Here is a 57671-nt window from a genome sequence, read left to right as displayed (position 1 = left end):
TACTAGATATTAAATGTTATTAATTAAATCCTTTAAAAGGTTGAATTAAGGTATTTATTTAATAGCAGTGCAGATACCATTTTTAGATTCACTTTCTCCTCGGCAGTGATATACAGCATTGTAAGTGTGTAAATCACAATATTCTTTTTCATCCTCATCATATAGCCAAAGGCGCTTATAAGAATTACTTTGGTTTGGTGCTGCCGCCCAAGAGTTAGGATAAGCATTTTGGTTTGGATCACCCCATTCACCTAATAATGTGCCTATTTCTCGGGTGAATTTTGCATTTTTACCTTTTGGTGCATTGCTTACTTCATTTGCATGGCTTATACGATAATTGCCGTCTAAATTTTTGCACCCTGTAACTATTTCTTCTGCACTTCCTCTATTGGCCCTTGGTTGGCCAATTAGGTTTTTATCCCAGCCACTGAACCATTTGGTAATGGTAAATGGATACTCAATAGTCTTGCCAGTAATTTTATTTTTTCCTTGAATGATAACTGTAAACCCGTTATCAGATTTCATAATAAGGTTCCAAGCCATTTCAGTGTGCATCGCATCTACGGTGTTAAACATGACGGCCACTGTATCAGCATTACTAGAAATAGTCACAAGCCTATCTCCTTTTATTATCTTCCAAATGTAATTTTGGGCAAGCCCATTTTTTGCTAATAGAAGATCAAACTTTGCACCATAAAAAGCTGTTGTCGGGAAGTTTCTGCTTGCATCAACATTAGATTGAGTTAAGAAACCATAGTTTTTATCCCATTCATTTCTTACACTAACTGCTGCTTGTGAGGGAGCAAGCTCAGGTTTCGCATAGCATATACCAGAGTCTTCCAATATGGTATAAATTTTTGACGGGTGAGTGCGGATATTGACATTTGGATATTCATTAGCTTTAGGTTCTCCATACTTTGAAAATAATGTTAAATCAGCAAATATTTTTACTTTATAAGGCCCTAATTGCCCTTTCTGGGTTAATGAGCAAAACGTCTCTTTGTCTGTTGGTGTAAATTCGACTAATTGGTTTGATGAATTTGTGTAATACCAGATCATTTCTACTTTTTCTTTTATGGCAAGATAATCTAGTTCATCACCATCAACATCTGTATATTGCTCATTATTTGGTTGTTTTAGTGGGGCTAGCTTTATGTGGTTTTTAAATGGATAGCTAATGGGTAATATAGCATTGCCCATTTCATTACCATAATAATTCTTATTATCAATTGTTAAACCAAACAGACCAAAATCATCAATATGCACCTCAATTTTGTCAGATAATCGAGGTTTACTTCCTTCAATTATATTGACTGTTTGGGCAGATAAAATGGCATAACTTATTGTTGTAAATTGTAATAGGTATATTGAACACACAATTGTTTTAATATGTTTTTTAGCTACATTCATTATTATTTTTTCCATTATCTCTATTTAAAACAATCATTGTGGCTTTAATTTTAATTAAGATTTTTGGTTTAAATTTTGGATAGGGGATTGCTTAGCATAGGCGCTTTATTTTATATAAACAAATCGTTTGATACGATCAATTCAGGCGCCATTAATAGCATACATCTATTTATAGTAATTTTATTTATTGCTGATATCTTTTATTTTTCGATAGCTAATATGTAAATACCCCATACTGATCATCACCAAAAAAATGGATAAATGTCATTTCTATTATATAACTAACAATCATAGACGAACACATTATGGTCAAAAAAATTTAGTGTAGAGTTTAAACAACAAGCGGAAGATTATGCTTTATCTAATGCGAAATTCTAAAAAAAAGCAAATGTGTACTTCATCAACAATCCAAGTCAGTGAAGTACCAATATATGAAACAACATTTGTCATCGTATCTGATACCGCCGGTCTGTTGTCAGTTGAAAGTGAGTGTATCAGGTTACTATGCTTGGCTAAAACGTGAGACTAAATCAACGGGGGATGTTTGATAATATCAAAGCGCTTTATTGGCAACATAAAGCCCGCTTAGGTGCACCAAGTTTAGTACATGATATCAGAGACAAAGGCTACGATGTATCAAAAAGAACCGTCAGTCGAATATTACAAAAATTAGGATTACGAAGTAAAGTAGCACGCAAATTTAAACTTCGGGTAGCACCTAAGCTATTTTATAACATGCTGCCCAATACCTTAAATAGACAGTTTAATCCTGAGCGCCCTAATCAAGTTTTGGTCACTAATATCACTTATATCAAAACACATGAAGGCTGGTTATACCTTTGTGTGATTATTGATTTATTCGGTCGAAAAGTGATTAGACAGCAAACAAGTTCGCATATTGATAGGAATTTAGTTTGTAACACACTGAAACATGCTTTATTTCGTCGTCAATTTCCTAAAGGTGTATCACTTCATATTGATCGAGGAAGTTAATATTGCCGTACGGATTTTAAGCGGTTAGTGTTACGGCATAGACTTAGCCAAAGTATGAACCGAACTAGCAATTGTTGGGATAATGCTGTTGCTGAAATTTTTTTCATACGTTAATTGCACAAATCATGGCAATGTGATTGAATAATTTTGTTGTAGTTGCTGTGACCAAGTTTTACGTGCTTGAGTTAGCGCTAGCGCTTTTTTATGATTTATTTTTGAAGCTGTGATTTTAAACTCAGCTCAGCAAACATCTGTTTGAGCTTACGATTTTCAGCCTCTAGCTCTTTTAGACGTTTGAAGTTTCCAACCACCCTATTTTCCTCCATCGATAAAAAGTTGAATTACCCATACCTTATTTACGACAAAGCTCCTTAACAGGAATACCTGCCTCTGCTTCTTTTAAAATAGGTAAGATTTGATTTTCAGCCATTTTTTCATAGTTAAATCCTCTTTAATTTTTATCATAGAGAATTTACTACTTTTTGCTGTACTATTTTATGAGATGGTTACAGATCAATGCGATTTGCAATAATCGTTCATTCATTTCTATTAGTAGATAGTAGATTATTATTCAATTAATAATAAAAATTTTGTTATTAGAAATGAGTGAAATTGTGTATAAAAACACAAGCCACAGCACAATTATTTGTGTTGTAGCTTGTGTTTTAAATACAAGCTAATATAAGAAATGAACAGGTAAATATTGAATCAAAATACCAGATATTGAATGTTATTAATTAAATCCTTTAGAGGGTTGAATTAAAGTTTTTATTTAATAGCAGTGCAGATACCATTTTTAGACTCACCTTCTCCTCGGCAGTGATATACAGCATTGTAAGTGTGTAAATCACAATATTCTTTTTCATCCTCATCATATAGCCAAAGGCGCTTATAAGAATTACTTTGGTTTGGTGCTGCCGCCCAAGAGTTAGGATAAGCATTTTGGTTTGGATCACCCCATTCGCCTAATAATGTGCCTATTTCTCGGGTGAATTTTGCATTTTTACCTTTTGGTGCATTGCTTACTTCATTTGCATGGCTTATACGATAATTGCCGTCTAAATTTTTGCACCCTGAAACTATATCTTCTGCACTTCCTCTATTGGCCCTTGGTTGGCCAATTAGGTTTTTATCCCAGCCACTAAACCATTTGGTAATAGTAAATGAATACTCAATAGTCTTGCCAGTAATTTTATTTTTTCCTTGAATGATAACTGTATACCCGTTATCAGATTTCATAATATGATCCCAAGCCATTTTAGTGTTCTTCGCTTCTTCGGTATTGAACATAACTGCCACTGTATCAGCATTACTAGAAATAGTCACAAGTCTATCTCCTTTTATTATCTTCCAAATGTAATTTTGGGCAAGTCCATTCTTTGCTAATAGAAGATCAAACTTTGCACCATAAAAAGCTGTTGTTGGGAAGTTTCTGCTTGCATCAATATTAGATTGAGTTAAGAAACCATTCTTTTCATCCCATTGATTAGCAGCACTCCCTTTTGCATCATCAGGTTGTAGCTCTGGTTTTGCGTAACAGAACCCAGCATCGGGACTTATCGTATAGGTTTTAGATGGATGTTGGGTCACCTTATTATTGGGATATTGCTTAGTAGATGGATTTCCATATTTTGACGTTAATATTAAATCCCCTAATATTTTTATTTTATACGGACCCAGTTTTCCCTCTTCTGCTAATGAGCAGAGTGTGTCAGATTTTGCAGGAGTAAATTCTACCATTTGGTTTTTAGTATCAGTATAATACCATATCATTTGTGGAGGGGATTGTGTTGTAAGGTATCCTAATTCATCACCATCAACATCAACATATTGTTGTGTATCAGGTTGTTTTATTGGAGCTATTTTAATTTGACTTTTTAATGGATAAGCTGATGATATTGGAAGTTGTGTTACCTCGTTTCCATAGTAATTTTTATTGTCAACAGCTAATCCAAATAGCTCCAAATCTTCTATATTTTTTTCTAATTGTGGCGATAATGATGGTGGAGTCCCTTCAATACTTTTAACTGTTTGAGCTACTAATTGAGCACAAATCTCTGCGCTAAAAAAGAAAGGACTCAGCCCAGATATAATCTTATTAAAGTCCCTTTTAGTTATTCTTTTTTTCATGCTATTTACTACTTATTATTTGTTCTGTGTTTAAAATTATCATTTATATATTTGCATTAAATTTCTATGTAAAGTTTGTTTTTCATAGAATGAATATCATCTAATTTTATAGTGTAAACAAATTAATAACAATAAAATAATTGCTATTACCTATTTGATAATTAGTTAAGATCTTTCGAGAGATTTTTATATTTATTTATAAAAATAGAGAGCTAATTGAATATTTAAGCAATTAAGACTATAGACGTGAGATGATAAAAGAACACAAAATTAGCTATTTTATTTAGATTTGTAGCGTTGTAAGGTGCTTGTGCGATTTTGTTCTTCTATCCATGCTAGTTTATCGGCATAATTTTTTTCCGCACCACGCATTGTTGGATGGTAATATTTTGTATCGGCCATTTCAGGGGGAAAATAGTTTTCTCCGGCGGCAAAGGCATTGGGCTCATTATGAGCATAGCGATATTGCGCACCATAACCTAAATTTTTCATCAAACTGGTTGGCGCATTGCGTAGGTGTTCAGGGACATCATAATCTGGTTTGGATGTTGCATCCTTCATCGCTTGGTTAAAAGCAAGATAAACGGCATTACTCTTAGGTGCACAAGCAAGATAAACAATGGCTTGAGCGATAGCCCGCTCACCTTCTGCTGGCCCAACTCGAGTAAAGCAGTCCCAAGCAGCTAAAGCTACTTGCATGGCTCTTGGATCAGCATTACCAACATCTTCTGATGCAATGGCTAATAATCGACGTGCTACGTATAATGGATCACCACCAGCCGAAATTATCCTTGCATACCAATAAAGAGCGGCATCAGGGGCTGAGCCTCTAATTGATTTATGAACAGCTGATATAAGATCATAAAAACGGTCACCTTGGTTATCAAATCTTGCACTTCGCTCACCAATGACCTCTTTTAGTAATTCAGGTGTTAATGCTTTGCCATCCGACATATTAACAAGCAATTCAAGAGTGTTAAGCGCTCGTCTAGCATCACCACCAACGAATTCGGCAATTTGTTTTTTTGCTTCTTCTAGTAGAGTAATATTTCGGTTGCCATAACCACAATCGGGATCTTCCATCGCTTGTTGCAAAATTTGCTCAATATCATCATTGCTCAATGATTTAAGTAAATAGACCCTAGCACGAGATAATAATGCTGAATTTAATTCAAAAGATGGGTTTTCCGTCGTTGCACCAATAAATGTGACGGTGCCGTCTTCAACATACGGTAAAAAAGCATCTTGTTGGCTTTTATTAAAACGATGGACTTCGTCAACAAATAAGATCGTTCTTACCCCTGATTGTTGATTAATTTTGGCACATTCAATTGCTTCTCGAATATCTTTGATACCAGAAGTTACCGCCGAAATACGCTCAACTTTGGCATTAGCATGGTGAGCAATAATTTCAGCAAGCGTGGTTTTACCTGTACCTGGTGGTCCCCATAAAATCATTGAATGTAAATTACCCGCTTCAATGGCTTTTGAAAGTGGTTTTTCTTTTCCTAATAGATGTGTTTGCCCAATGTATTGTGATAAGATCTGCGGGCGCATTCTTGCTGCTAGAGGCTTAAATTCATCAGTTGTAAATTCAAAAGACATACTAGGCATGATACACTGTATCCATTCTTTGCGATATTAAACGTATTATATACTTGTTAATCAATAAGTGAAAAATAAAATAGCTTTCCGCATAAATCGAAAAAAGCTAATATTCTTACTTAAATTTAGTTTGTTAACAGTTTTTTTAGAATACAATTATTTTCTAGGACGCAGACATAAGGATTTATCATGAAAAAATTTTTATTATTAATTGGGTTATTGGTTAGTATGTCGTCAGCATGGGCAAACGATAAAGAAGTTTTGCAACAACGCCTAGATAAAATTGATGGCTTTTATGCTCAGTTTTCACAGGATGTAAAAACTGTCGATAATCAACCTGTTCAACAAGGAAAAGGCGATTTATGGGTGACAAGGCCTTATTATTTTAATTGGACAATGAATGAGCCTGATGTAACATCAATTATCTCAGATGGTGAAAGTCTTTGGGTTTATACGCCAGCTGTTGAGCAAGTGAGTGTCATGAATTTGAAAAAAGCCGTTGATAATCGTTTAATGTTACTTATTTCTGATAGCCATAATCCGATTTGGAATGCTTATAATGTAACGCGTAGGCAGAATTCATTTACACTTAAGCCAACAGATGGTTCTAATCAAGACTTTGTCATTTCGGTTTTACCAACTGGCATGATCTCAAATTTTACGATAATTGAAGAAGATGGTCAGCGTAGTTTTTATGACTTGTCTCACCAAGTGTTAGGTAAAGTTGATTTAAATAAATTTAAATTTATCCCACCAACAGGGGTTACTATTGATGATCAACGTTAGCCTATTATGACATCACGGAATATGTCAATCCGTAATATATTAGCGTTATTTTTTATATAAAATAACGCTAATAAGATCATAAAAATTTTTCCTATCGGTTTATATCAGAATTTAGTCAAATATAATGTTTTATTTCTTTCTATAAAATTTTCACTCCTTTTGTTTTAACCTATTAATTTTTTTTAAAATAAAATTGTGCACAATAATTTTTCTTATCTAAGTTAATAAAATAATTTTGATGTTGATCACATTTATCCAATAAACCCTTTAAAGCTAAATTTTTAGCTCTGCATACTCAATTACAGTGGTTCACTTTTTATAGGATAAATTATGACAAACGCATTTTATAACAAACCAACTTATTGGTTTGCTTCATGTTACAGTTTTATGTATTACGCTGCAGGTAGTTTCGTCTTTTCATTTTATGCCATATGGCTAAGTAAGGAGATTGGTTTAACGGCAAAACAGACAGGCATTATTTATTCATTTAATTACTTTATCTCATTAATTATTATGATTGTGTATGGTGTTTATCAGGATAAATTAGTTCTGAAAAAACATCTTATCTGGTTTCAAAGTATCATTATTACCTGTGCTGCTCCTGCATTAATTTATGTTTATGAACCTCTATTACGGCATAGTTTTTATATTGGCGTTATTTTTGGTAGTTTCTTTTTGGGGTTTGGTTGGGTTGCTGGAATGGGATTAATTGACTCCTATTGTGAAAAAATCAGCCGAGCATTTGGATTTGAATTTGGTCAATGTCGCACTTGGGGGTGTATTGCTTATGCTGTAGGTACTTTTATTGCTGGTATTTTGATTAGCATAAATCCTCATTTGAATTTCTGGGCTGCATCAGTCGTAGGAATCTGTTTTATGATTCTAAATTTTAATTTTAAACCAGATTTAAACAAATCATCTGAAGCAATTTTTCAGAAAAAGGACAAATTAAGTTTTAACGAAATTATGTCTGTCTTTGCGCTGAAAAAATTCTGGATATTTGTTGTTTATGTGCTTGGTACCTATAGTCTTTATAATATTTATGATCAGCAATTGTTTCCTGTTTATTTTACTCAGCAATTTGAAGATGTAAATGATGGCTATCGCTTATATGGTATCTTAAACTCGTTTCAAGTTTTTCTAGAAGCTGCTGTGATGTTTTGCGTGCCATTCGTTGTAAATCGTGTTGGGGCAAAAAATGCTTTGATTTTTGCTGCATTTATTTCAGCTTCGCGCATCTTCCTTACAGGGCATGTTAGTAGCATTGCCATTATTTCAATCATTAAACTTATGCACTGTTTAGAGATTTCTACCATTTTAGTTTCCGTATTTAAATATATTGATATTAATTTTAATGCTCGTCTTTCAGCAACCGTCTTTTTAATCGGTTATCAGGTTGCAGGCTCTGTTGGTGTTATTTTGTTTTCTACTCTTGTCGGTGATTTTTATGATACCAATGGTGCATCAACAACATTTAATCATCTTGGGTTAGTCGTTTTAGGATTTATGATTTTTGCTATTTTCTTTTTATGCGGTGATAAAAAAGCAAAATACATAAATAAAAAAATTAGTTAAATATAAATAGTTTTAACAAATTGCATTTTATAAACATTAGTAAGGATTGATAATGAACATATATAATTCAGTAACACAATTTCACTTTGAACAGACTAGAACTATTTCGCCAGAAAATATGACAGGAGAAAAAGGTAAATCTTGCATGAAAGCAAGCATTTTAGGTCCAAGCCGTAAAGGACAGGGATGCATTTCAATTCCTGCTGGTAAAACAGTCACTATTGCCGAAATTTCAGGGCCTGCAGAAATTCGTCATATGTGGTTTACCTTAACTGATAGAACACATTGCGGTAGTTTTGTGTTACGTGATGTTGTTATTCGCATTTACTGGGATGATGAATCAGTGCCATCAGTCGAAAGCCCGATTGGTGATTTCTTTTGTAATGGTTTTGGAGCAAGATGTGATATTAATTCAATGCCAATCGTAGTTAATCCTACGGGGGGATTTAATAGTTATTTTAGAATGCCATTTAATAAAAAAGCAAGAATTGAAATTCAAAATGAACATGAAGCTGATTTGCAGCATTTCTTCTTTACTATTAATTATGCCTTAATGCCAAAACCATTTGAGGCTCCACTTTATTTTCATGCTCAATGGCGTAGGCAACGAGTAACTAATTATGCCGAAGATTATGTGCTATTAGATAATATCAAAGGGCATGGTTATTATGTCGGTACTTACTTAGCTCTAACCGCTTTGGAACGTTACTGGTGGGGAGAAGGAGAGTTTAAGTTTTACCTTGATGATGATAGCGAATATCCAACTCAACATTCAACAGGATCTGAAGACTATTTTGGTGGTGCATGGGCATTCCATAATCGTGATAAGCAAGGTCGCCCATCAGCTAAATGCTTTCAAACGTTATTTATGGGTTATCCATATCAAACCAATCGTGATGCAACGCGTGACTTTTTTCAAACAGGCGACGCTAATCCTGTACACGGTTTTGGTGATGATGCTCTACCAATGCATGGGCTATATCGTTGGCATTTACCTGATCCTATTGCATTTCACAAAAATATTAAACTTGCATTTCAACAAATAGGTAACGATGATATAAGATTGTATGAACGTTGTGACGATATTGCTAGTGTTGCGTATTGGTACCAAAATCCTTCGGCTAATTGCAATCCAATATTTCCTAACAAGCAACAACGAACTCCTCGTTGATATATAAAGGGAATAGTGCTATGGCGAGTAATAAATTAAAAATCAATGATATTGCTCGTTTGGCTGGCGTGTCGGCAACGACCGTCAGCCATATTTTTAATAAACGAGATAAAAAATATCGCATTTCAACACAAACACGGCAACGCGTTCTATCCATCGCAGAACAGTACAGTGATCAAGCTCATATTCGCCAATATCTGGTTAAAGCAAATAGTACTGATACCATAGGCGTGATAGTTCCAGACATGTCCAATTCTTTTTTTTCCATGTTTTTGCACTATTTAGAATCTTCATTTAGACAAAAAAACATACAATTATTAATAACTTGTAGTCATTATAATAAAGAAATAGAAATTAAAGTGGCACAAAACTTAATTGAACGAAAAGTTGATGCTATGATCGTTGTTACTTCATTAAATAGTGATGAGTTTTATGTTGATATTAATCAAAATACGCCAGTATTGTTTTTCGATCGTTATATTAAAGATACTTCATTGCCGTTTATCACGAGTGAATCATTACACTCTGTTGCAGAGTTAATTTATCCATATGCTAAACAATTAGATGAATTTTATTTCATTGGGTGTGATACACAATTAACTTCAATCGAAGCCAGATTGCAAGGCTTTAAAAAAGGTCTTCAACAGGTTGGATTAAACGTCAACTCACAATGGTTATTGAGTGATGACTATTGTCCTAATAAAGGATATGAATTACTCAAACAGCTTCACAAAAAATTAGGGCGACTGCCAAAGGCTATTTTTACTCCTTCATGTAATATATTACAAGAAGTGCTTAGCTATTTAGTGGAAGTAGAAGTTAAACCACAACAAATCTATTTGTGTTCTTATGATTATAATATTTATCTGAATTACTCTTACTATCCAATTGATACTATTGCTCAAGATTTTCAAAGCATGGCTTACACTTGTGTCGATGTAATTGATGCTCTACTTAAATTCAAAGAATTAAAAAACAAAGCTTTTTTTATCAAACCACAAATTATACGCCACCGTTAGGGCTATGCTCATATTATTAACGGTTGGCGTTTTTCATAATGCGCGCTTTATCAACTTGCCATTGACGTTCTTTAATATCAGTACGTTTGTCGTATTCTTTCTTACCTTTAGCAACACCAATTTTCACTTTTGCCCAAGCGTTCTTCCAATAAAGCGAAAGTGCAACAACAGTATAACCTTGGCGATTAATTTGACCGAATAATGAATTTAATTCGCGTTCATTTAATAACAATTTACGTGTGCGCATTGGTTCGCAGACAACATGTGTTGACGCAACATTAAGTGGTGTGATAGTTGCACCAAAGAGCCATGCTTCACCATCTTTAAGTAAAACATAACTGTCACTAATGTTGGCTTTTCCTGCGCGTAGGGATTTTACTTCCCAACCTTGTAGGGATAATCCCGCCTCAATTTCCTCTTCAATAAAGTACTCATGGCGTGCACGTTTATTTAATGCAATGGTTGCCGAACCTGGCTTATGTGATTTTTTCTTAGTCATAATGTGCGTTATTATAAAGTTACATGATATAATATGCCACTAATTTTAACTTTTTATTTTATTATTATGGCACATGTTTTTCACGAAGTTATCGAGCCTTATTCTGTAGAGCAAATGTTTTGCTTAGTGAATGATATTACTCGGTACCCTGAATTTGTTCCTGATTGTATCGCAACTGGTATTATTAGCAAACAAAATAATACGTACACAGCGTTTATTGAAGTTGAAAAGTTAGGCTTTAAAAAATCTTTCACTACAGTAAATCAGATTAATCAACCACATTCTATTGAGATAAAATTGTTTGAAGGACCATTTAAACACCTATCGGGAAGGTGGCAATTTAGTTCACTCGGCGAGAGCAAAAGTAAAATTAGTTTTAGTTTAGACTTTGAGTTTAAGAATAAGTTATTAGATATTGCTTTTTCTCCGGTGTTTAAAGAAGTGATGACAAGTATGGTTAATGCGTTTTCAAAACGAGCAAGGCAGATTTATAAATGATAAATATTCAAGTGGTTTATGCGTTACCAAATAACCCGACGGTAATTAATTGCGATGTAGATGAGAAAACTAATGTCTTGCAAGCAATTACAAAATCCAATATCTTATCGTTATGTCAGATTAAACTAGATGAACATCTAATTGGCATCTATGGAAAACGTTGTGATCTCAATGAATTGGTTAAAAATGGCGACCGTATTGAAATATATCGACCTTTAATCAATGACCCTAAAGAAATAAGACGAAGAAAAGCAGCACAAAAAAATAATGACTAAAGGCAAAGGAAACCAAATGCATAATCTGCTCATTGAAAAGATTGAAACTTTATGCAAAAAGCGTGGTATTAAACTGACTACGCAACGTCGAACAGTTTTAGATATTATGTTAGCGGCAAATAAAGCGATGAGTGCCTATGATCTTTTAGATCTACTCAAAGTCAGTGAACCTCAGGCTAAACCACCCACAATTTATCGTGCGCTTGAATTTTTACTAGAGCAAGGTTTCATCCATAAAGTCGAGTCTTCTAATAGTTATATTATTTGCCCACACTTTCAAAACCCACAGCATATTTCAATTTTATTTATTTGCGATAAATGCCAACAGATCATCGAAAAACATTCACAAAATATTGAATATCAATTCAAAAAATTAGCACAGCAATCTGATTTTTTAATCAAACATAGTGTGCTTGAAATACATGGGTTTTGTCAACAGTGTCAATCTTGATCATTACTCTTTGGTTAATTAACATTATCTGCGATACTGTTGGGCAAATTGCATTTAAATATGCAGCGATTAATTCCAAAGATACGCAAGGTCTGCGTTATTGGCAAAAACTTTTTGGTAATTATTGGTTATGGCTAGGTTTTGCTGCTTACTTTATTGGCTGTATTTTTTGGCTAGCTTTTTTAAGCTCTGTGCCATTATCTCAAGGAATATTACTGGGATCATTTAATATGATTACTGTTATGCTAGCTGGTCGGATTTTATTTAAGGAACATCTGACAAGCTTTCGTCTTATTGGTATCCTTTTTATTACGATAGGCGTAGTTTTGGTTGGACTTACGTAATGAAAAAATTTTATATTATTGGGTTTATCTTACTATTGTTTTTTGATACGTTTGGTCAAACAAGCTTTAAGTTAACCGCATTATCGGCTATGCCTCTTGAAATGAGTATTGATTGGTTTATCCGTATTTTTACTCATGGGTGGGTTTATTTGGTAATTATTGGGTATACTGGAGCATTTGTCACATGGATGATGTTATTAAAAAAAGCACCTGTAGGTCCTGCTTTTGCCGTTTCTCATTTACAGTTAGTTACGGTAATGTTGGTTTCGGCTATTGCGTTTGATGAGCCAATTGCATTTATACGTATGCTTGGTGGGATATTCATTATTATTGGCATTATTTTTTTAGCTCTGGCAGAACAAAAATTAAATCATAATACTTAAAATTTTTTATACTGAAGCGTAGTGCTTCCTTAAGCTTTTTGACAATAGATAATATAGTAATTGATTAGGCTTAATTAAGCATATTTAGTGGGAGATACAATATAATTAATAGATATATTGTGTCTCCCAATCTGATATCAGATTATACTCATAGGGAGGTAAGTTTAGTTGCGTTCGCGTTCCATCACAATTAAATAGGCTTCCCTTTTCCAAAATAAAAATAAGCGACGCATATCTTTTTCCATCGTCACTACACGCCAGCCATCTTTAGCATTTTTATTTAAAAATTCGGAAAATCTAACCTCGTCAGCATTCGCTGAACCTAAAAGTAATGAAGACAATGCGCCTTCTTGGAAAACAACTACCTTATATTCTTTCATAACAATTCACACCTTAATATTATTATAATAATACGATTTTTAATGATAAGTAACATTAAAGATCCTCGGCATTATATATTATGTAAATTTGGTTTCCTAGCACATAATTAATCTTCCATAAAAATATATGATTAGTATGCTTTTGTTCAGTTTGTTGTTTACGACTTTCGATTTATGGTTAAAAGTTTAATTTGATAGTAATGTGCACAGTACAACTCTCTTGTTATGTAGTTCTATATGGCATATTAATTTATAATGAAGTATTAAAAATACCCTCAAATTAAAACATGAGATTGCATTAATGAGAAAGACAATTAAAACTAAATCATAATGAATGAACTAAATTTGTTTATCCAAATTTTTAAGCATTTCGATAATTGGTCGATTAGCATCAGGGAATTCATCAGCATTTAAATCTTGCTGATCTACCCAACGGCTTGGTTGCCCTTCTTTTGCAAAAGGAACACCATCCCATTCTTCTACTAAATAAGCATAGATAGTAATATCGCGATCATCATAACTGTGTTCGACTGTTTTTAAGAATTGGGCTTGGCGGATATGAATGTCAACCTCTTCAGCAATTTCACGTTGTAGGGTTTGATAGGGTATTTCTCCTGCTTCTATTTTCCCTCCTGGAAACTCCCAAAACCCCGCTAGATGGGAATCTTCACCGCGTTGGGTAATAAAGATTTGACAATTTTGTGAACGAATAATACCTACAGCAATTTCAGTATGTTTTTTCATAATTGTGTTTATCTATGAGTTAGGTTAGGGAAAGCTTAGCCTTTCCCTTTCTGTTCTTGTCGATCTTAATCGACGATTTAAGCATCAATTTTGCTCAATCACACTAAATTAGTATCTTATTTAACAGATCCATGACAGTGTTTATATTTTTTACCTGAACCACAAGGACATGGATCATTGCGCCCAACTTTAGCTTGTGTACGCATTATCGGTTGAGCTACTGCTTGGCTTTCATTTTCACCACTCATGCTCACTACTGACTCGTGATTAGCTTGTTGCTTAGCCATTAGTTTTTCCATTTCGGCTAGGCGTTGGCGTTCTGCTTCATCAACTTCATCTTGTGAACGAATTTGCACACGGCTCAAAATACCAATAACATCATATTTTAACGATTCTAACATGCTAGCAAACATATTAAATGATTCGCGTTTATATTCTTGTTTTGGATCTTTTTGTGCGTAACCACGTAAATGAATACCTTGACGTAAATAATCCATAGCAGCTAAGTGTTCTTTCCAAAGCGTATCAAGTGTTTGTAGCATGACACTTTTTTCAAAGTGCCTAAATGCTTCAGCTCCAGCAGTATTTTCCTTTTCTAAATATCTTTCTTGTGCCATTTGTAAGATACGCTCGCGCAATGTTTCCTCATGTAGGTTCTGCTCTTCATCTAACCATTTGGTGATGGGTAAATCCAAATCAAAGTCTGTTTTTAGCGCGGCTTCAAGTCCAGGGATATTCCACATTTCTTCAATTGATTGTGGTTGTATGTATTGGTCGATGAGTGTATTAAATACATCACCTCGGATTGAATCAATGGTATCTTTCATGTCGGCATTATCAAGTAAACCGTTTCGTTCACGATAAATTACTTTACGTTGTTCGTTAGCAACATCATCATATTCAAGAAGTTGTTTACGAATATCAAAGTTGCGACTTTCAACTTTCTTTTGTGCATTGGCAATGGCTTTAGTTACCCATGGATGTTCAATGGCCTCTCCCTCTTTCATGCCAAGTTTACGCATCATGTTCCCCACACGTTCAGAGGCGAAGATTCGCATCAATGGATCTTCAAGTGATAGATAAAAACGTGAAGCACCGGGGTCACCTTGACGACCAGCACGACCACGTAACTGGTTGTCGATACGACGCGATTCATGACGCTCTGTACCTAAAATATAAAGCCCACCTAATGCAATCACTTCTTCGTGTTTTGTTTGCCAAACTTGTTTCGCTTTTTCGATATCTTCTTGTGTTGGATTTTCAATTTTAGCTATATCACTTTGCCAATTTCCACCCAGCATAATATCAGTACCGCGCCCAGCCATGTTAGTTGCAATGGTAACGGCACCTTTACTCCCAGCATTAGCAATGATTTCAGCTTCTTGAGCATGGAATTTAGCATTTAGCACATTGTGTTTAATGCCGGCTTTTTTAAATGCTTGTGAAACTAGTTCTGACTTTTCGATTGATGCTGTCCCAACTAAAACGGGTTGACCGCGTTTTACACATTCTTGTACATCAGTAACAATCGCGTTAATCTTTTCCTTTTCAGTCATATAGACAAGGTCAGATTGATCTTTTCGTTGCATTGGGCGATTTGTTGGAATAACAATCGTATCCAATCCATAAATTTGATTAAATTCAAATGCTTCAGTATCAGCAGTACCTGTCATCCCCGCTAATTTTTCGTATAAACGGAAATAGTTTTGGAACGTAATTGAAGCCAGTGTCTGATTCTCATTTTGGATTTTAACATGCTCTTTTGCTTCAACCGCTTGGTGTAAACCATCAGACCAACGACGACCATCCATGGTTCGACCAGTATGTTCGTCCACGATAACTATTTCGTTATCTTTAACAATATAGTCAACGTCGCGATGAAATAAGTGATGAGCACGCAGGGCTGCATTAACGTGATGCATTAGAACAATATTACTTGGCGCATAAAGCGATTCATCACCTTTCATGATGCCTTGTTTAATCAATAGTTCTTCAACTTTAACTAATCCACGCTCGGTTAAATTAACTTGGCGTGATTTTTCATCAATGGAAAAATCTCCATCCCCTTGAAACTGTTCAGAGTCTTCTTTTTCTTGGCGAGTTAAATAAGGAATGATTTTATCAATACTAATATATCTTTCAGAATTCTCTTCGGCTTGACCTGAAATAATCAATGGCGTTCTTGCTTCATCAATTAAAATTGAGTCGACTTCATCGACTAAGGCGTAATGTAATGGACGTTGTACTCGAGCATCTTTGCTAAATACCATATTATCTCGTAGATAATCAAAACCATATTCATTGTTAGTACCATAAGTGATATCAGCATTGTAGGCTTCACGTTTTATGTGTGGCGGCATATTAGGTAAATTAATACCAACAGTTAATCCTAAAAATTCGAATAATGGACGATTATTTTCTGCATCACGCTGTGCTAAGTAATCATTAACTGTAACAACGTGTACACCTTTACCTGTTAGTGCATTTAAATAGGCAGGTAATGTTGCCGTTAAGGTTTTTCCTTCACCTGTGCGCATTTCGGCAATGCAGCGTTCATTTAATACCATACCACCAATTAACTGCACATCAAAATGACGCATACCAAATACACGCTTACTTGCTTCGCGTACCACCGCGAAAGCCTCTTCCAAAATATCATCTAATTGGATACCAGCAGCAACCTTTTGTTTAAATTCTGTGGTTTTAGCTTTTAATTCTTCATCAGACAATGCTTCCATGGCTGGTTCAAGTGCATTAATTTTTTCAACTCGGTTACGCATGGTTTTTAAAACGCGATCATTGCGACTACCAAATACTTTTGTTAATAATTTTAATAACATAACTTTTCTCTTATTTTTTCAATACGGATTTAAGGAATTAACCTTATATAAAAATTAGTTTTATTTGAGTGATAAGCTCATTAAACGGTAGCTTTAGGTCCAGCTCGTATGCCGTTATAAGGGGATAGTCGAATAACTTTACTTGGTGAAAGTTCAATACTATTGGGTATAACAAAAAACGCTGCGATGCATCGTTTTTGTAAATGTGATAGCGTTTGTGATTTTTTTCGCTCTACTTCTAGGTGATCTTGTACAATAGATGCAATTGCAATAATCCCAATTTGCGAAACAGAAGCTTCCGAGGGAAGCGCTTCATGTTGACATAAACTGAACCCAGCAGCCACTACACCTAACAATAAGTGAGATAACGCGGTTTTAATAATCAAGCTTTTGCTGAGTTTTTGCCAATAATACATCATTGTCATAATGATGATATATTAGCATTTTTAGCAAAAATGAAAAACAATTATTATTTTTTATAGATATTGTGTCATAAGGATTTTGTATAATACAGATCCCCGCTATTAATTCAATGATAATTAAACCATAACGGGAATCGTATTAGGTAGGTTATTCTACCATTAATTGTCCCATCATACCGAGCGTTTCATGTTCAACAATATGGCAATGATACATACGTAATCCAGACATATTTTGTTGAATTTTTATGGTGAGCTTTTCATGTGGACGTAAATTAATAGTGTCTTTTAATGCGACATATTCAGGTGGATTTTTTTCACCATTCAATTCGTGTGAAACAACGATAAACTGTGCGCCATGTATATGAAAATTGTGATCCATATGAGAGTTATTGAAAATTGTCCACTCTTCAACCTCATGAATTTTGCTTTTCAAATCGATCCTTTGCATATCATGGCGTTTACCATTAATTAAGAATAGCATGCCACCACGCGGTTCCTTCATGTCCATCACTTCGGTATATTCAATAGATTTATAGGTCGTGGCGTGCCCTAGTTTTGGCAATTCTCGTAATGTTGACGGGATAGTCATTGATTTTGACTGTGTCAATACCAATTCTCCAAGTATGATATCTTGTTCTGGTGATACATTGCCCATTTTTCCGCGATCGTAACCGATAGATTGTAAATACACTGTACCAGATTGTTTTGGCAAAATAACAAGTTCTGCACGTTCAGCTGGCGACAATAGCAGCGGTTTATTGAGTAAAACAGGAGCTGACATCAATCCACCATCGGTACCAACCAAATAAACATCACAGCCAGGAATAGATAAATTAAGATAACGACCAGAACACGCATTCCAAACTCGTACCCTTGTTGCCGTATTTATGGTGATTTTGGGACGATAGGCACCATTTATTAATACAAATTGTCCTTCTCGACCATTCATCCAATCAACCATTGAATTATCAGCAATTTCGCCTTTATCAGTTAATTTTAAATCTGAAAAAAACCAGTGTTGTTCGGGCAAGAATGCAAGCGGATCGTTTTTGCTGCGTACAATAAATATGCCAGCTAATCCTCGCGCAACTTGTTCTGCTACGGTTTCATGACCGTGTGGATGATACCAATAGGTACCAGCATTCCCTTCTGGGATAGTAAACTCATAAGTTCGGCTACTTCCAGCAGGAATTTGATCTTGTGGATTACCATCTTGATTAGATGGGATCAGCAAACCATGCCAATGTACGGTTGTCGCTTGTGGTAAGTTATTTTTAACAGTAATTTTAACATTATCCCCCTCAAAAGCTTCAATCACTGGACCGGGGATATGACTATTATATGCCCAAAATTCTGTTGTAATATCTTGTGTTAACTTTAACTTAACGGGTTTAGCCTCTAAGATTGCTTCAAAAATACCTTGTTTATTACTGGTATTTTCTAAATGAGTTAATTCTGGTAAATTTAGACCTTGTGGCAAAGCTGAGGTCGGTAATAATTTTTGTGAAACTTTGTTACCCATATTCATCTTCATATTCATGTCTCCCATTTCACCTGTTTTACACTGATCAGAGTTGGCTTCACAAGCCATACCTGACATAGTTGAATTATCCATTTTGGCAAAAGCTTTTGTAACTGCTACCCCACTTAAAGCCGCTGTAATATTGAACAAAAAATTTCGACGTTTCATAATATTCCTATAATCATTTTTTTATGATAAACAATCACTATTTAGTGATTAGCGATAAAAACGAATAACAAAAAATTTTTACTGCAAAGATAGATATGTCGACTAATTTTTTATTGAAAATACAAATTAATTAAACAATTCTTAGTAGTTTTAATTCAGAAATAAACTTTTTATATTTTTGAGCAAAGTTAAATGTAAGGTATAGTTCACAATGTGATAAAAACTGAAGATTAAAAGTGGTACAAGCTGAATCATGAGATGATTTTTGTAATAAAGAATGGCAATCATTATGCTCATTCATGCCTAACTTAGCAATTATGCGGTGTGAAATATCATTAACAGTAACTAATAAGCCGATTGTGATTATCAAATATCTAGCAGAATCAGCAAATAAAAAGAAAATAATTGCTGATGCAATAATAAGGTAATTTTGTTTATTGATGATTCTTAATGACATATGCAAATCTCACTATTCATCTAACAATTACTTAGGCTATTGTACTGAAAAAAGAAGCAAAGTTATACAAAATTTATACACTTTAAGTGAGACTATTTTATCGTCACTAAATGAAGCACTGTTGCTTCATTTAGACTAATGAGTAATAACGTTAACCAATGTTGAATTATGACAACTAATCATTAATATCATGTTGCATTTAATCATACAAAATAATTTACATAATAATAAGCTGTTCTGCTATTATATTTGTATAACTTAAATTGACGAATCATAAAGATATGAAAATTCTCTTTGGTGTTCAAGGAACAGGAAATGGTCATGTCAGTCGCTGTAGAACATTAGCTAACGCACTGAAAAAAGCTGGTGCGAATGTTGATTATATTTTCAGTGGCCGCGATCCTAAAGACTATTTCGACATGCAAGCTTTTGGTGATTATAAAACCTATCGTGGTGTCACGTTTGCAACCCTTAATGGTAAAATTAATTTTCGCAAAACCGTGCAACGGATTCGAGCTTTCAGACTCATTAAAGATGTCCGTGAGCTTGATTTATCAAAATATGATTGCATAATTAGCGATTTTGAGCCAGTAAGTGCTTGGGCTGCACATCATCAACATCGTGAATGTTTAGGTATAAGCAATCAAGCAGTTTGCCAATATCTTAAACCAAAAGAATATGGACTAGTCGCAAATGTGATTATGAAATATTACGCTCCCGTCACTAAACCAATTGGCCTACATTGGTTTCATTTTGGGCATAAGCTAATTCCCCCTATGATTGACACTTTTGAAACTGCGCCAACCGAGGATGGCAACATCATCGTCTATTTGCCATTTGAAGCATTAGATGAAATTACGGTATTGTTAAAACAGTTTAAGGAGCACCAGTTTATCTGTTTTCATCCAGATATAAAACAAACATCACAACAAAGTAATATTAATTTTCAACCGCTTGGGCGTGATAATTTTACACAAGCTTTAGTGCGTTGCTCTGGAATTATTTCAAATACAGGATTTGCATTGATTTCTGAAGCATTGACGCTTGGTAAAAAGATTCTAACTAAACCTGTATCAGGTCAATTTGAACAAATTTATAATGCTCAATGTTTGCGTTCTCTTGATATGGCAACAGTTATGGAAAATTTAAGCTGTATCAAACTCAAATACTGGCTTAATTTACCTTCGCCAAAACCAATCATCTACCCTGATGTGGCTACAGCACTGGCTAGTTGGATTGTTTCAGGGCAAAAAGAGTCGTTACTTTCTTTAAGTGAACGGCTTTGGAGCCAAACTATCTTTCCTGAAAATGTGAATCAGCGAATAAAATCTTTAGGGTATGTGTAAAGGAGCGAATATGATATTAAGTATGATTGTAGCCATGGCGGATAATCATGTAATTGGCTTAAATAATCAAATGCCTTGGCATTTACCCGCAGACTTGGCATGGTTTAAAAAAAATACACTTAATAAACCTGTTATTATGGGGCGAAAGACATTTGAGTCTATTGGTCGTCCGTTACCAGGACGTCATAATATTATTATTTCAAGGCAAGCAACCATAGAATCTAACATGGTTCCAAATGTAAGTTGGGTACCATCAATTGATGCCGCGATATTGTTAGCTCAAACACAGCATATTGATGAAGCGTTTATTATTGGTGGTGGTAATATTTATAAGCAGACGTTACCTTTAGTAAATCGACTTTATTTAACACATATAAAGGCAAAACTACAGGGCGATACTTATTTTCCTGATTATACGCCTGAGCAATGGCAAGTTATTTATCAAGAAGCACATCAAGCCGATGATAAAAATAGCTATCCATATCAGTTTGAAATTTTAGAAAGAAAATAATAAGTCCTAACCTATTGCCACTAAATAAAAAGTGGCAATTTAACATGTCAATTAACCTTGAAAACGTTTGGCTTCAATAACATCAGGTAGTTGTTTTATTTTATTGAGTACTCGATTTAACGAATCCTGATCAAAAATTTCCATATCAACATCGATAGTCGCTAATTGCTGCTTCATATCCGAGCGACTAATTAGACCAAGAACATTAACCTTTTCATTGGCCAAAATTGTAGTAATATCTCGCAATAAACCACTGCGATCGTTAGCAACAATTTGTACCACCATGGTATAGCTTGAGTAAGTATTGTTGTTCCAAACAGCATGAGTAATACGTTCGGGAGCATGATTTTTTAGTTCTTGCAATTGTTCACAATCAGCTCGATGAATCGAGATACCCCGCCCTTGAGTAACAAATCCCGCAATGGGATCGCCAGGAATTGGGCGACAACAATTTGCAATGGTGCACATTAAATTACCCACACCTTCAATAATAATTTCACTGCCTTTTTTATTACTAGCTTTATTAGTATTTTTTGTTTGTGCATTAAATTTTTGGGCAATCTGTTTTAATGCTGCTTCGTCTTCTTCTTTCGCTGTTGGTTTGTTAAATTGTGCATTGATGAAATTGACTAATTGATTTATTTTTACATCACCACTACCAATACCTGCTAATACCTCTTCAAAAGAGTGAGCATTATATTTATTGATTAAGATTTTTTCGACACTTTTTAAACTAATATTTAGCGGTTCAAGTTCATTTGCTAGTATTTGTTCACCAGCAACAATATTTTTATCACGATCTTGTTTTTTAAACCATGCTTGAATTTTGGCTCTTGCTCGGCTACTGTTAACAAATCCTGTATTAGAATTTAGCCAATCACGGCTTGGGTTAGGTTGTTTTTGAGTGATGACTTCAACTTGATCGCCCATTTTTAAATTATAGGTAAAAGGCACAATTCGACCACCAACTTTGGCACCGATACAACGATGACCAACATCACTATGTATATGATAAGCAAAATCAAGTGGTGTGGATCGTGCTGGCAAGTCGACAACATCGCCTTTCGGTGTAAAAACATAAACGCGATCATCAAAAATCTGACTACGAACGGCTTCTTGAATTTCACCACGTTCAGACATTTCTTGTTGCCATGTTAATAATTTTCTTAACCAAGAAATTCGCTGGTCATAAGCTGTCATTTTGTCGGTACTACCTTCTTTATACTTCCAATGAGCAGCAACGCCTAGTTCTGCATCGTTGTGCATTTGTTCAGTACGGATTTGAATTTCAATGGCTCTATCTTGTGGACCATAAACGACAGTATGAATTGATTGATAACCATTTGGTTTGGGATTAGCAACATAATCATCAAATTCTTTAGCGATATGTTTGTAATGGCTGTGGACGATGCCTAAGGCGTTATAGCAATCTTCAATTCGATCGCAAATAATACGGACAGCTCGGATATCATATAGATCTTCGAATTCAAGATGTTTACGTTCCATTTTCCGCCATATACTATAAATATGTTTAGGACGACCATAAACCTCTGCGCGAATATGATCTTTGTTCATCAATTTTTGTAGATGTTTAACAAATTGATGGATATATAATTCACGATCTAATCGCTTTTCTTGCAATTTTTTAGCAATAAGCCGATACTCGTCTGGGAATAAATAGCGGAAACAGAAATCTTCTAACTCCCATTTTAATTGACCTATTCCTAAGCGATTGGCTAATGGTGCATAAATATTAAAACACTCTTTAGCTACCAAAACTTGTTCTTCTTGGGGAGATTTGATTAAATTACGTAAATAGGTAATACGCTCAGCCAATTTGATGACTACACTTCGGAAATCATTGACCATCGCCAATAACATGCGACGAATACTATCAATTTGTTCTGTTGTGGCACTACCGTTGCGGATTGCACGCAATTGACGAATTTCTTTCATTTTAACAATGTTAGAGATGATGTGAGAAATTTCACGATCAAAATCTTCAGGGATATCCTCACGGCGAATAATTTTGGCATCAACAAAAGGAAGCAATAAAGCAGCACATAAACTATTGATGTCCATATTTAGAGTCGATAGGATCTCAACCATTTCGATAGCATTTTGGAAACAGAAAAATTGCTCAGAGGCTCCAGCGCTGTTTTCAAAACAAAAATCCCAAACTTCTCTAAACTTTTTATAAGATGCTGGGTTAGCTAATAATAGTTCTTGTTTTGCCCATTGCTCAACTTCAAATTGAGCAAGAGAATAATGTTCTTCTCGATGTTGGTGCGCACCTCTGATAGTTACCATAAATTATGTTCCTGATTTTATTAACAACAACATTGATTCAATATGTTTGGTTTGTGGAAACATATCTAAAATAGCAACTTGAGCAATTTTGTATCCTGCATCTATAAGTTGTTTGCTATCGCGAGCTAGAGTAGCAGGGTTACATGATATATAAACAATTTTTGATGGAGCTAATTTTGCAATTTCTATTACTGCATTTAATGCCCCAGCTCTTGCTGGATCTAATAATACCTTGTTAAATTGTGATTGGCTCCATATCGAAAATTGTTGAGTATCGTCTAAATTGCTAGCTAAAAAATTGGTTTCAGCACAAATCTTATTACTATTTAATATAGTGTTAAATTTTGCTTTTTCAACCAGTGCATCAATACCTTCAATCCCTGTTACTGTTTTACTTAATGTTGCTATAGGTAATGAAAAATTACCCATACCACAAAAGAGATCTAAGACTTGGTCAGTTGGTTGTAATGTTAACCAATCAAGCGCTTGATTGATCATTTTTTGATTTATTTTACAATTTACTTGGATAAAATCTAGAGGGCTAAAAGTTAATTTTAAATGATTAATTAAATAAAAATGCTCTGTATTACCTGTAATATGTACTAAATCTTTACCATGAAAATAAAGTGAAAGGTTGTGATTTTCTGCGAACTCTTTCAATAAGTTAGCATCATAATCAAGTAAAGGCATAGTATGCCTTAAAACAATAATAATACCACTGTCGACTGAAATTAATTCAATATGACCAAGTGCTTTTTTCTGTTTAAAATTGCTAAATATACTTTGCAATGGTGTTAGCAGCGTATCTAATTCATTAACTAATATGGGACAACGTTTAATATTAATTATTTTGTTTGACTCAGCTTGGCGAAATCCAATAACTAATTCGCCTTTAACTATATTAATTGAAAGCCTTGCTCGCCGCCGATAATGGTAAGGCTGATCGGCAATAATTATGGGGGAATTTTGAGTAATATTTGCTAAAGATTGTCCCGTTTCTTTTTGTAGCAGGTTAATTAATGCACTATATTTTGCTTGTTGTTGCAAATGAGGTGCAATATGTTGCAATTCACAACCACCACATTGCTGATAATATTGACATTGTGGTTTAACGCGATTTTGGCTTTGGTTATGATATCTAATGACTTTGGCTTTAGCATAATTTTTTTTGTCTTCAGTTAGTTCAATATCAACGGTTTCATCAGGCAAAGCTGATTTAACAAAAACTGTTTTACCTTTATAACTAGCAACCCCTTGCCCAAAAGCATCTAAGGATGCAATTGTTACTGTCAATTTTTGTTTAATAAGTTTTTTTTTCTGCTGGGTATAAAAATTAGCCATAGACTTTTTTTTAATTTATATTAAGCGTTTGAGTAATTCTGTTTTGACATGCTTTGGCACTAAATTTGTGATATTACCACCATGATAGGCGACATCTTTTACGATTGTTGATGAAATAAACCCCATCGCAATTGATGGCATTAAAAAAATGGTGTCTAAATTGGATTTTAACGCACGATTCATTTCAGCAAGTTGCCTTTCGTATTCAAAATCGTGTGTTGTTCGGACTCCACGAACAATGACTGTAGCATTATGAGTTTGAGCAAAATTTGCCATTAAATTATCAAATCCTATCACTTCGACATTAAGCAAGTGCTCGACCGAAGTTGATGCTAAATTTACCCGTTCTTCTAGGGTAAACAGTGTTTGTTTATTAGGATTTTCAGCAATAGCAACGATTAATCGAGGAAATAGTAGCGAGGCTCGTGTCACAAGGTCAATATGACCATTGGTGATAGGGTCAAAAGTGCCCGGAAAAATAGCTGTTAAGGCTTTGCTTGTCATATTTTATATTTATCCATTGGGTATGATAACCGTATCATACCCAATTTTGATTAGGATTGTTAGTTTAAACGTACAAATTCTTTTATTCAATTTACATATACGAGGAATACTTACAGAAAAAAGCTAGTTTCTATCAATATATGTCCGTAAATGAGTCAAATGATTTAATTTATAACAAATTAAGTCGTTAGGTGATCATGAATTTGTTAAGTCTGTAAAAGCCTACTTGGTTGTGACCATTCAATATGACGAGAACTATCGGGCAAAAACAGTGCTTCTAGTGCTACACCTGCAAAATTCCCATATTTACCATTGTATCAGTTTGGCTTATTCTGAAAAAACAACCTGTATATATTTGTAATGAAGGTTGAGTTGTTATTACATTCATTATTACTTTTTGAGCAGGCGAAATAAGTTGAGTTGCAATAGTCTGTGTTTTATCTAATAAGTAAATATGCTCATAACCACCAGTTATTTACTGCTCAAGGCTTTCATATAGTTTGCCTAATAAAAGTTCGGGTTGTTACAAATCCATATCGTATTTAATGGCTTTCACCAAATAATTATTGTAAATTAAGTTAGCACCACAAACTGTGATTAAGGATATTCTAACTTATTTCTCCATCAAGATTAAAATAAGCGTAATTAGTTAAATTAACTGATGTGGTTTTTGTTGAGATTGCGTGGAACGCAATAATAACTTTGTTATAATCGGCAAGTATATAAGTGACTTTTACACTCAGCTAGCCAGCCACCCTACTCTTTATCAGGAGAAATTAATCAAAATGTCACCTGTTGCTCAAGTTGGGCTTAAATTTGCTATAGTTTTTTGTCAAAACATAATTTTCCACCATATAACAGATTGGCACATTGATTAGTGCTAAGTAGATAATGTTTATTGTTAATATCAATTGTAACACCTAAATAGGCATCTTATTGTTGGTATTGTTCTAGTGATTGGTATTCAAGTAAGGCTTCGCAATTTTGCCCGTTAACAGGTAATATATAAGAGAGCCATATCACCTCCTTAGTTTAGAAATTTGATATGCATTGCTTGCCTATTTAAAAGTGTAATAATTTGTTTTATAAGAATATCGCACTACTCCATTCACTTTATTTACAGTCGTAAAAACCTTCTTTAATACCAATTTGTTAGCTTAATTATCGCTAACAACCGCTCTAACCGCATTGACTTTATCTTTTAGCACTAAGACCACAGCATATCCGCCAAAGCTACCACCAACCATCCGTACACTATCACCGATTACGCCGTCAATTATTTCAAATAAGGTAATCAATATCGAGGACTATTATTTCAATAATCATCACGCATTAAGTTGTGGCTATTGCTCATAAGTATTGATAATAATTTATAATTACCGCTAGCTAAAGCTTGCGTCACTTTTAGCATGAGTTCGTTTTCAGTGATTACATGATGAGACCATTTGAGTACAATGGGAGCAAGCAAGTTTTAAATATTTTGTGATTCGGTTAATGAAGCATCTCTTAGCTATTTTACTTTAAGGGCTTTGACTGCTACCTCACATAGTTTACATAATGCATGTTGACTTTGTTCAAGTGCAGATATTAATTGAATTATTATGCCACAATTGGTTTTCGGCATCTTGACCAATTAATGCTAACTTGGTGCCATCTAAGGTACAAAAAACAAGTTGAATAATAACTAGGATTTTGTTCTTGAGTAAATGTTTCTTGTTGCATTGACCAAGGGCGTTTCACTCTATGTGGTGAAACGCGCACCTATTGGTTGATTAATAAATTATAGAGACTGAGGATGATCAATCGGATTAAAATTAGCTATTTTTACTTCTATTTTACTTTTGTTTATTTTATCGATGTCATACAATTTAATCAGGATAGCCTTGAGGGTTATTTGATTGCCAATTCCACGAATCTTTTACCATGTCATCTAGTGTTAATTTGGTTTTCCAACCTAATTTATGTTCTGCTTTTTTGACATCAGCCCAAAATGCGGGTAAATCGCCAGATCGCCTTGGCGCAAAGTGCCAGTTAAGCGCTTTTCCTGATACTTTTTCAAAAGCTTTGATCACTTGTAATACGCTATAACCAATACCAGAACCCAAATTATAAATATGAACACCAGCTTTGTTGTGATCGGCTTTTAGTGCAGCAATATGTCCATCAGCTAAATCAACGACATGTATAAAATCACGAATACAAGTCCCATCTGTTGTTGGGTAATCATTACCAAAAACGGATAATGATTCTCGCTTACCTACAGCAACCTGAGTAATATATGGCATAAGATTATTAGGAATGCCAAGAGGATCTTCCCCCATCAACCCACTTGAATGGGCTCCAACAGGATTAAAGTACCGTAGTATAGTCAGTGACCAATCAGATTCGGCAACAGCTAAATCCATGATACATTGTTCTACCATTAATTTACTTTTGCCATATGGGCTGGTTGGTAGCCCTTGTGGCAAGGTTTCGACATAAGGTACAGGGGCTAGTTCTCCATAAACGGTGGCCGACGAGCTAAACACTAGCTGCTTAACACCTGCCTCTCGCATTGCTTTCATTAGAGTGATACTGCCGTAAACGTTATTTTCATAATATTCGAGAGGTTTGTGTACTGATTCACCAACTGCTTTTAGCCCAGCAAAATGAATCACTGCTTTGATATCATGTTCTGTAAAGATCTTAGCTAATAATTTTTCATCACACACGTCACCTTGATAAAAATCGACCGATTGACCTGTAATTTTTTGTATTCTATCTAATACTGATACTTTACTGTTAAACAAATTATCAATAATAATTGGTGTATAACCAGATTTAATAAGTTGGACACACGTATGGCTTCCTATATATCCGCATCCGCCAGTAACTAATATTTTCATAATATACCTTAATCTAATGTAATTATTACAGAAAGTATCTGCTTGAGTTCAGATTGTTCGCTGTTTTTTTTGATTCCATAGATCCCATCAACCACGATCTGATAGTGTGAAAGAAGATATTCGCGTAAAACTAAATGCGATCAAACCAAGAACTAGGTATGCTCCTTCAAATCCTATTTTAACATACATAAAACCTATATAAACATAATAGATATTTGTTTTGCAAAACAAATTTCAATTAAGTAAACTGTTGCTGATAATCGAATAGGGGAGTGTTTAGTAATATATTTAAATGCACCAATAAGTAATAAAGGGGGTTCCGAACATATGTAATGTTTTTAATATAATGACTTCAACAGTGATGCTAACAAATACCGAGTTTGTAATACGAATAGATATAATATTACTAGAAACTAGTAATTTATTTTCTGCCTATTTTTATCGCAATCAATGGAACAAAAAGTATTAAAGTTGCATTTAATAATACACCTAGCGTTGTGACATAACTGAATGCTTTGCGACCTGCTTGCTAGAAAAAAATGAGGTAAAAAGAAGATGTTTTGTTAACCCTGACTTGCACAAAATTAAGCTAAGTTGAGGCCCAAAAGGGCAAATAATGGAATGAACGAGAAAATATAGCCTGTATTTCATCCAGTCCATTCATTTTGAGACTGTTTATAATTCTGTGTCAGTTTAATGCACAAAGAGATCACCTTATCAAGGCGATTAGGAAAAATATTATCAACGGTGACAATGCTAAATTCCAATTTTGGATTGGAATTGTTCCTTTTTTCTCCGCATTTTACAACCCCAAATACAACAACTTGAGCAAGCTATTTTCATTTGGAAAACTGTTTTTGGTCTTTGATAATTTGCGAAATTGCCGATGAATAAACTCAATAACATTCGTGGTATAAATCACCTTACGAATAGGCTCAGGATAGCAGAAATAAGTCGATAAATTATTCCATTTACGACGCCACGACTGGATGATTATTGGATATTTATCGCCCCATTTTTGCTCAAATTCATCTAAGGCATCAATTGTCGCATCACGAGACACCACCTTGTAAAACAGGTTTCAAATCACTCATAAAGGCTTTGTGATGTTTAAAGGCAATACACTTAATTAAATGACAAATTTGATGAATAATGCAAAGCTGAATCGCTGCTTGTGGGTAAATGGTATTCATTGTTTCAGAAAAACCAACCCAGCCATCAACACAAACGATTAAGATGTCATTTAACCCTCTGTTTTGCAAATCGGTCAAAATAGATAACCCAAAATGCGTCACTTCGTTTTCAGATAAATAGAAACCTAATACCTCCTTTTTCCCTGCTAAATTAAGGGCGAGTACGGTATAAACAGCCTGGCTATGATAAACCCCATTTTCTTTTACTTTATAATGGATTGCATCCATCCAAATAAACGGATAAATCGACTCTCGTGGCCGTTGCTGCCATCAACGCAATTCGGGAATGATTTTATCTATAATGGTGGTTAAGGTTGCAGGGGAGACACGAAAAGCATAAATCTCTTCAATATGCTAGCTAATCACCCCCAGCGCATACATACTCAGAATTTTTTGTTCAATTTCATCGCTTAATGTTGTCTGATTTTTTTTGATAAGTTGAGGTTCAAATAAACCATTCCTATCTCTTGGTGCATCAAGTTCGAAACTGCCCGATGTGTTTTTTTATTGTATTTGAACTTTAACCGTTGCGTCGATTAGGGGGAATATCATTGGCTAAATGAAAATCTAACTCAGTAGATAACGCCGCTTCGGTGAGCTGTTTAATTAAAGGCGTTAAAATGCCCTCTTTACCCGTTAACGGTTGGTCATTTTGTAATAACATTAATGCTTTTTCAAAATCAAATTCTTGGGACAGGTGTCATTTCCTTTTTGCTACATAGTTTACTGAAATGACACAGAATATTGAACACTCTCTATTATTTCCTTTTTAGTAGTCCACCTAAGATATTAGAAGTTTTTGATTTAGACTTTGAATTATCTTTAGAATGATGATTTTCTAATTTATCTCGAAGTTTTTCTAAACGATCTTGTAATTTGTCACTAAATACATCATTGATTAATTTAGCAATATCAATTTGATAACGAAGCTTAGCAAATTCACCATAAATACGTAGTGGTATTGTTAACTTTTGTAGCTTTGCAATTACCTCATTTTTAGTATTCCAGCCACCTAACATTTTTAAGTTCAAATTAATATCTAAATCACGGTTTAAGAGCCCGACTCTTCCTGAACCTTCAATGATCTCAAGTGTTGCTGAATTCGCTGTTAATGTTGAAAACTCCAAGTTACCTTGCTTCAAATAGGCATTAGCTGAAATTGTTTGAAATTCGGTGTATTTTTTCTGATTTTCAGGTGTTGTATCATTTTTTGAATAGCGAGCTACCGCATTTTGGATAATACTTTCAATATTTAAATTATTGAGCTTTGCATTTGTTACAACAATGGCCACATTGCCTTGTAAGTTTGCTAACAATTTAGAACCTGATAAGGTGTTACTTTGTAAATCCCCGCTAGCATTAAATAAACCATCTAGATCATGTGCCGTATCTATTTGCTTAAAAAATGTATTTAAATCAACATCAGTTATTTTGGTATTTAGTTTTATTAATGTGTTTTTTTGTTTGCCATTTGCAACACCTGTTGCCAATATATGACCTTTAGCAAAATCTAAACTCATATTTCTGAATATAGCAATACCGTCATTATTAGTTATATCAACATTAATATTGTTAAACGTCATTTTATTGGCGTTAAGTTGCTTGATAGTTAACTTAGCCTTAGCATTGAAAGCATTTAAAAAATTTAATTCATTATTGCTCTTTGTAACATTTGACACCACAGGAGGGGTTTGTTGACTATTAGCCTTTCCGTTTGTTTTTTCACCAATTTTCAGTAATGAAGAGAGATCAATTTTATCAGAATTTAACTGCAAATTTATTTCTGGTTTACTTGTTAAATCTGCATTGATAACACCAATGAAATTATTACCATTAACTGAGAAAGATAAATTTTGGCTTTTTAAAATCTGAGGATTATGTTGGTAATTAAAAACGCCACTTATGTTTCCTTTTAATTCTTTTGCTGAATTAGCGATGCCTTTATAAGTAAAATTTAACTTATTTAAATCGATGATTGCTTGTCTTGGAAATTCATTTAAATCGACATTAGCATGTATTAGGTATGACATATCTTGTTGATTTTTATCTACGTTACCGTTTAAATCAATAGCGATATTTTTATCTTTAACTTGTTCTACAATAAGATTAGTATTTCTAAAGTTAATAAGATCATCTTTATATTGTAATACCACTGTACTGTCAGTAACTTCAAATTTATTTAAGCTAAACTGCCAACTAGATGTATTTTTTTTATCTTTAGAATCCGTTGACTCATTAGTGGTCGTATCCATAGGTGTTTTTTTAGCACCATTTTTTGCAATATTACCTTTACTTTCATCAGTGACGTCGATGATTGCTGATTTTATAAATACATTTTTGATAGATAATTTTTTTGAGAAAAGAGGCAATAGTTCAACATCAAGTCGCATATTATCCGCAGTTAATATAGGTTTTTTTACATCGACATCAGATAATTTTACCGAATCTGTTAATATACTCACTTGTGGCCATATATGCCAACGCAAATCGCCATCAATAGTTAATTCATAACCGGTTTTATCTTTTACTGTATCAGAAATAAATCCACGAAAGTTGTTAGGATCTACAAAAACAATAAGTGAAATAATACCGATAGTAATAGCTAAAATTAAGGCAAATAAAAAAACCAATATTTTTTTTACCATATTAATGTTCCTTTGTTAATATTATAAGTTGTTTAGTCTTTATCAATACGACTGGCGACAGCGCCATGTTGGTCTTTATATTTTGCATCTTGCCTTCGATTGTATGGTCTTGCAGCCGCTCCAGTTAATGTTTCAAAACTAAGCGCTCCGATTGTCATTCCAGGTCTAAGTGCTAATGGAATTTTCCCTGAGTTATAGAATTCCAAAACAATTTGCCCTTGCCAACCAGGATCAATTCGATGTGCTGTAACGTGAACCATCAGCCCTAGCCTAGCAAGCGATGAACGCCCATCTAACCAGCCAACCAGATCATCGGGAATAGTGACTGATTCTAAGGTTACGGCTAATGCTAATTCTCCTGGATGCAAATAGAAAGCATCGCTTTCAGCTAATACAATTTCCTCGCTCATCACTCGTTCCAATACCGCAGCAACTTCTTCTTTAGGACCACTTAAATCGATATAAGGTGTGGTATGCTCTCGGAAAGTTCGAAACTGGTTACCTAATCTAATATCAACAGTTGCACCATTAATACAACTTGCTGCTGGTTGTGGTGTGATTTTTAATTTACCGTTTTGTAAATATGCTTCGATATCTCGGTCGCATAATCTCATAAGTAATCCTTAATTCAGCTTGTATTTCTTTATTCTAACAGGAACTTTGAATGTCGTCGATGTTAGTTGTTTAAGGTTTTAGCAACCATGCGCGGCCATAGTGATTATAGTATCCCGCTAATTTGCCAGGTTGATCACCTACCCCTAGATAAAGGTCAAAATGCTGCCCTTTAATTGCACCACCTACATCAAGAGCAACCATTAAACGATTTTCTCGCCTACCACGATATTGCCCATCGCTATCAAGCAGAGGCACGTCAACCAGTACTACAGAACCCATTGGTATTAATGATTTATCAGAGGCGATAGAAGCATTGGCAATTAAGGGAACATTAGCGGCCCCTTTTACTTCGGTATTATATTTGGGTTCAAAAAAAACGAATGAATGGTTTTGAACCAATAATTCTTTAATTTTTTCCTCATTTTTATTCTTAGCCCAATCTTTGATAGCCTGTATCGACATTCTTTCTTTTTCGATTTCACCTTGTTCTACTAGCAATCGGCCAATACTTGAATAACCATGTCCATTTTTACCACCATAACTAAAGAAAACTAAAGGTAAATCATCTTCAAAATCAACATAGGCACTACCTTGCACTTCCATAATGAAATTATCTATCAAAGAATTACTGTATGCTATTTCAAGACCTTTATTGGCAAGAATACCATTATAAATTTGCTCTCGATTTGGTAATTGTTTTTCTTCACTAACGGGCATTTTATAAATAGGATATTTAAAATCTGTAGTTAGCTCATGTCTTGCTTTAATGATTGGAGTATAATAACCTGTCATATGGACATTTCCATACCCATCTTGCCCCGACATTTCATAACTTTTAAGCCCAACTTTGCTAAATTCGTCAGTTCCTAAGGAACGATTAATCCAATCATCTATCGCTTTATAGATATGTTCATTTTTAAGATACAAAGAGGGCGATGACGACTTGATTTTGGCAATTTGAATCATGTAGTCTGAAATATTTACTGGAATAGCTAATTGTGGATAGCTTACGTTAAACGGAAAAAAGAGGTTGCCATCTTTATATTGTTGACCTTGTTTGACAGGTTTATTTACATTGCTTTGGCTACTAGTTAGAAGAGATAAAATAAATAAAGAGCATAAAGTACATAAAACATAAAAACGATAATAGCGACGTTTCTTTTCTTTCATCTTGATAGATTATTATAATAAGTTAAGTATCATTGTTAGTTATGCTACACAATTCTATTATAAGAAACTACCAATAATTATGGTGTAGTCATAAAAAGTTTTCATAAAAATTCAACTTGCGATTTTATTCTATAGACTTTATAGTCCTATATTCTTTATTAAATTAAGAAATTGAGCAAATAAAAGGAAAATAGCGATGAGCGCTTCCTCAAAGCATGATCTAAAACGGAACCTTTCTAACCGCCATATTCAATTAATTGCAATTAGTGGTGCTATAGGTACCGGCTTATTTATGGGCTCAGGAAAGACAATTAGCCTTGCAGGGCCGTCTATTATTTTTGTCTATATGGTTATTGGATTTGTTCTATTTTTTGTTATGCGAGCGATGGGAGAAATTCTGCTTTCTAATTTAAAGTATAAATCTTTTAGTGATTTCTCTAACGACCTTTTAGGGCCTTGGGCAGGATTTTTCACTGGTTGGACTTATTGGTTTTGTTGGGTAGTTACAGGAATTGCAGATGTTATTGCAATTGCTGGTTATGCTCAATATTGGTTTCCCGAACTGCAATCTTGGATACCAATGTTATTAACAGTTACCTTACTATTAACCTTAAACCTATTAACAGTAAAAATGTTTGGTGAGACAGAATTCTGGTTTTCAATGATCAAAATTATTGCTATTTTAGCCTTGATTGGTATTGGAATAGTGCTTATTTTAACCTCTTTCCATTCTGAACAAACTAATAGCATAGCTACATTTTCAAATTTATGGGAATATGGTGGATTTTTCCCAAATGGAATTATGGGTTTTTTTGCTGGTTTTCAAATTGCAATCTTTGCTTTTGTAGGGATCGAGTTAGTGGGTACAACAGCAGCAGAAACAGTTGACCCAAACAAGAATTTGCCACGAGCTATTAACTCTGTACCTGTCCGAATCATATTTTTCTATGTTTTTGCTTTAATCATCATTATGAGCGTTACACCATGGACGTTAATTTCTCCAAATAAAAGTCCATTTGTTGAATTATTTACATTAATTGGTTTACCAGCAGCTGCAAGTATCATTAATTTTGTCGTATTAACATCAGCAGCATCTTCCGCTAATAGCGGTATTTACTCTACAAGCAGAATGCTATTTGGGCTAGCTAAAAAACAAGATGCTCCTGAGCCTTTTGGTAAATTATCAACTCGCTCGGTACCCGCTAATGGTTTACTGTTTTCATGTGCTTGCTTATTTGGTGGCGTAGTTTTGATTTATTTAGTACCTAATGTCATGGAAGCTTTTACTATAGTAACCACCATTTCAGCTATTTTATTTATGTTTATTTGGTCAATGATTCTTATTTCTTATATTGCTTATCGTCGTAAAAAAATAAAATTGCATGAACAATCTAAATTTAAAATGCCTGGTGGTATTTTTATGAGTGGTGTTTGTTTAGCTTTTTTTGTTTTTATGATTGTATTGCTTACTTTTGAAGCCGATACTCGCCAAGCACTAGTGGCCACTCCGATTTGGTTTATTATTTTAGCTGTGAGTTATTACATTCGCTCTTTAAAACGCAGATAAATCTAAAAATAAAAAGGCGAGTGATCCTGCCTTTTTATTTTTGTAATTATTGATCTTTATTTTTTACCGGCCAAATAATACTAGCAATAATACCCAAAGTTAAGATGCCTAAAATGACATAAAGACTTGTGGTTGGATCTATATCTATACCACACCCAAATAAATGATTACTTGCATTTAAAGCTAGTTTCCCTGCAATAAAAAAAAGTAAGCAAATCACCGCCTTACTAAGATGGACTAAATACTGTTGCATGGCTTGTAAAATAAAGTACATCGTTCTAAGACCTAAAATAGCGAAGATCATGGCGCTATAGACAATTAATGGTTCTTGGCTCACGGCAATTACTGCAGGAACTGAATCAAAAGCAAACATAACGTCACTTAATTCAATTACAACAATACATAAAAATAGTGGTGTAGCATAAAAAAGACTTTTAGGTATTTTATCAACTAAGTTATTGTTTTCAGCTTTTGCAAGCTCTATATCAAGCTGTTTTTGTGACAATAAAAAACTGTGGCCGACAATTTTTGGGTAAGTTGGAAAAATACGTTTGGCAATACGAAAAGCAAAGTGATTTGAATAATCTTTAATATTTTCGGCATTATCTTGATTTTTCAACATCATTATTCCCGTGCAAGCAACCAATATTGAAAACACCAACTCCATCCAAGGACCTAAATACAACAAACCTGTGCCAATTACGACAAATATGGCGCGAAATATAATAGCACCAATAACCCCCCAATAAAGTAAGCGATGGCGATAGTTATTTGGTACAGCAAACCATGAAAAAATAGCCATAATGACAAACAGATTATCGACCGATAAGGCTTTTTCAAGAACATAACCTGTAATAAATAAGCTGGCTATAGTGCTGCCATGGTGAATGTATAAAAATAGTGCAAATCCTAATGCAACCGCTATCCAAAATAGCGACCAAATAATAGCATTTTTTAAGCTGATTGGTTTATCGTTATGGTGAGCGTATAAATCAATAATAATTGCAGTCACGGCTAGCCCAACAAATACTAATATTGTTTCTATTGGAAAACCTAATGAATTTTGAATCATAGTTATATTACCTAGTATTAAAAGCTATATGAAGTTAACTTTTCTTTTGGCTATGTTAAATTATTCGATAGCACATAATTATAAAAGTGGTTGAGTATATATTGCTAGCTAAATCAAAAAAAGTTATATTTGCAAGTCACATTTAACTGTTTTAATTTAATAACATTTTGAGCAAGCATTCATGGCAAAATTCAGGGTAATAATTTTCTTTCTTCTTCCTTTTTTTTCAGGACTATTACATGCGCAACCAGTAGAGCCTTATATATCATCTTTACCTAAAGGAAGCGATTTGTCTATTCTGGTTCAATCTGTAGGAAGAAGCCCTAAGACATTAGCAAAATATAAAAGCGATCAATTCAAACACCCAGCCAGCACTCAAAAAGTGATAACCGCATTAGCTGCTGAGTTGGAATTAGGTCGAAATTTCCGATTTACAACACGCCTGCAAACTAATGGCGTTATTAGTAATAAACAATTAAATGGTGATCTTATTATTCAACTTAGCGGAGATCCCACTTTTACGCGAGCCAAATTAAAAACAATGATTGCTGAAATGCGCCAAAAAGGTATTGAAAAAATAGCAGGAAATATAATTTTAGATACTTCGATATTTACAAGCCATGACAAAGCTGCGGGGTGGTCATGGAATAATTTAACGGCTTGCTATAATGCCCCACCATCTGCAGCAATTATTGATGATAATTGTTTTTATGCAACTGTGACACCAAATAAAGTAGGTGAAAAAGCCTCAATATCTAAACCTACTAATATTCCAGTTACTGTAACAGCTGATGTAAAAACCATTGCAAAAAACAGTAAAGATCCCAATGATAGGTATTGTGAGTTGGATGTTAGCTATTTAGACAAAAATCGTTATCATTTATCAGGATGTATTGCTGCAAGCTCAGATAAAACACCATTAAAATTTGCAGTAATTGATGGGGTTGAATATTTTTCATCTATTTTAAAAAATGAACTTAAGCAACAAAAGATAACTTATACAGGATCGCTACTTCAACGCAAAGAAAAGAATAATGCTCAATTGACCTTACTCGCCTCTAGCCAATCAGCACCACTTTCAGAACTATTAACTGTCATGCTTAAAAAGTCAAATAATCTATATGCAGATGCTATTTTTAGAACCTTAGGCGCACATTACTATAATGTACAAGGCACATGGCGTAATGGTGGCGATGCAGTTAGACAAATTTTACGCAAAAAAGCAGGTATAAATTTAGAAAATTTAGTGATTGCTGATGGTTCGGGTTTGTCTAGGTTAAACTTGGTAAGCGCTGATAAATTAATGGAAATTTTACAATATATTTCAGCTAATGATTCTCAGCTAAAAATTATTGAAATGTTACCTATTGCAGGTATTGATGGTACATTAAAAAACCGTAAAAGCTTTAATCAGACACCGTTTAAAGAGACAATACGTGCTAAAACTGGTTATATTCAAGGTTGCTATAATTTAGCTGGATTTATCCAAAAACCTGATGGTAAATATGTAGCTTTCGTACAATTATTATCTGGTTATCAAGCGGATAATAAAAACGAATCAAAAAATAGTGCAATTATGCGTTTTGAATCAGAATTTTACAAAAAATTTATTAATTAAGCAGTGATAAGGACATTATAAGTTTAATGTCCTTATTTACTAATAAAAATGTATAAAATTAAATATTATCCCCTAAAAATCCACCGCTTTGATGTTTCCACAGCTGTGCATATAACCCATTTTTTATGAGTAATTCTTGGTGTGTGCCTTGCTCAATAATTTTACCTTGATCAAGTACAACTAACCTATCCATTGCAGCAATGGTTGATAAACGGTGGGCAATAGCAATAACGGTCTTACCTTCCATTAACGTATATAAGCTTTCCTGAATTGCTTGCTCAATTTCGGAATCCAGTGCGCTTGTTGCTTCATCTAACAATAAAATAGGCGCATTTTTAAGAATGACCCGAGCAATTGCAATGCGTTGTCTTTGACCACCAGATAATTTTATACCTCGTTCACCTACAAATGCGTCATATCCTGTTTTACCTTTTGCATCAACTAATGTTTGAATAAAGTTATCTGCATGAGCTTTTTGTGCGGCTTTTATCATTTCTTCTTCTGAAGCATTATTGTTACCATAAAGTAAGTTTTCTCTTACTGAGCGATGTAACAACGAGGTATCTTGTGTTACCATGCCAATTTGAGCGCGCAGGCTTTCTTGAGTAACAGTGGTAATATCCTGACCGTCAATAACAATTTCACCACTTTGTAAATCATAAAAACGGAGTAATAAATTAATAAGCGTTGACTTTCCTGCTCCTGATCGGCCAACTAAACCAATTTTTTCGCCTGGTTTTATCGTTAGGTCTAAATTCTCAATTACTGAGCTACGTTTTTTCTCATCATAACTAAAATAAATATGTTTAAACTCAATTTTACCTTGAGTTACATTAAGCTTAGGCGCATTTGGTTGATCAATCACTGCTTTAGCGACAGAAAACGTATTAATGCCATCTTTTACTACACCAATATTTTCAAATAGCGCTGCTATTTCCCACATAATCCAGTGTGAAAAACCATTTAATCGAAGTGCTACTGCTGTTGCTGTGGCAATTGCGCCAATACCAATTAATTGATTTGTCCATAGCCACAAGGCAACACCTGTTGTGCTTAGCACTAAGGAAATGGACAATAAATGATTTACTATTTCAAAACTACTGACTAGCCGCATTTGTTTATTAACAGTAACTAAAAACTCATTCATCGATTCTTGAGCGTATTTTGCCTCATTACCTGCATGAGAAAATAGTTTTACTGTTATAATGTTGGTATAAGCATCGGTGACTCGCCCAGTCATTGTCGAACGAGCGTCCGCTTGTGCACTTGCTACTTTACTTAAACGAGGAATAAAATAATACATAGCAATGCCATAAATTAGACACCAGATCATAAATGGCACTAATAACAAAAGATCTAATTGCCCGATGATTGTAGCCATAGTAATAAACGAAATAAGAACATAGATAAAAATATCTGCCACTAAAAAACAAGTATCACGAACTGCGAGTGCCGTTTGCATGACTTTTGCCGATATTCTTCCAGCAAATTCATCTTGAAAAAAACGCATACTTTGATTAAGCACTAACCGATGCAGGTTCCACCGCAATCGCATTGGAAAATTTCCAGCTAGGCACTGATGTTTAATAATCGTTTGTAGCCCAATAATAATGGTACTTCCTATAATGATTAGGGCTAACAGCGCTAATGTTGTTTTTTCTTGTTGCCAAAATTTGCTAGGTTCAACAACTGAAAGCCAATCAATAACTTTACCAAGGGCAGCATATAAAAAAGCTTCAAAAGCACCGCCTAATGCGCTAAAAATAATTAATAGCAACAGAAATAAGCGAGTCCCTTTCGCTGATTGCCATATGAAACTAAAAAAGTTTCTAGCCATAGGTTGAGGTTCATCTTTTGGATAAGATGACACCAATTTTTCAAAAAATTGATACATATTAGACCTGATTCATCATAGCGTTTTTTATTAATACTACTATTAATAATATAAAAAAATAGAGGTAGTGCAAATAGGCATATGTTGCCTTTGAATCTCAATTTATCTGGAATTTCCAATTAATATCATTTAGCTATCTGATTGCTATTAATGGGTTTATCAATATAGAAGAAATCAATGAGGGAACAAAATATCTAATATTCCCTCTAACTTCCAATTATATATTGAAAGTTAATATATAGCTATTAAAGGTATTAAAATATGTCTTTAATAAGAAGAACAACACGGCCTACAATATGATATTTATGAAAATCTGACTTGGGAACTTCAATGGTTGGATTCTGGCTATTATTACAAATTAATAACCAACCATTAAGTGTTAAACGAACCTTTCTTAAAAAGGTAATATCTTCGTATTCAATTAGATAAATTGCACCATCAACAATACCTGTTATTTCAGTGTTAAGAATTAGTCCATTATTGTTTTCGATTTCTGGTGACATTAAATCGCCTTTGGCCCAGTATATAATTAATTTTTTAGCATCTAAGCCACGGTGCTTAGCCCAGCCCTCAATGATAGGATAATTCATCAATGGAGGGGTTTCTCTTACAAAACGTTCTTTTTGTGCTTCCTCTTTTGTTGGTAGTTGTTTATTATAAACAGGAATGCGATAAATATTTTCGCTATAGATATCTTCATCGCTATTTTTAGAATCTACAAACTCTAGTTTATGACCAGTAGCAAGCCAATTAAAAGAAACATTACATTTTTCAGCGATGACTTCCAAACGTGTCAGTGAAGGGTAAGTTTTGCCAGATAAGTAGTCTCGAATTACCGTTTCGGACATATCGCATTTTTTAGCGAAGGCTGAAACAGATAAACCTTGCATAGAGCTGAGCAATCTATCTTTAAAAGTTTTAACATTATTATTTTTAATTGTATTCATCTTTAATCCATTATATCTATCACTAGTTTATTAATTATAGTGCATTTTTTTATAGTTTTGTATATACCTATTATTTGGAATAACCGATTAAATTAATTTTATTTTTTTCACTTTTTCGTTTTTTTAAAATTTATATTTTTGTATTTCTCGTTTTTTAATGTATTGGTAAAAACAGTTGAAGAAAATAATTATTCTTTGTTTTTTGTTTGTTTATTTGTTTTTTTCTGCGAAAAAAGTATTTTTTATGATTATTTATACTTTTTTTATTTAAAATTGACATTAATCAAAATTTAATAGTAGCAATCAAAATCATTAACTAATTGTTTTTTAAAAATTTAAATCAAAACTCACATAATAACCAAACAAGCCAATAACAAATAAAAACGATTGACTAAAGCGAAAAAAAATGGATAATAAGCAGGGTAAGGATTTTTCATTGTTTTCTTTCCTTATATTCCTTATATTTCATGTTGGCCTGTATAGTTTTATACAGGTCTTTTTTTATTCTTGAACTATTTATGAAATCCCTTCATAAAAAGAGTATAATGATCACTCCATAAAATATGTTCTAAAGTCTACCCTAAATAGAGCGTTATATTTATTAAGAGGATTTGATTATGTCTTTTAGTATTCCACACCTTTTAGTGTTTCTTGCTGTCGTTATTTTATTATTTGGCACTAAAAAGTTGCGTAATTTAGGTTCTGATCTTGGTTCAGCATTAAAAGGCTTCAAGAAAGCAATGAATGATGATGATATTGAAACCCAAAATGATGATAAGTTAGATAACAAATAGTTTTGCTTCTAGGTATGAATATTCAATTTGATGTAGCAATTGTAGGGGGCGGATTAGTTGGTTTAGCAACTGCTTGCGCACTTAGCCAATACGCGCTAAAAATAGCGATTATAGATACTAAAATTCACCAGCACCAATCTTTCTCACAGAATGAAATAGGCATTAGAGCCTCAGCTATTAATGGCGCAAGTCAACATTACTTTTCGCAAATAGGTATATGGAATGATTTGTGTGCAAGTAAACGTGTACAAGAGTTTACTGAAATAGGTGTATGGGAAAAAAATGGCCAAGCTCATTTATCTGCTCATGCCAAAGATTATGGGTATTCTAATCTTGGCTATATAATCGAAAATAATATTATCTCTCATCACCTTTACCAATATGCTTTAAATTGTAGCAATATTAATATTTATAATTGCGAGGCAATTGATTGTGCATTTAATGATGATTTTGCTTTTTTGACACTTGCTAATAAAGCTATCTTACAAACTAAATTACTAATTGGTGCAGATGGCGCTCATTCTTGGGTACGTCGATGCAAAAATATTCCTGTTTTTGAACGTGATTATCTGCATCATGCTGTTATTACAACGGTTGAAACCGAGTACCCTCACCAATCTTGTGCAAGGCAGATTTTTTATCCAAATGGTATTGTGGCTTTTCTGCCCCTGTGGCAGGCCAACAAAAGTTGTTTGGTTTGGTCAACAAAACCAGATAATGCGACTAGTTTAGCTTCTCTATCTGAATCAGAGTTTTCTGATAAGTTATTTCGGTTAACTGGCGATAAAGTCGGTCAATGTCAGTTAATTAACCCTCGTATGGTATTTCCATTAAAAGCCCGCATTGCAAAACAATTTATTCAACATCGGCTTGTCTTAATTGGTGATGCGGCTCATACCATTCATCCTTTAGCTGGGCAAGGTGTAAATTTAGGGTTTCAAGATTCTGCATTATTAGTCTCAACAATTAAAACATTAATCGATGAACAAAAAGATATTGGTTTAGTTTGCAATTTAAAACCATTTCAGTTTACTCGCCGTAAAGATACTTTAGTGATGTTAGCAGCAATGCAAACAATTCAAGATATGTTTAATGGTGATAACTTGCTTAAAAAGATGATAAGAACAGTAGGAATGAATACTATTGATTGTTGTTCTCCAATAAAAAAACAAATTATCAAATATGCTATGCGTATTTAATCGCTATCTTTTAATAATTCTTGTGGTTTTGCTACAAGAATTAATCATATTATTTTAAAACAGCTTGATAACATCTTAATATAAAATAGGATATAGGAACAGATGAAATCTAATAAGACGCACATTATGCAGATGTTAACTAAATATAATCCAATCTACATCACCAGCGATTAGCTCATACTTGAGCTAAATAAACTATTGTACATTAAGCGATGATAATTAGTTACGATATTGTTGTTCAAATATAGTCATTTTTATATCCTTATCTAAAATTACGATTTGCTTTTATGTATATCTTGTTTTTTATTTAATGCTTAGATTTTTCAATAATTTTTCTAACTGTCATTTCATCAAATATTTTTGGTAAATAGCCACACAGGCCTCCGTTCTGGAAAGCAAATTAGCCATGTTTTTTATTATTCGCAACATCGATGTTATGTAACAAGTCATTTTTATGATTAACCGCTATAGACTTCTGGATATCTTTTACAAAGTATTAAACATAACACCCATTGAATATAAAACACTAAAATAAGCCACATGATTTTTATATGAATTAAGTATTAACCCTCGGGAGGTAACACAGATAATAAACCATTTACTTTTGTTAATAACTTTAAGATTTTTGATGAGTTTTAATATAAAAAAGCCAACTAGTAATGCCTAATATTGCCAAGGAAGTGCTTGCAATAATTATCGCTTTCCATCCGTAATGGCTAAACAAATAAGTCGATCCAGCAGAGCCTAGCATTCCACCAATAAAATAACATACCATATAACCCGTGTTCATTCGGCTACGTGCTTCTGGTCTGATTTGATAAATAGCATTCATATTAGAAACATGGGTAACTTGTACGGCAAAATCTAATAAAACCACACCTAGAATTAAAGCAGTAATTGAATATTGAGCGAATGAAAGTGGTAGCCAAGATAATAGTAATAAGCTTAATCCAATGGTTGTTGCAATATAACCTTTGCCTTTGTCTGACAGTTTTCCAACTATTGGCGATCCCATCGCGCCTGCAGCTCCCGCTAATCCAAATAAACCAATCATAAAATCAGAATAGTGATATGGTGTATTAGTTAACAAAAAGGCAAGTGGTGTCCATAATAATGAAAATAGTGAAAATGAGATAATAGCTAATAATGAACGAATTCTTAATATCGGTTCTTGTTTATATAATGAACCAATTGAGCATAAAAGCTGAAAATAATTAATATTAATGGTATTACTATATTTTGGTAGTGAAATCGAAAGTAGTAGTGTCACAATAATCATAACACCTGTTGCAATCCAATATACGCCATGCCAATCCGCAATTGAGGATATAGCGCCAGCAAAAGTTCTTCCCAATAAAATACCTAGTAACATACCGCTCATTAAAGTACCAACAACTTTACCCCGATGATCTGGACTTGAGAGCGTTGCCGCAAAGGGTATTAAAACTTGAGCAACCGTTGAAAATAAGCCTGTCATTGCGGTACCGATGATAAGCATCCATATATTTTGAGATAATGCGCTTACCATAAGTCCACAAGTGGATAATATCATTAAAATAATAATTAACCGCTTACGCTCTACCTTATCACCAAGAGGTGTAATAAATAGCAAGCCTATGGCATAACTAAATTGTGCAGCCATAATGATTGCTCCAGCATGTTCTACTTTTATATGTAGATTATTTGTAATTGAATGTAATAGCGGTTGAGCGTAATAATTGCTAGCAATTGTAATACCAATAGCAAATGCCATTAAAAAGACTAAGTAGCCAGATAAGCCTTGATGTTGTTTGTTTTGCATAATTAAATAGAATTAAAAATAATCAGTGATTATATCCTAAAAATAGCATGAGTATTGATAAACAAACGTTAACAAGACGTTTGTTTTAATAAGTTATAAACAGGTGTTGCAAGCCCTATTTTTGCATTGTCGGATTTTAGGTTATACCAATAACCGCAAGGTTGTTCCCAACATTTTGTATGTTTAGTAATTACACAATAAATTGGAACAATATCTAAGTGAAAGTGGCTAAATGTATGGCGAAATGCAATAAGTTGCTTGGGTTTTGTGGTTTCAATACCTTGTTTTTTTAACCAGTCAGTTAATGCTTGTTGGCTTGCAAACTGAGGCAAACAGTATAATCCTCCCCATATGCCAGACGGAGGTCTTTTTTCAAGCCAAATCGTATTATTATATTCTAGCATTAAAAAATAGGCTGTCTTTGCAGTAATGGTGCTTTTAATTTTTTTGGTTGGGTATTGTTGCCAACTTTCTGTCTTATAAGCTAAGCAATTACCATGTAAAGGACATAAAGTACACTTAGGTTTACTGCGAGTACAAACCGTTGCACCTATATCCATCATGGCTTGATTAAACTTTGCAACATCTTGCTTAGGTGTCACTCGCTCGCTTAATTCCCAGAGCTTATTTTCAATCTTTTTAATACCTGGCCAGCCTTCAACAGCAAAATATCGAGTGAGCACACGTTTTACATTACCATCTAAAATGGGGTAATGCTGGTTTTGCGAAAGAGATAAAATAGCGCCAGCAGTTGAACGCCCCACACCTGACAGCGCCACCACATCATCAAATTGTGTTGGAAATGAGCCATTAAATTTTTCCGCAATTGTTTGTGCTGCCTTATGTAAATTGCGCGCTCTTGCATAGTAACCAAGCCCAGTCCAAAGATGTAATACATCATCAAGTGGTGCTTGTGCTAGGTCTGTTATCTTAGGAAATTGCTTAATAAATCGGTTAAAGTAAGGAATCACCGTTGCAACTTGTGTTTGTTGCAACATCACTTCTGATAACCAAACATGATAGGCGCTTTTTTCGAGTTGCCATGGTAATGATTTTCTACCATACTTCTCATACCAGTTAAGCACCGCTTGTGAAAAGTGTTGCATTGTCATAATGATTACATTATAGAAACAATAGAATCACTTGGATAGCATCCGAGCACTTTGGTATATAGTGTCATTGAAGCTAGCTCTTTAAGCGCTGTTTGCATTTCATAAGAATGAATGTTGCCATGTAAATCAATATAAAACATTTCTTCCCATGGTGTACCATGAATTGGACGAGATTCAAGCTTAGTCATGATGATATTATGATTGCGTAATACTAATAACGCATCAACTAAAGCACCAGCTTGTTGGCCTGTTTTCATTAAAATAGTGGTTTTAGCAGGAATTTGATCTGAAACAGCAATTGGTTGTCTTGCAAGCACGATAAAACGCGTTATGTTCTCTTTTTGATTAGCAAAGTTATGTTCAAGAACTTGTAATCCATATAATTCGCCACCATCCTTATTCCCCATTGCGGCAACATTCGGCTTATTCAATTTAGCAACGGTTTCCATTGCTGATGAAGTACTATCACAATATACAATCTTCCAATGAGGGTGACTTTCTAAGAAATTACTACATTGCTGGAAGGGTTGTGGGTGGCTATAAATAGTGTCGATTTGCTCTAATTGCGAATTCGGCATGGCAAGCACACAATGATCAATAGGTAATGAAAGTTCGCCAATAATATGCAAGTTGGTTTTTTGTAATAAGTCATAAACTTCGTTAATTGAACCAGAGCTAGAATTTTCTATCGGCAAAATTCCATAGTCGACTTCGCCCTTTTCAACCTTCTCAAATACATCTTTGAATGAAGTGCAACTAGATTCGATCATCTGATCTAAGTGAGTACTTGCATAACGGCGTGTTGCTGAATGTGAATAAGACCCCTTAGGTCCTAAAAAAGCAACTTTGGCTGTGGCGATAATATCGTCATTCAGTTTTTCTTGTAAAATTTTTTGTTGTAATAGGACTGAGTCTTCAATAATTAATTGATATAAACGTTTAATAAACACATCATCAAGATGATAGTTTTTCCCTTGATTAATTAATGAAATAATAAGTGAACGCTCACGCTCTATATCGCGAACAGGAATATTTGCTCCAATTTTTGTGTGAATAACTTGTGTTGAAAGATTACGCCGTTTAGCAATAAGCTCTAACAACATCTTATCAAGTTCATTAATTTTATCGCGTAAAGGTAACAAAGGATTTGTAGTCATTTTTATAATGATATTAAAAAAAAGATAGGTTGTATTATAACAAGCAAAAAAATAAAGGCACTATCGAAGTGCCTTTTTATTGCATCGAAAAAATAAATCAAATTTCTTCTAATACAGTATCTTTTATACTGCTTGTCGCTCGGCGTGCTTCACCTCTATGTTGCAGTTTATTAAGCTGTTTTTCAAGCTTTTCAATAAGGTCATTAATCGCTGCATACATATCAATATGTTTAGCTGAAGCCACTAATGGTGTGCCTTTTGTGATAATGGTTGCATCAACGACAAAGCCGTCTGGCTCTTTGCATAAAATAAAATGAGGATTTATTAATTGTGCTCGCCATTTGTCCAATTTAGTATATTTTTCTTCTAAATAACTACGCATAGCAGGAGTAATATCCATTTGTTTACTGGTAATATTTAACGCCATAATTAATCTCCTTGTTTTTTCAGACGATGGTTAATGCCGTTATTGATTTGAGCCATTTTCATGATTATACAGTGCCAAATTATATTTGGCTCGTCAATATAATCTTTATTATTAATCCTATTTTGTGATTGTTGTCTAAAAAATTCAATTTTACATTTTATGCTAATTTACTATTAATAGCAGTTAATCACATGTTTGTTTTTTTATTATTTTTATAATGGAAAACAATTTTATTAATATCTAATCGTATCAGTAATCACCTATATTCTGCACCTTAATGCCATTTTAGTATATACTTATTTTATGCATTTTTTAGTTATGATTGATTAATATTTTAATGAGGATGATGTGAATTATTTAGATAATGTAAAAATTGTTTTAGTCGAAACATCGCATACAGGCAACATGGGTTCTGTGGCAAGAGCAATGAAAACAATGGGATTAACTAGCCTTTGTTTAGTCAACCCAACCATCAAACCTGATTCTCAATCGATTTCGTTAGCGGCAGGAGCTAGTGATATTATTAAAAATGCACAACTCTTTGCGTCGCTTGAACAAGCAATTGCCGATTGTACTTTAGTGATTGGCACTAGCGCACGTTCTCGTAGTTTACAATGGCCTCATTTAACGCCGAAAGAGTGTAGTGATAAAATTATTCAAGAAACAACCAATACTCGTTCTAAAGTTGCTTTAGTGTTTGGGCGTGAGCGAGTTGGTTTAACCAATGAAGAATTGCAAAAGTGCCATTACCATGTTGGCATTCCTGCTAATCCTGATTATAGTTCTCTAAATTTAGCAATGTCAGTACAAGTTTTGTGCTACGAAATTCGCATGTCAATGCTAAATCTTGACGATCAGCGTTCTGAATTAAAAGGCAACGGCAATATAAACTCAGAGTTTCCGGTAGATGCTGATATAGAGCGTTTTTACCAGCATTTAGAACAAACTTTATTACAGACAGGTTTTATCAATGCCAATCATCCAGGGCAAATTATGGGACGTTTGCGTCGATTATTTACTCGAGCGCGTATTGAACAACAAGAGTTAAATATTTTACGCGGCATTTTAACGTCGATAGATAAAAAGTTGTGATAACTGATAAAAAACACCCACTAATATGTGGGTGTTTTTTAAGAACGGCTGATTGTAATAACAAAAAATTAACCGATTAATTTTTTTTGCGCCAAGTAGTACCATTTGCACCATCTTCAAGAACAATGTTCATCGCATTTAATTTGTCTCGGGCTTCATCTGCTTGCACCCAATTCTTGCTCGCTCTTGCATCGTTGCGTTGTTTAATTAATGCTTCAATTAATGCACTATCAGCATCCTCTTGATTGTCACCTTGTAAAAACTTTACAGGATCTTGTTCCAATAGCCCCAGCACTGATGATAAATAACGTAATTCAGCAGCTAATTCATTAGCGAGTAGCATATTATTATCTGCTTTAGCTTTATTGATTTCGCGAGCAAGGTCAAAAAGAGTTGAATAAGCTTCAGGTGTATTAAAATCATCATTCATTGCGTCACAAAATTGGCGGTAATAGTTACTATCAGGTGTTGTGCGCGAATGAGCAGGATCGGTGTCTCGTAATGCAGTATATAGCCGCTCTAGTGCTACTCTTGCTTGTTTTAGATTTTCTTCACTATAGTTTAATTGGCTTCGATAGTGACCAGATAGTAAAAAATAACGTACTGTTTCGGCATCATAATGCGCTAATACATCACGAATAGTGAAAAAGTTATTGAGTGATTTTGACATTTTTTCTTGGTCTATCATGACCATGCCTGAATGCATCCAATAATTGACGTATTGCCCATCGTGTGCGCAAGTTGATTGGGCAATTTCATTTTCATGATGTGGGAACATTAAATCAGAACCACCACCATGAATATCAAAGTAATTGCCTAATTGGTAACTGTTCATCGCAGAACATTCAATATGCCAACCAGGACGACCTTTTCCCCATGGAGAATCCCAACTTGGTTCGTTAGGTTTTGACATCTTCCATAATACAAAATCCATTGGATTACGTTTAACCTCCACCACATCAACTCGCGCTCCTGCTTGAAGCTGTTCTAAATTTTGGCGAGATAAAATACCATAATTTGGATCACTGTCTACCGAAAACATAACATCACCATTATCGGCAATATAAGCATGATTTTTTAAAATTAACTCTTCAACTAATTGAATGATTTGTGGCATGTGATACGTCGCACGAGGCTCAAAATCAGGGCGTTTTATATTAAGTGCATCAAAATCTGCATACATTTCTTGTAGCATTCGATTAGTAAGTTGATCACAGGTTTCGCCGTTTTCGAGCGCACGTTTAATAATCTTGTCATCAACATCAGTAATATTGCGCACATAAGTTAAATCATAACCTAAAAAACGTAAATATCGAGTGATCACATCAAATGCCACAAACGTGCGTCCATGACCAATATGACAAAGATCATAAATAGTGACGCCACAGACATAGAGCCCGACTTTATTTGGAGTAATTGGTTGAAAGGTTTCCTTTTCTCTAGTTAATGTGTTGAATATTTTTAACATTATAATCTACAAGTTAAATTTAATGGATTTTGTTAAATAATATAACAAAAATCGAGATATGGCGAAATTACTTATTATGAACTTTGTAAGGAAAAATAGACAAATTTAAAATAGTAAGCAATTTTTGCCCTTAAATAAATCATTAATTAGTTACACTGAGCATGTTCATTTATTGAAAAATACGCTAAAGGATTAATGAATCTATTTCCATAACCTGAAAAATATTATGGTAAATCGGTTTTTTATGTGATTAGAAGACTTATTTGAATCGTGTAAGCAAACATGCACATTTAAGTTATTCATCATCCATTTAATTCAAATATACTTTAAAAGATTTTATTTAATAAAAATGACAATTAAAATGAAGACTGATTAATGATAGCCTAAATTAGGTGATAAAAAATAATCCTTACGCGCATTATTTAGTTATTATTTCAAACAAAGGCTAAAATAGTTAATCTATAAAAGTGGAATTAAGAACGGCTGTTGTTTCTATTTAGAAACGTTAAATTTCTTTTCAAGTTATTCAGTATTAGAATAAGAGGGAGAAAGCGTCTAATAGTGTAAATTATAGGGTTATCTAAATTGGCGGTTTCCCGCCAATTTAGCATAAAAACAACTATTGTTTTAAATGGCGATAAATAAAAATAACCACAATCGCCCCAAGCACTGAAATTAACAAACTAGGGAAGTTAAATCCTGTCACACTACCCCAACCAAAGAAGGTGCTAATATATCCACCTACTAAGGCACCCGCAATGCCTAATAAAATCGTTTTTATCACCCCTACACTTCCTAAAGGCATAAAAAACTTCGCAATCCAGCCGGCAATTAATCCTAGAATTATCCAACTTATAATACCCATGATAATTTCCTTTTGTTATTGAACTTAGTTTTAGTTTACTCAGATTAAATAAAAAATCTAACAGGTGTTAATATTTAATGTAATAGCTTTAATCAATTAATTAAAAGTAAAAAACAATATTCAAAATAGATTAATAACTAATGTCAAGCAATTTAACAATAGATGATTAACCTAAAAAATTACCTATATATGAGTGCAGTAGATAAAATATTATTAATTCATTAATAATTTATCTTTATATAATTCGTTATAATTAAAATTTATGAATAAGTAAAAAGGAGATTAAATCTCCCTTTTAATATTACTGTTCAAAAATTGTTTTATGCAAAATTTTAATAATTGATTCTGCATCACTGCTTTTTGCCAAAAGGCAAAGATTATGGGTGCTTGCTCCATAACAGCAAAGTCTAATAATGAAATCATCTAGTACACCAAAAACTTCTTTGGCTATACCCTGTGTTGAAGTTAAATTATTTCCAATAATAGCAATTAAAGCCAAGTCTTCTTCAACTGTTACATGGCAAACGGTTGACAGTTCATCAAATAGTTCTTTCGTTAACAAACTGCTACCGTTGGTATTAGTACCAGTGGTATCAATAGTTAATGCGATACTGACTTCAGATGTTGTCACTAAATCAACCGAAATATTATGTTTAGCTAATATTGTAAACACATTTGCTAGAAAGCCTTGTGCATGAAGCATATTTAGGCTAGTTAGCGTCAGCAAAGTTTGTTTGCGACGTAACGCCAATGCTCTAAATACAGGTAATTTAGATGTAATGCTATTAGTGTTGTAAACAATAGTTCCTCCTTCTTGAGGTGCTTTACTTGAACCAACAAAAACAGGGATATTACTCCGCACAGCTGGGACTAGTGTTGCTGGGTGTAGTACCTTCGCGCCAAACGTTGCCATTTCGGTTGCTTCAGCAAAAGATATTTCATCAATGCGTTTAGCCGCTGGGGTAATGCGCGGATCGTTAGTATAAATTCCTGCAACATCAGTCCAAATGTCAATTTGAGTGGCATTCAATGCTTCACCTAATAACGCTGCTGTATAATCACTTCCTCCACGGCCTAAAGTGGTCGTTTTGCCAGAACTTTCACTACCGATAAACCCTTGCGTTACAATGACGCTACGATTGTTTAGTGATTTTAAATGGGCACAGCAAAGCTGTTTAATATCTTCAATTTTTGGGGTGGCTTTACCAAATTTATCATCGGTGCGCATAACTTTACGTACATCAAACCACATAGCATTTGTTTGCTTTTCTTTTAATATTTCGACAAACAGTTTTGATGACATAATTTCGCCATGACTTACAAGCTCATCTGTTAATGCCGGTGAAGTTGCTAAACTAGCTGCCTCAGACAAAGAAGCTATGTTAGCAATGATTTGGTCGATTTCGCTTCGTAGTTTAGGGTTTTCTGGCAATTGTTCTAAGATGCCGTATTGGATTGATTGAATTTTAGCAATATGTTGAGTGCGCACCTCAGCGTCACGTCCTTCAGCTAATGCAACTAGTAAATTTGTCACGCCAGCAGAAGCCGATAATACAACAACTTTTACGTTGGGATTAGCGATTACAATATTGGCACTATTTACCATTGCTGAATAATCGGCAACACTAGTACCGCCAAATTTAGCAATTACAAATGATGTTTCCATGAATTCCTCATATTAAAAATTTTTATTTTTAACAGAGTTAGAGCGGGAATGTCCTATTTACAATTAAAAAGCACAAACCGTGAAGCGCTCCACCTGTTAAGGTGACAACCCAAGGGATTCAGCCCTTGCAGTCGATTTGATTGCTTCTGGATTGGCAATCAAACCTCGGCATTACATCCCCTCAATCATTTATTCGTGGCTCCAGTTCCTAAAATGATTTACCTGAGTAATGCACCTCTTCGTTTTTGCAACTTCTGTTACGAAATCAGCGTTGTATAGCATTAACGATTTTATTAATTGTGTCAATAGGTTAAACTTTAAAATTTATTCGACCTGAATATAACGAAATTAAAAGCGCTATAATTCTCGCTCAAATAGTTCAATAATGGTTTGGTACAATTTTTTTACAGCATATTCTTTGGTTGGTGTACTAAAAATTGTATCATCGCCAGCAATTGAGCCCAAAATCCCCTCTGATTTACCGATAGAATCTAACAAACGAGCAATTAGTTGAGCAGCGCCTGGACTGGTTTTTATGACCACCATTGAACTATTGAAATCAATATCGAGGACTAAATTTTTTAATGGACTACTAGTTGTTGGTACACTTATTTCTGCAGGCAAACAATAGACCATTTCGGATTTTGCATTACGGGTTCTCACTGCGCCAAATTTAGTAAGCATGCGTGAGACTTTGGATTGATTGATATTATCAAAACCTTGTTCTTGCAACGCTTGGACGATTTCTACTTGCGAACTAAACTTCTCTTGGCGAAGTATCTCTTTAAATGTCTTAGTGAGATCGGTTGATTTCATAATGTTCCTTGTTTCTTTACTTGTTACTTTTTCTACTAATACATGCAGTTATAATACCGAGAATAAAACTGCGTACTATTCACGCTAGCTTACTCCACGATTTTTTAGATAGTATTAATAACCGTTATTTATATTGATAAATTATACATCTAACGCATAATTATCATATACATAATTATGCGTTAAATTTGCATAAAATTAAAGATTTGACTGAATTGCATCTTTAGGGCGAAAAGACTTGACTATGTGATCATGGGTTTCGATATAAGGCCCGTCTAATAGTTGTATACAATAGGGGATACTAGCAAATATACCGTTAATAATGACATTGCCTTGATTATCTTTAACCCCCTCAAGCGTTTCTTTGATTGATTTTGGTCTGCCTGGTAGGTTTATGATTAAGCATTTTTTACGAATAACACCAACTTGCCTAGATAAAATCGCAGTTGGCACAAAATGTAAACTGATTTGCCGCATTTGCTCACCATAACCTGGCATCACCCGATCGGCGATCGCTAATGTTGCATCAGGCGTTACATCTCTCATGGCAGGGCCAGTTCCACCCGTAGTTAAAATTAAATGGCAATGTAAATTATCAACCAGCTCGCATAATGTTTGTTCGATGATAGTTTGCTCATCAGGAATAATATAATTTTCGGTAATAAAAGGCGTTTTTAGTGTTGTTTGCAACCATGATATTAATGATGGAATACCTTCATCTTGGTAAACACCCCTTGAAGCTCTGTCAGATATTGAAATTAAGCCAATTTTAAACATAACACTTATTCCTTAAGCAATAATTAGACATACAGATCACAATTGAATTCACTATGTTAGTGACCACATTCAATAATATGCACCATAATATCGAAATGATAATTTATTTCTTTGGTATAAATAAAATTAAACCATTCTCTACAATAAATTGATTATATTGTCGATTCATTTAACATGATATTATATCACTTAAATAGTAATTGATTCATTTAGGACATATTTATGCCATCAACTCCTGCACTTGAGTTAATCTCTCTGAAAAAAGTTTACAAAAATGGTATAGAAGCATTAAAAGGTATCGATTTAACTGTACAGGCGGGTGATTTTTATGCCTTATTAGGACCAAATGGTGCTGGTAAATCGACAACTATCGGTATTATCAGTTCATTAGTAACTAAAACATCGGGAAAAGTGAAAATTTTTGGTTACGACTTAGATAACGACATAGTAAACGCCAAAAGGCAATTAGGGCTTGTGCCACAAGAGTTTAACTTTAATCAATTTGAAGAAGTTCTACAAATAGTCACTAATCAAGGTGGTTATTATGGATTACCCCGAAAACTTGCATTAGAGCACGCTGAAAAATATTTACGAATTTTAGATTTATGGGATAAACGCCATAGCCGAGCCAATATGTTATCAGGCGGTATGAAAAGACGATTAATGATAGCAAGAGCGCTTGTGCATGAACCCAAATTGTTGATTCTTGATGAACCAACCGCAGGCGTTGATATTGAACTGCGTCGCTCTATGTGGGATTTTTTGCGCGTTATCAATCGTCAAGGTATCACAATTATTTTAACTACTCATTATTTAGAAGAAGCTGAAATGCTATGCCGTAATATTGGTATTATTCAACGAGGCCAATTGATAGCAAACTCGTCAATGCGCGATCTACTGGCAAAAAGCCAATCTGAAACAATTATTATTGATTACGTGCCAACCTCTAAACCGATTGAATTACATGGCTATAATTATTCTGATATTGAAATGGGCATGTTAGAAGTGAAAGTAGATAAACAATTTGGATTAAACCAATTATTTGAGCAACTCAATCAGCAAAATATTAAAGTGATCAGCGTACGAAATAAAGCGAATCGTTTAGAAGAGCTATTTGTTGATCTGTTACATAATGATACAAAACAAAAAGGTAGCATTGATGAATAATTTATATTGGATTGCCTTAAAAAGTATTTGGCGTAAAGAAGTGACACGATTTTTAAGAATTTGGGTTCAAACGCTAATTCCGCCGGTTATTACAATGTCTCTTTATTTTATCATCTTTGGTAATTTAATTGGCTCTCGTGTTGGTGACATGGGGGGATTTAGCTATATGGCATTTATTGTGCCGGGATTAATCATGATGTCAGTCATTACCAATTCTTATACCAATGTTTGTTCATCCTTTTTTAGCGCTAAATTTCAACATAACATTGAAGAGTTATTGGTAGCACCTGTACCAACGCATATTCTTATTTTGGGATATGTGGGAGGGGGTGTGATGCGAGGTATTTTAACTGGTATTTTAGTTACTATAGTGTCACTATTTTTTGTTCGTTATGAGGTGCATTCTTGGTTATTTGTTGTTTGCACATTACTATTAACTTCAATTTTGTTTTCATTAGCCGGTTTATTAAATGCAGTGTTTGCCAAAACTTTTGACGATATAAGCATTATTCCTACATTCGTATTAACACCATTAACATACCTTGGTGGCGTTTTTTATTCGATTACTATGTTGCCAACCTTTTGGCAATGGATATCCAAAGTTAACCCAATAGTTTATATGATTAACGGTTTTCGTTATGGATTTTTAGGAGTGACAGACGTATCGTTATCAATTACCTTCTCGATGCTAATTTTGTTTGTTACTGTGCTTTATGTAATTGCATGGAAGCTTATTGAAAGTGGTCGTGGACTAAGAAGCTAATAAGAGTTAGAAGGTTAGGTTTTGAGTAGTCGCCGATATTTTATCGGCGGAATCAATCATTATTGTGCATCAGCAACATTGTGCATCAGCAACGGCTTGTTTAGCCATCTCGGTAATTTTAGCAAAATCACCTTTTGCAATTGCATCAGTTGGAATAAACCAAGTACCGCCCACGCAAAGCACATTATCAAGAGCAAGATAATCACGGTAGTTTTTCGGATTTACTCCTCCTGTTGGGCAAAATTTCATATATCCGCAAGGACCAGCAAAAGCTTTTAATGCAGCAACGCCACCATTGACTTCAGCAGGGAAAAATTTTAATGCAGTGAGACCATATTCTTGTGCAGTTAACAACTCAGAAATAGTTGCAATACCAGGAATAACAGGTACTGAACCTTCAACCGCCGCTTTTAAAATAGCATCAGTAATACCTGGTGTTATCACAAATTGAACGCCAGCTTCGGTAACCTGTTTTAGTTGCGCAACACTTGTTACTGTTCCTGCACCAACCACCGCTTCAGGCACTTCTTGAATAATTTTCTTTATTGCATCAATTGCACAAGCAGTTCTTAATGTAACTTCAAGTACTTTTACTCCGCCAGCAATTAGCGCTTTAGCTAGTGGTACCGCATCTTCTAAACGCTCAATAACAATAACGGGAATAACAGGACCTAATGTTAAAATTTCTTCAGCACTTCTTTTCCAATTTTTCATTTATTTTTACCCATACCTTATTGATTCTTTTATATAGAAATAATCCCTAATAAATAGGGATTATTTTGTTACTCATAAATGCCTAATTTCTTTTCTAAATAATGAATGTTTGTGCCGCCTTTTTGGAAACCTTTATCATTCATAATATCAATATGAAGATCAATATTGGTTTTAATGCCATCAATAACCAGTTCAGCTAATGCATTTTTCATACGGGCAATAGCAACTTCACGGGTTTCACCATAAGCAATTAATTTACCAATCATTGAATCATAATAAGGAGGAACAGTATAACCAGCATAAATATGCGATTCCCAACGAATACCAAAACCGCCAGGAGCATGAAAACGGGTAATTTTCCCTGGTGAAGGCATAAACGTTTTTGGATCCTCGGCATTAATTCGGCATTCAATTGCGTGGCCTTTAATTTCAATATCACTTTGTTTAATTGATAGAGGCTTGCCTGCGGCGATTGAAATTTGCTCCCTAATTAAGTCAACACCAGTTACCATTTCAGTAACAGGATGTTCTACTTGAATACGGGTGTTCATTTCAATGAAATA

General features: G+C 34.1%; 52 protein-coding genes, 3 pseudogenes and 1 riboswitch (1 of these 56 only partly in view). Of the genes and pseudogenes, 19 read left to right on the top strand and 36 right to left on the bottom strand.

The annotated features are described in order from the left end of the window. Nucleotides 1-54 precede the first annotated feature (54 nt). Nucleotides 55-1425 carry a hypothetical protein gene (locus A9G40_RS01970; protein ID WP_141675159.1) on the bottom strand — a complete coding sequence of 457 codons (1371 nt, stop codon included), beginning with the start codon at nucleotides 1423-1425 and terminating at the stop codon, nucleotides 55-57. Between the two features lie 504 nt (nucleotides 1426-1929). On the opposite strand from A9G40_RS01970, the gene A9G40_RS01965 reads away from it, so the two are divergent. Then, complete coding sequence (locus tag A9G40_RS01965) at nucleotides 1930-2403, top strand: DDE-type integrase/transposase/recombinase (RefSeq protein WP_141675158.1); 474 nt, start codon at nucleotides 1930-1932, stop codon at nucleotides 2401-2403. A 768-nt stretch (nucleotides 2404-3171) separates the two neighbouring features. Here A9G40_RS01965 and A9G40_RS01955 read toward each other — a convergent pair. Beyond that, nucleotides 3172-4533 (bottom strand): hypothetical protein, encoded by a 1362-nt coding sequence (locus A9G40_RS01955; RefSeq protein WP_065581666.1) that lies wholly within the window; start codon nucleotides 4531-4533, stop codon nucleotides 3172-3174. 279 nt (nucleotides 4534-4812) lie between these two features. Then, nucleotides 4813-6147, bottom strand: coding sequence for a replication-associated recombination protein A (locus A9G40_RS01950; protein WP_065581665.1), 1335 nt, complete (start codon nucleotides 6145-6147; stop codon nucleotides 4813-4815). Between the two features lie 180 nt (nucleotides 6148-6327). On the opposite strand from A9G40_RS01950, the gene lolA reads away from it, so the two are divergent. From lolA to A9G40_RS01930, 4 genes are all read left to right on the top strand, one after another. After that, nucleotides 6328-6924 carry an outer membrane lipoprotein chaperone LolA gene (gene lolA / locus A9G40_RS01945; protein ID WP_065581664.1) on the top strand — a complete coding sequence of 199 codons (597 nt, stop codon included), beginning with the start codon at nucleotides 6328-6330 and terminating at the stop codon, nucleotides 6922-6924. 330 nt (nucleotides 6925-7254) lie between these two features. Then, nucleotides 7255-8499, top strand: coding sequence for an oligosaccharide MFS transporter (locus A9G40_RS01940; protein WP_065581663.1), 1245 nt, complete (start codon nucleotides 7255-7257; stop codon nucleotides 8497-8499). Between the two features lie 52 nt (nucleotides 8500-8551). Then, nucleotides 8552-9670: a glycoside hydrolase family 172 protein gene (locus tag A9G40_RS01935; RefSeq protein WP_065581662.1), complete on the top strand. Its 1119-nt coding sequence runs from the start codon at nucleotides 8552-8554 to the stop codon at nucleotides 9668-9670. 20 nt (nucleotides 9671-9690) lie between these two features. Further along, nucleotides 9691-10689 (top strand): substrate-binding domain-containing protein, encoded by a 999-nt coding sequence (locus A9G40_RS01930; RefSeq protein WP_065581661.1) that lies wholly within the window; start codon nucleotides 9691-9693, stop codon nucleotides 10687-10689. A gap of 16 nt (nucleotides 10690-10705) precedes the next feature. Here A9G40_RS01930 and smpB read toward each other — a convergent pair whose 3' ends face one another. Then, nucleotides 10706-11188, bottom strand: coding sequence for an SsrA-binding protein SmpB (gene smpB, locus A9G40_RS01925; RefSeq protein ID WP_065581660.1), 483 nt, complete (start codon nucleotides 11186-11188; stop codon nucleotides 10706-10708). A gap of 33 nt (nucleotides 11189-11221) precedes the next feature. Between smpB and A9G40_RS01920 the strand changes: the two genes are divergently transcribed. The 5 genes from A9G40_RS01920 to A9G40_RS01900 are packed head-to-tail and all read left to right on the top strand — an operon-like array spanning nucleotide 11222 to nucleotide 13139. Then, nucleotides 11222-11686: a type II toxin-antitoxin system RatA family toxin gene (locus A9G40_RS01920; RefSeq protein WP_081302114.1), complete on the top strand. Its 465-nt coding sequence runs from the start codon at nucleotides 11222-11224 to the stop codon at nucleotides 11684-11686. Continuing rightward, the gene (locus tag A9G40_RS01915) at nucleotides 11683-11961 is read left to right on the top strand and encodes an RnfH family protein (protein WP_065581659.1); all 279 of its coding nucleotides are present in this window, start codon (nucleotides 11683-11685) and stop codon (nucleotides 11959-11961) included. Before A9G40_RS01920 ends, A9G40_RS01915 begins: the two co-directional genes overlap by 4 nt. A 16-nt stretch (nucleotides 11962-11977) precedes the next feature. Further along, entirely contained in the window at nucleotides 11978-12412 is a 435-nt protein-coding gene (zur, locus tag A9G40_RS01910; RefSeq protein ID WP_065581702.1) for a zinc uptake transcriptional repressor Zur, read from the top strand. After that, complete coding sequence (locus tag A9G40_RS01905) at nucleotides 12400-12756, top strand: EamA family transporter (RefSeq protein ID WP_065581658.1); 357 nt, start codon at nucleotides 12400-12402, stop codon at nucleotides 12754-12756. The genes zur and A9G40_RS01905 overlap by 13 nt, the downstream gene beginning before the upstream one ends. Further along, nucleotides 12756-13139 (top strand): EamA family transporter, encoded by a 384-nt coding sequence (locus A9G40_RS01900; RefSeq protein ID WP_065581657.1) that lies wholly within the window; start codon nucleotides 12756-12758, stop codon nucleotides 13137-13139. The genes A9G40_RS01905 and A9G40_RS01900 overlap by 1 nt, the downstream gene beginning before the upstream one ends. Before the next feature lie 164 nt (nucleotides 13140-13303). Here A9G40_RS01900 and A9G40_RS01895 read toward each other — a convergent pair whose 3' ends face one another. The 6 genes from A9G40_RS01895 to A9G40_RS01870 form a co-directional block, all read right to left on the bottom strand. Continuing rightward, complete coding sequence (locus tag A9G40_RS01895; RefSeq protein ID WP_065581656.1) at nucleotides 13304-13519, bottom strand: DUF4177 domain-containing protein; 216 nt, start codon at nucleotides 13517-13519, stop codon at nucleotides 13304-13306. 339 nt (nucleotides 13520-13858) lie between these two features. Then, a complete protein-coding gene (gene mutT, locus A9G40_RS01890) occupies nucleotides 13859-14263 on the bottom strand; it encodes an 8-oxo-dGTP diphosphatase MutT (RefSeq protein WP_065581655.1) in 405 nt (134 codons plus the stop codon). Nucleotides 14264-14379: 116 nt separating this feature from the next. Beyond that, nucleotides 14380-17103: a preprotein translocase subunit SecA gene (gene secA, locus A9G40_RS15410; RefSeq protein WP_065581654.1), complete on the bottom strand. Its 2724-nt coding sequence runs from the start codon at nucleotides 17101-17103 to the stop codon at nucleotides 14380-14382. Nucleotides 17104-17183: 80 nt separating this feature from the next. Then, complete coding sequence (locus A9G40_RS01880; protein ID WP_141673119.1) at nucleotides 17184-17528, bottom strand: hypothetical protein; 345 nt, start codon at nucleotides 17526-17528, stop codon at nucleotides 17184-17186. A 145-nt stretch (nucleotides 17529-17673) separates the two neighbouring features. Continuing rightward, nucleotides 17674-19215 carry a multicopper oxidase family protein gene (locus A9G40_RS01875; protein ID WP_218057915.1) on the bottom strand — a complete coding sequence of 514 codons (1542 nt, stop codon included), beginning with the start codon at nucleotides 19213-19215 and terminating at the stop codon, nucleotides 17674-17676. A 130-nt stretch (nucleotides 19216-19345) separates the two neighbouring features. Then, complete coding sequence (locus A9G40_RS01870) at nucleotides 19346-19672, bottom strand: hypothetical protein (protein ID WP_065581652.1); 327 nt, start codon at nucleotides 19670-19672, stop codon at nucleotides 19346-19348. Nucleotides 19673-19953: 281 nt separating this feature from the next. Here A9G40_RS01870 and A9G40_RS01865 point away from each other — a divergent pair, with 281 nt between their 5' ends. Both A9G40_RS01865 and folA read left to right on the top strand, forming a co-directional pair. Further along, complete coding sequence (locus A9G40_RS01865; protein WP_065581651.1) at nucleotides 19954-21018, top strand: MJ1255/VC2487 family glycosyltransferase; 1065 nt, start codon at nucleotides 19954-19956, stop codon at nucleotides 21016-21018. A 10-nt stretch (nucleotides 21019-21028) separates the two neighbouring features. Beyond that, nucleotides 21029-21529 (top strand): type 3 dihydrofolate reductase, encoded by a 501-nt coding sequence (gene folA / locus A9G40_RS01860; protein WP_065581650.1) that lies wholly within the window; start codon nucleotides 21029-21031, stop codon nucleotides 21527-21529. 51 nt (nucleotides 21530-21580) lie between these two features. Here the strand turns inward: folA and relA are convergent, their stop codons facing one another. From relA to mltA, 12 genes and pseudogenes are all read right to left on the bottom strand, one after another. Next, nucleotides 21581-23839, bottom strand: a complete 2259-nt coding sequence (gene relA / locus A9G40_RS01855) for a GTP diphosphokinase (RefSeq protein ID WP_065581649.1) — start codon at nucleotides 23837-23839, stop codon at nucleotides 21581-21583. 3 nt (nucleotides 23840-23842) lie between these two features. After that, nucleotides 23843-25180 (bottom strand): 23S rRNA (uracil(1939)-C(5))-methyltransferase RlmD, encoded by a 1338-nt coding sequence (rlmD, locus tag A9G40_RS01850; protein ID WP_065581648.1) that lies wholly within the window; start codon nucleotides 25178-25180, stop codon nucleotides 23843-23845. Nucleotides 25181-25195: 15 nt separating this feature from the next. Further along, a complete protein-coding gene (gene coaD, locus A9G40_RS01845) occupies nucleotides 25196-25684 on the bottom strand; it encodes a pantetheine-phosphate adenylyltransferase (RefSeq protein ID WP_065581647.1) in 489 nt (162 codons plus the stop codon). A gap of 608 nt (nucleotides 25685-26292) precedes the next feature. Then, nucleotides 26293-26427 carry an aldose epimerase family protein gene (locus A9G40_RS15695; protein ID WP_141675166.1) on the bottom strand — a complete coding sequence of 45 codons (135 nt, stop codon included), beginning with the start codon at nucleotides 26425-26427 and terminating at the stop codon, nucleotides 26293-26295. 414 nt (nucleotides 26428-26841) lie between these two features. Further along, on the bottom strand, nucleotides 26842-26982 hold the full coding sequence (locus A9G40_RS14865; protein WP_176700419.1) for a hypothetical protein: 141 nt from the start codon (nucleotides 26980-26982) through the stop codon (nucleotides 26842-26844). A 570-nt stretch (nucleotides 26983-27552) separates the two neighbouring features. Then, nucleotides 27553-28569 carry a UDP-glucose 4-epimerase GalE gene (gene galE, locus A9G40_RS01840; protein ID WP_065581646.1) on the bottom strand — a complete coding sequence of 339 codons (1017 nt, stop codon included), beginning with the start codon at nucleotides 28567-28569 and terminating at the stop codon, nucleotides 27553-27555. An 87-nt stretch (nucleotides 28570-28656) separates the two neighbouring features. Further along, nucleotides 28657-28898, bottom strand: a pseudogene (locus tag A9G40_RS15690) (MFS transporter). Then, nucleotides 28858-28989: pseudogene (locus A9G40_RS15685) on the bottom strand (MFS transporter); the annotation flags it as partial. The pseudogenes A9G40_RS15685 and A9G40_RS15690, both read right to left, overlap by 41 nt. Before the next feature lie 227 nt (nucleotides 28990-29216). Next, nucleotides 29217-30459 (bottom strand): annotated as a pseudogene (locus A9G40_RS14125) (IS256 family transposase). A 61-nt stretch (nucleotides 30460-30520) separates the two neighbouring features. After that, nucleotides 30521-32407 (bottom strand): outer membrane assembly protein AsmA, encoded by a 1887-nt coding sequence (gene asmA / locus A9G40_RS01820; protein ID WP_065581642.1) that lies wholly within the window; start codon nucleotides 32405-32407, stop codon nucleotides 30521-30523. 32 nt (nucleotides 32408-32439) lie between these two features. Further along, on the bottom strand, nucleotides 32440-33021 hold the full coding sequence (gene dcd / locus A9G40_RS01815) for a dCTP deaminase (protein WP_065567715.1): 582 nt from the start codon (nucleotides 33019-33021) through the stop codon (nucleotides 32440-32442). A 70-nt stretch (nucleotides 33022-33091) separates the two neighbouring features. After that, a complete protein-coding gene (gene mltA, locus A9G40_RS01810) occupies nucleotides 33092-34192 on the bottom strand; it encodes a murein transglycosylase A (RefSeq protein ID WP_081302113.1) in 1101 nt (366 codons plus the stop codon). A 196-nt stretch (nucleotides 34193-34388) separates the two neighbouring features. On the opposite strand from mltA, the gene cycA reads away from it, so the two are divergent. Further along, the gene (gene cycA, locus A9G40_RS01805; RefSeq protein ID WP_065567716.1) at nucleotides 34389-35759 is read left to right on the top strand and encodes a D-serine/D-alanine/glycine transporter; all 1371 of its coding nucleotides are present in this window, start codon (nucleotides 34389-34391) and stop codon (nucleotides 35757-35759) included. Between the two features lie 46 nt (nucleotides 35760-35805). On the opposite strand, the gene A9G40_RS01800 is transcribed toward cycA, so the two are convergent. Next, on the bottom strand, nucleotides 35806-36831 hold the full coding sequence (locus A9G40_RS01800; protein WP_065567717.1) for a TerC/Alx family metal homeostasis membrane protein: 1026 nt from the start codon (nucleotides 36829-36831) through the stop codon (nucleotides 35806-35808). 181 nt (nucleotides 36832-37012) lie between these two features. Between A9G40_RS01800 and dacB the strand changes: the two genes are divergently transcribed. Continuing rightward, nucleotides 37013-38449, top strand: a complete 1437-nt coding sequence (dacB, locus tag A9G40_RS01795; protein WP_065581641.1) for a serine-type D-Ala-D-Ala carboxypeptidase — start codon at nucleotides 37013-37015, stop codon at nucleotides 38447-38449. Between the two features lie 58 nt (nucleotides 38450-38507). Here dacB and A9G40_RS01790 read toward each other — a convergent pair whose 3' ends face one another. Together A9G40_RS01790 and A9G40_RS01785 are read right to left on the bottom strand one after the other, a co-directional pair. Further along, nucleotides 38508-40343 (bottom strand): ABC transporter ATP-binding protein, encoded by a 1836-nt coding sequence (locus tag A9G40_RS01790; protein WP_065581640.1) that lies wholly within the window; start codon nucleotides 40341-40343, stop codon nucleotides 38508-38510. A gap of 254 nt (nucleotides 40344-40597) precedes the next feature. Then, on the bottom strand, nucleotides 40598-41290 hold the full coding sequence (locus A9G40_RS01785; protein ID WP_065579741.1) for a LexA family transcriptional regulator: 693 nt from the start codon (nucleotides 41288-41290) through the stop codon (nucleotides 40598-40600). A gap of 617 nt (nucleotides 41291-41907) precedes the next feature. Between A9G40_RS01785 and A9G40_RS14120 the strand changes: the two genes are divergently transcribed. Further along, nucleotides 41908-42084, top strand: coding sequence for a Sec-independent protein translocase subunit TatA (locus A9G40_RS14120; protein WP_081302112.1), 177 nt, complete (start codon nucleotides 41908-41910; stop codon nucleotides 42082-42084). A 14-nt stretch (nucleotides 42085-42098) separates the two neighbouring features. Continuing rightward, complete coding sequence (locus A9G40_RS01780) at nucleotides 42099-43283, top strand: FAD-dependent monooxygenase (RefSeq protein ID WP_065581639.1); 1185 nt, start codon at nucleotides 42099-42101, stop codon at nucleotides 43281-43283. A 616-nt stretch (nucleotides 43284-43899) separates the two neighbouring features. Here A9G40_RS01780 and A9G40_RS01775 read toward each other — a convergent pair. The 4 genes from A9G40_RS01775 to raiA all read right to left on the bottom strand — a co-directional run bounded on the left by A9G40_RS01775 (nucleotide 43900) and on the right by raiA (nucleotide 47780). Continuing rightward, complete coding sequence (locus A9G40_RS01775; protein ID WP_442902697.1) at nucleotides 43900-45087, bottom strand: MFS transporter; 1188 nt, start codon at nucleotides 45085-45087, stop codon at nucleotides 43900-43902. 65 nt (nucleotides 45088-45152) lie between these two features. Continuing rightward, on the bottom strand, nucleotides 45153-46196 hold the full coding sequence (gene mutY / locus A9G40_RS01770; RefSeq protein ID WP_065581637.1) for an A/G-specific adenine glycosylase: 1044 nt from the start codon (nucleotides 46194-46196) through the stop codon (nucleotides 45153-45155). A 5-nt stretch (nucleotides 46197-46201) separates the two neighbouring features. Continuing rightward, entirely contained in the window at nucleotides 46202-47353 is a 1152-nt protein-coding gene (gene pheA / locus A9G40_RS01765; protein WP_065581636.1) for a bifunctional chorismate mutase/prephenate dehydratase, read from the bottom strand. A gap of 97 nt (nucleotides 47354-47450) precedes the next feature. Next, entirely contained in the window at nucleotides 47451-47780 is a 330-nt protein-coding gene (gene raiA, locus A9G40_RS01760; RefSeq protein WP_065581635.1) for a ribosome-associated translation inhibitor RaiA, read from the bottom strand. Between the two features lie 405 nt (nucleotides 47781-48185). Between raiA and trmJ the strand changes: the two genes are divergently transcribed. Continuing rightward, nucleotides 48186-48872: a tRNA (cytosine(32)/uridine(32)-2'-O)-methyltransferase TrmJ gene (gene trmJ, locus A9G40_RS01755; RefSeq protein WP_065581699.1), complete on the top strand. Its 687-nt coding sequence runs from the start codon at nucleotides 48186-48188 to the stop codon at nucleotides 48870-48872. 76 nt (nucleotides 48873-48948) lie between these two features. On the opposite strand, the gene cysS is transcribed toward trmJ, so the two are convergent. The 5 genes from cysS to mog form a co-directional block, all read right to left on the bottom strand. Beyond that, nucleotides 48949-50340 (bottom strand): cysteine--tRNA ligase, encoded by a 1392-nt coding sequence (gene cysS / locus A9G40_RS01750; protein WP_065581634.1) that lies wholly within the window; start codon nucleotides 50338-50340, stop codon nucleotides 48949-48951. A gap of 619 nt (nucleotides 50341-50959) precedes the next feature. Next, entirely contained in the window at nucleotides 50960-51205 is a 246-nt protein-coding gene (locus A9G40_RS01745; RefSeq protein WP_065567727.1) for a GlsB/YeaQ/YmgE family stress response membrane protein, read from the bottom strand. A gap of 301 nt (nucleotides 51206-51506) precedes the next feature. Next, on the bottom strand, nucleotides 51507-52871 hold the full coding sequence (gene lysC / locus A9G40_RS01740; RefSeq protein ID WP_065581633.1) for a lysine-sensitive aspartokinase 3: 1365 nt from the start codon (nucleotides 52869-52871) through the stop codon (nucleotides 51507-51509). 74 nt (nucleotides 52872-52945) lie between these two features. Further along, nucleotides 52946-53119, bottom strand: a riboswitch (Lysine riboswitch). Nucleotides 53120-53228: 109 nt separating this feature from the next. Beyond that, nucleotides 53229-53687, bottom strand: coding sequence for a transcriptional regulator ArgR (argR, locus tag A9G40_RS01735; RefSeq protein ID WP_065581632.1), 459 nt, complete (start codon nucleotides 53685-53687; stop codon nucleotides 53229-53231). Between the two features lie 198 nt (nucleotides 53688-53885). Next, a complete protein-coding gene (gene mog, locus A9G40_RS01730) occupies nucleotides 53886-54464 on the bottom strand; it encodes a molybdopterin adenylyltransferase (RefSeq protein ID WP_065581631.1) in 579 nt (192 codons plus the stop codon). Between the two features lie 222 nt (nucleotides 54465-54686). Between mog and A9G40_RS01725 the strand changes: the two genes are divergently transcribed. Both A9G40_RS01725 and A9G40_RS01720 read left to right on the top strand, forming a co-directional pair. Beyond that, the gene (locus A9G40_RS01725; RefSeq protein WP_065581630.1) at nucleotides 54687-55631 is read left to right on the top strand and encodes an ABC transporter ATP-binding protein; all 945 of its coding nucleotides are present in this window, start codon (nucleotides 54687-54689) and stop codon (nucleotides 55629-55631) included. After that, nucleotides 55624-56394 (top strand): ABC transporter permease, encoded by a 771-nt coding sequence (locus A9G40_RS01720; protein ID WP_065581629.1) that lies wholly within the window; start codon nucleotides 55624-55626, stop codon nucleotides 56392-56394. The genes A9G40_RS01725 and A9G40_RS01720 overlap by 8 nt, the downstream gene beginning before the upstream one ends. 69 nt (nucleotides 56395-56463) lie before the next feature. On the opposite strand, the gene A9G40_RS01715 is transcribed toward A9G40_RS01720, so the two are convergent. Then, the gene (locus A9G40_RS01715) at nucleotides 56464-57108 is read right to left on the bottom strand and encodes a bifunctional 4-hydroxy-2-oxoglutarate aldolase/2-dehydro-3-deoxy-phosphogluconate aldolase (protein WP_065581628.1); all 645 of its coding nucleotides are present in this window, start codon (nucleotides 57106-57108) and stop codon (nucleotides 56464-56466) included. A gap of 68 nt (nucleotides 57109-57176) precedes the next feature. Then, nucleotides 57177-57671: the end of an acetyl-CoA carboxylase biotin carboxylase subunit gene (gene accC, locus A9G40_RS01710; RefSeq protein WP_065581627.1), read on the bottom strand. 852 nt of this gene lie beyond the right edge of the window; 495 of the gene's 1347 nt are visible here — the last part of the coding sequence; its start codon lies off the right edge, out of view; it ends in the stop codon at nucleotides 57177-57179.

This window comes from Gilliamella sp. Nev3-1 (genome assembly GCF_001690435.1).
Lineage (GTDB): Bacteria > Pseudomonadota > Gammaproteobacteria > Enterobacterales > Orbaceae > Gilliamella > Gilliamella apicola_C.
The sequence above is the reverse complement of the archived record's forward strand: the minus strand, read 5'-3'. Positions and strand labels throughout refer to the sequence as shown.

Excerpts from the sequence above, each read along its gene's own strand:
- folA (WP_065581650.1), top strand. The coding sequence starts at position 21,029 with ATGATATTAAGTATGATTGTAGCCATGGCGGATAATCATGTAATTGGC.
- argR (WP_065581632.1), bottom strand. The coding sequence starts at position 53,687 with ATGAAATCAACCGATCTCACTAAGACATTTAAAGAGATACTTCGCCAA.
- mog (WP_065581631.1), bottom strand. The coding sequence starts at position 54,464 with ATGTTTAAAATTGGCTTAATTTCAATATCTGACAGAGCTTCAAGGGGT.
- mutY (WP_065581637.1), bottom strand. The coding sequence starts at position 46,196 with ATGACAATGCAACACTTTTCACAAGCGGTGCTTAACTGGTATGAGAAG.
- A9G40_RS01940 (WP_065581663.1), top strand. The coding sequence starts at position 7,255 with ATGACAAACGCATTTTATAACAAACCAACTTATTGGTTTGCTTCATGT.
- A9G40_RS01785 (WP_065579741.1), bottom strand. The coding sequence starts at position 41,290 with ATGAATACAATTAAAAATAATAATGTTAAAACTTTTAAAGATAGATTG.
- A9G40_RS14120 (WP_081302112.1), top strand. The coding sequence starts at position 41,908 with ATGTCTTTTAGTATTCCACACCTTTTAGTGTTTCTTGCTGTCGTTATT.
- lysC (WP_065581633.1), bottom strand. The coding sequence starts at position 52,871 with ATGGAAACATCATTTGTAATTGCTAAATTTGGCGGTACTAGTGTTGCC.
- A9G40_RS01715 (WP_065581628.1), bottom strand. The coding sequence starts at position 57,108 with ATGAAAAATTGGAAAAGAAGTGCTGAAGAAATTTTAACATTAGGTCCT.
- A9G40_RS01935 (WP_065581662.1), top strand. The coding sequence starts at position 8,552 with ATGAACATATATAATTCAGTAACACAATTTCACTTTGAACAGACTAGA.
- A9G40_RS01950 (WP_065581665.1), bottom strand. The coding sequence starts at position 6,147 with ATGCCTAGTATGTCTTTTGAATTTACAACTGATGAATTTAAGCCTCTA.
- relA (WP_065581649.1), bottom strand. The coding sequence starts at position 23,839 with ATGGTAACTATCAGAGGTGCGCACCAACATCGAGAAGAACATTATTCT.
- cysS (WP_065581634.1), bottom strand. The coding sequence starts at position 50,340 with ATGTTAAAAATATTCAACACATTAACTAGAGAAAAGGAAACCTTTCAA.
- A9G40_RS01895 (WP_065581656.1), bottom strand. The coding sequence starts at position 13,519 with ATGAAAGAATATAAGGTAGTTGTTTTCCAAGAAGGCGCATTGTCTTCA.
- secA (WP_065581654.1), bottom strand. The coding sequence starts at position 17,103 with ATGTTATTAAAATTATTAACAAAAGTATTTGGTAGTCGCAATGATCGC.
- mutT (WP_065581655.1), bottom strand. The coding sequence starts at position 14,263 with ATGAAAAAACATACTGAAATTGCTGTAGGTATTATTCGTTCACAAAAT.
- dacB (WP_065581641.1), top strand. The coding sequence starts at position 37,013 with ATGGCAAAATTCAGGGTAATAATTTTCTTTCTTCTTCCTTTTTTTTCA.
- coaD (WP_065581647.1), bottom strand. The coding sequence starts at position 25,684 with ATGACAAGCAAAGCCTTAACAGCTATTTTTCCGGGCACTTTTGACCCT.
- trmJ (WP_065581699.1), top strand. The coding sequence starts at position 48,186 with ATGGGTTCTGTGGCAAGAGCAATGAAAACAATGGGATTAACTAGCCTT.
- A9G40_RS01930 (WP_065581661.1), top strand. The coding sequence starts at position 9,691 with ATGGCGAGTAATAAATTAAAAATCAATGATATTGCTCGTTTGGCTGGC.
- A9G40_RS01800 (WP_065567717.1), bottom strand. The coding sequence starts at position 36,831 with ATGATTCAAAATTCATTAGGTTTTCCAATAGAAACAATATTAGTATTT.
- mltA (WP_081302113.1), bottom strand. The coding sequence starts at position 34,192 with ATGAAAGAAAAGAAACGTCGCTATTATCGTTTTTATGTTTTATGTACT.
- raiA (WP_065581635.1), bottom strand. The coding sequence starts at position 47,780 with ATGGCGTTAAATATTACCAGTAAACAAATGGATATTACTCCTGCTATG.
- smpB (WP_065581660.1), bottom strand. The coding sequence starts at position 11,188 with ATGACTAAGAAAAAATCACATAAGCCAGGTTCGGCAACCATTGCATTA.
- A9G40_RS01725 (WP_065581630.1), top strand. The coding sequence starts at position 54,687 with ATGCCATCAACTCCTGCACTTGAGTTAATCTCTCTGAAAAAAGTTTAC.
- pheA (WP_065581636.1), bottom strand. The coding sequence starts at position 47,353 with ATGACTACAAATCCTTTGTTACCTTTACGCGATAAAATTAATGAACTT.
- A9G40_RS01790 (WP_065581640.1), bottom strand. The coding sequence starts at position 40,343 with ATGTATCAATTTTTTGAAAAATTGGTGTCATCTTATCCAAAAGATGAA.
- lolA (WP_065581664.1), top strand. The coding sequence starts at position 6,328 with ATGAAAAAATTTTTATTATTAATTGGGTTATTGGTTAGTATGTCGTCA.
- A9G40_RS01720 (WP_065581629.1), top strand. The coding sequence starts at position 55,624 with ATGAATAATTTATATTGGATTGCCTTAAAAAGTATTTGGCGTAAAGAA.
- A9G40_RS01780 (WP_065581639.1), top strand. The coding sequence starts at position 42,099 with ATGAATATTCAATTTGATGTAGCAATTGTAGGGGGCGGATTAGTTGGT.
- A9G40_RS01955 (WP_065581666.1), bottom strand. The coding sequence starts at position 4,533 with ATGAAAAAAAGAATAACTAAAAGGGACTTTAATAAGATTATATCTGGG.
- A9G40_RS01875 (WP_218057915.1), bottom strand. The coding sequence starts at position 19,215 with ATGAAACGTCGAAATTTTTTGTTCAATATTACAGCGGCTTTAAGTGGG.
- zur (WP_065581702.1), top strand. The coding sequence starts at position 11,978 with ATGCATAATCTGCTCATTGAAAAGATTGAAACTTTATGCAAAAAGCGT.
- A9G40_RS01745 (WP_065567727.1), bottom strand. The coding sequence starts at position 51,205 with ATGGGTATTATAAGTTGGATAATTCTAGGATTAATTGCCGGCTGGATT.
- A9G40_RS01920 (WP_081302114.1), top strand. The coding sequence starts at position 11,222 with ATGCCACTAATTTTAACTTTTTATTTTATTATTATGGCACATGTTTTT.
- A9G40_RS01870 (WP_065581652.1), bottom strand. The coding sequence starts at position 19,672 with ATGTCATTAAGAATCATCAATAAACAAAATTACCTTATTATTGCATCA.
- cycA (WP_065567716.1), top strand. The coding sequence starts at position 34,389 with ATGAGCGCTTCCTCAAAGCATGATCTAAAACGGAACCTTTCTAACCGC.
- A9G40_RS01915 (WP_065581659.1), top strand. The coding sequence starts at position 11,683 with ATGATAAATATTCAAGTGGTTTATGCGTTACCAAATAACCCGACGGTA.
- rlmD (WP_065581648.1), bottom strand. The coding sequence starts at position 25,180 with ATGGCTAATTTTTATACCCAGCAGAAAAAAAAACTTATTAAACAAAAA.
- asmA (WP_065581642.1), bottom strand. The coding sequence starts at position 32,407 with ATGGTAAAAAAAATATTGGTTTTTTTATTTGCCTTAATTTTAGCTATT.
- A9G40_RS01900 (WP_065581657.1), top strand. The coding sequence starts at position 12,756 with ATGAAAAAATTTTATATTATTGGGTTTATCTTACTATTGTTTTTTGAT.
- A9G40_RS01880 (WP_141673119.1), bottom strand. The coding sequence starts at position 17,528 with ATGACAATGATGTATTATTGGCAAAAACTCAGCAAAAGCTTGATTATT.
- dcd (WP_065567715.1), bottom strand. The coding sequence starts at position 33,021 with ATGAGATTATGCGACCGAGATATCGAAGCATATTTACAAAACGGTAAA.
- A9G40_RS01865 (WP_065581651.1), top strand. The coding sequence starts at position 19,954 with ATGAAAATTCTCTTTGGTGTTCAAGGAACAGGAAATGGTCATGTCAGT.
- A9G40_RS01970 (WP_141675159.1), bottom strand. The coding sequence starts at position 1,425 with ATGGAAAAAATAATAATGAATGTAGCTAAAAAACATATTAAAACAATT.
- galE (WP_065581646.1), bottom strand. The coding sequence starts at position 28,569 with ATGAAAATATTAGTTACTGGCGGATGCGGATATATAGGAAGCCATACG.